The 57,671-nt window shown below is 48.8% G+C and carries 53 protein-coding genes and 1 pseudogene (1 of these 54 running past the window's edge); 31 read left to right on the top strand and 23 right to left on the bottom strand.

Translation table 11 applies throughout. The annotated features are described in order from the left end of the window. The 6 genes from Mcas_RS11030 to Mcas_RS11005 form a co-directional block, all read left to right on the top strand. Positions 1-46: the 3' portion of a hypothetical protein gene (locus Mcas_RS11030; protein WP_040335599.1), read on the top strand. The gene continues 299 nt to the left of window position 1, outside the view; the window shows 46 of its 345 coding nt (coding positions 300-345); the start codon falls outside the window, past its left edge; the stop codon is at positions 44-46. A gap of 59 nt (positions 47-105) precedes the next feature. Then, complete coding sequence (locus tag Mcas_RS11025; RefSeq protein WP_040335598.1) at positions 106-414, top strand: antibiotic biosynthesis monooxygenase; 309 nt, start codon at positions 106-108, stop codon at positions 412-414. Beyond that, entirely contained in the window at positions 408-1,589 is a 1,182-nt protein-coding gene (locus Mcas_RS11020) for an iron-containing alcohol dehydrogenase (protein WP_040335597.1), read from the top strand. The genes Mcas_RS11025 and Mcas_RS11020 overlap by 7 nt, the downstream gene beginning before the upstream one ends. A gap of 119 nt (positions 1,590-1,708) precedes the next feature. After that, positions 1,709-2,548, top strand: a complete 840-nt coding sequence (locus Mcas_RS11015) for an MBL fold metallo-hydrolase (RefSeq protein ID WP_040335596.1) — start codon at positions 1,709-1,711, stop codon at positions 2,546-2,548. A gap of 89 nt (positions 2,549-2,637) precedes the next feature. Continuing rightward, on the top strand, positions 2,638-3,363 hold the full coding sequence (locus Mcas_RS11010) for a competence/damage-inducible protein A (protein ID WP_052567214.1): 726 nt from the start codon (positions 2,638-2,640) through the stop codon (positions 3,361-3,363). Continuing rightward, the gene (locus Mcas_RS11005) at positions 3,338-4,840 is read left to right on the top strand and encodes an oligosaccharide flippase family protein (protein WP_040335595.1); all 1,503 of its coding nucleotides are present in this window, start codon (positions 3,338-3,340) and stop codon (positions 4,838-4,840) included. Before Mcas_RS11010 ends, Mcas_RS11005 begins: the two co-directional genes overlap by 26 nt. 41 nt (positions 4,841-4,881) lie before the next feature. On the opposite strand, the gene Mcas_RS11000 is transcribed toward Mcas_RS11005, so the two are convergent. The 7 genes from Mcas_RS11000 to Mcas_RS10975 form a co-directional block, all read right to left on the bottom strand. After that, positions 4,882-5,604 carry a creatininase family protein gene (locus Mcas_RS11000; RefSeq protein WP_040335594.1) on the bottom strand — a complete coding sequence of 241 codons (723 nt, stop codon included), beginning with the start codon at positions 5,602-5,604 and terminating at the stop codon, positions 4,882-4,884. Positions 5,605-5,610: 6 nt separating this feature from the next. Next, entirely contained in the window at positions 5,611-5,952 is a 342-nt protein-coding gene (locus Mcas_RS10995; RefSeq protein WP_052567213.1) for a peptide chain release factor family protein, read from the bottom strand. Positions 5,953-6,189: 237 nt separating this feature from the next. After that, complete coding sequence (locus Mcas_RS10990; RefSeq protein WP_040335593.1) at positions 6,190-6,372, bottom strand: hypothetical protein; 183 nt, start codon at positions 6,370-6,372, stop codon at positions 6,190-6,192. 53 nt (positions 6,373-6,425) lie between these two features. Next, on the bottom strand, positions 6,426-6,797 hold the full coding sequence (locus Mcas_RS10985; RefSeq protein ID WP_040335592.1) for a response regulator: 372 nt from the start codon (positions 6,795-6,797) through the stop codon (positions 6,426-6,428). Between the two features lie 74 nt (positions 6,798-6,871). Next, entirely contained in the window at positions 6,872-7,801 is a 930-nt protein-coding gene (locus tag Mcas_RS18845; protein WP_040335591.1) for a DHH family phosphoesterase, read from the bottom strand. 248 nt (positions 7,802-8,049) lie between these two features. After that, the gene (locus tag Mcas_RS18225; protein WP_156033322.1) at positions 8,050-8,223 is read right to left on the bottom strand and encodes a hypothetical protein; all 174 of its coding nucleotides are present in this window, start codon (positions 8,221-8,223) and stop codon (positions 8,050-8,052) included. After that, entirely contained in the window at positions 8,224-8,460 is a 237-nt protein-coding gene (locus tag Mcas_RS10975; RefSeq protein WP_040335590.1) for a hypothetical protein, read from the bottom strand. It lies immediately after the preceding gene. 484 nt (positions 8,461-8,944) lie between these two features. Here Mcas_RS10975 and truB point away from each other — a divergent pair, with 484 nt between their 5' ends. From truB to Mcas_RS10900, 15 genes are all read left to right on the top strand, one after another. Next, on the top strand, positions 8,945-9,838 hold the full coding sequence (truB, locus tag Mcas_RS10970) for a tRNA pseudouridine(55) synthase TruB (protein ID WP_040335589.1): 894 nt from the start codon (positions 8,945-8,947) through the stop codon (positions 9,836-9,838). A 116-nt stretch (positions 9,839-9,954) separates the two neighbouring features. Beyond that, positions 9,955-11,013: a type IV pilus biogenesis protein PilM gene (pilM, locus tag Mcas_RS10965; protein ID WP_040335588.1), complete on the top strand. Its 1,059-nt coding sequence runs from the start codon at positions 9,955-9,957 to the stop codon at positions 11,011-11,013. Next, a complete protein-coding gene (locus Mcas_RS10960; RefSeq protein WP_040335587.1) occupies positions 11,010-11,606 on the top strand; it encodes a PilN domain-containing protein in 597 nt (198 codons plus the stop codon). Before pilM ends, Mcas_RS10960 begins: the two co-directional genes overlap by 4 nt. Then, a complete protein-coding gene (locus Mcas_RS10955) occupies positions 11,603-12,217 on the top strand; it encodes a type IV pilus inner membrane component PilO (RefSeq protein WP_040335586.1) in 615 nt (204 codons plus the stop codon). The genes Mcas_RS10960 and Mcas_RS10955 overlap by 4 nt, the downstream gene beginning before the upstream one ends. A 14-nt stretch (positions 12,218-12,231) precedes the next feature. Beyond that, positions 12,232-12,810 (top strand): pilus assembly protein PilP, encoded by a 579-nt coding sequence (locus tag Mcas_RS10950; RefSeq protein ID WP_040335585.1) that lies wholly within the window; start codon positions 12,232-12,234, stop codon positions 12,808-12,810. Continuing rightward, positions 12,798-14,366 carry an AMIN domain-containing protein gene (locus Mcas_RS10945; protein ID WP_040335584.1) on the top strand — a complete coding sequence of 523 codons (1,569 nt, stop codon included), beginning with the start codon at positions 12,798-12,800 and terminating at the stop codon, positions 14,364-14,366. Before Mcas_RS10950 ends, Mcas_RS10945 begins: the two co-directional genes overlap by 13 nt. Before the next feature lie 53 nt (positions 14,367-14,419). Further along, on the top strand, positions 14,420-17,095 hold the full coding sequence (gene pilQ, locus Mcas_RS10940) for a type IV pilus secretin PilQ (RefSeq protein WP_040335583.1): 2,676 nt from the start codon (positions 14,420-14,422) through the stop codon (positions 17,093-17,095). Between the two features lie 73 nt (positions 17,096-17,168). Then, on the top strand, positions 17,169-17,783 hold the full coding sequence (locus Mcas_RS10935) for a hypothetical protein (protein WP_040335582.1): 615 nt from the start codon (positions 17,169-17,171) through the stop codon (positions 17,781-17,783). A 20-nt stretch (positions 17,784-17,803) separates the two neighbouring features. Then, entirely contained in the window at positions 17,804-20,752 is a 2,949-nt protein-coding gene (locus Mcas_RS10930) for an Ig-like domain-containing protein (RefSeq protein ID WP_081853794.1), read from the top strand. A gap of 22 nt (positions 20,753-20,774) precedes the next feature. Beyond that, positions 20,775-22,691 carry a S8 family serine peptidase gene (locus tag Mcas_RS10925; RefSeq protein WP_052567207.1) on the top strand — a complete coding sequence of 639 codons (1,917 nt, stop codon included), beginning with the start codon at positions 20,775-20,777 and terminating at the stop codon, positions 22,689-22,691. A 142-nt stretch (positions 22,692-22,833) separates the two neighbouring features. Then, a complete protein-coding gene (gene aroC / locus Mcas_RS10920; RefSeq protein WP_040335580.1) occupies positions 22,834-24,039 on the top strand; it encodes a chorismate synthase in 1,206 nt (401 codons plus the stop codon). A 2-nt stretch (positions 24,040-24,041) separates the two neighbouring features. Beyond that, positions 24,042-24,551, top strand: a complete 510-nt coding sequence (locus Mcas_RS10915; protein ID WP_040335579.1) for a shikimate kinase — start codon at positions 24,042-24,044, stop codon at positions 24,549-24,551. Positions 24,552-24,715: 164 nt separating this feature from the next. Next, on the top strand, positions 24,716-25,801 hold the full coding sequence (gene aroB, locus Mcas_RS10910) for a 3-dehydroquinate synthase (protein ID WP_040335578.1): 1,086 nt from the start codon (positions 24,716-24,718) through the stop codon (positions 25,799-25,801). Positions 25,802-25,847: 46 nt separating this feature from the next. Then, complete coding sequence (locus Mcas_RS10905) at positions 25,848-26,573, top strand: pseudouridine synthase (protein ID WP_040335577.1); 726 nt, start codon at positions 25,848-25,850, stop codon at positions 26,571-26,573. A gap of 82 nt (positions 26,574-26,655) precedes the next feature. Then, positions 26,656-27,099, top strand: a complete 444-nt coding sequence (locus Mcas_RS10900; RefSeq protein WP_040335576.1) for a hypothetical protein — start codon at positions 26,656-26,658, stop codon at positions 27,097-27,099. Positions 27,100-27,131: 32 nt separating this feature from the next. On the opposite strand, the gene Mcas_RS10895 is transcribed toward Mcas_RS10900, so the two are convergent. The 10 genes from Mcas_RS10895 to Mcas_RS10850 form a co-directional block, all read right to left on the bottom strand. Continuing rightward, on the bottom strand, positions 27,132-28,037 hold the full coding sequence (locus Mcas_RS10895; RefSeq protein ID WP_040335575.1) for a glycosyltransferase family 2 protein: 906 nt from the start codon (positions 28,035-28,037) through the stop codon (positions 27,132-27,134). Between the two features lie 7 nt (positions 28,038-28,044). Further along, the gene (locus tag Mcas_RS10890) at positions 28,045-28,548 is read right to left on the bottom strand and encodes a hypothetical protein (protein WP_040335574.1); all 504 of its coding nucleotides are present in this window, start codon (positions 28,546-28,548) and stop codon (positions 28,045-28,047) included. A 55-nt stretch (positions 28,549-28,603) separates the two neighbouring features. Beyond that, positions 28,604-29,236, bottom strand: coding sequence for a precorrin-2 dehydrogenase/sirohydrochlorin ferrochelatase family protein (locus Mcas_RS10885; protein ID WP_040335573.1), 633 nt, complete (start codon positions 29,234-29,236; stop codon positions 28,604-28,606). Between the two features lie 16 nt (positions 29,237-29,252). Next, positions 29,253-30,518: a M20/M25/M40 family metallo-hydrolase gene (locus Mcas_RS10880; protein WP_156033321.1), complete on the bottom strand. Its 1,266-nt coding sequence runs from the start codon at positions 30,516-30,518 to the stop codon at positions 29,253-29,255. Next, complete coding sequence (locus tag Mcas_RS10875; RefSeq protein ID WP_040335571.1) at positions 30,400-31,101, bottom strand: YggS family pyridoxal phosphate-dependent enzyme; 702 nt, start codon at positions 31,099-31,101, stop codon at positions 30,400-30,402. Before Mcas_RS10875 ends, Mcas_RS10880 begins: the two co-directional genes overlap by 119 nt. Before the next feature lie 6 nt (positions 31,102-31,107). Next, positions 31,108-31,542: a hypothetical protein gene (locus Mcas_RS10870; protein WP_040335570.1), complete on the bottom strand. Its 435-nt coding sequence runs from the start codon at positions 31,540-31,542 to the stop codon at positions 31,108-31,110. Continuing rightward, complete coding sequence (locus tag Mcas_RS10865; RefSeq protein ID WP_200873684.1) at positions 31,543-32,517, bottom strand: DNA-methyltransferase; 975 nt, start codon at positions 32,515-32,517, stop codon at positions 31,543-31,545. Continuing rightward, the gene (locus Mcas_RS10860) at positions 32,477-33,259 is read right to left on the bottom strand and encodes a hypothetical protein (protein ID WP_040335568.1); all 783 of its coding nucleotides are present in this window, start codon (positions 33,257-33,259) and stop codon (positions 32,477-32,479) included. The genes Mcas_RS10865 and Mcas_RS10860 overlap by 41 nt, the downstream gene beginning before the upstream one ends. Positions 33,260-33,565: 306 nt before the next feature. Then, positions 33,566-34,909: a sensor histidine kinase gene (locus tag Mcas_RS10855; RefSeq protein ID WP_156033320.1), complete on the bottom strand. Its 1,344-nt coding sequence runs from the start codon at positions 34,907-34,909 to the stop codon at positions 33,566-33,568. A 43-nt stretch (positions 34,910-34,952) separates the two neighbouring features. Further along, the gene (locus Mcas_RS10850; protein ID WP_040335566.1) at positions 34,953-35,270 is read right to left on the bottom strand and encodes an FmdB family zinc ribbon protein; all 318 of its coding nucleotides are present in this window, start codon (positions 35,268-35,270) and stop codon (positions 34,953-34,955) included. Positions 35,271-35,450: 180 nt separating this feature from the next. Here Mcas_RS10850 and Mcas_RS10845 point away from each other — a divergent pair, with 180 nt between their 5' ends. The 3 genes from Mcas_RS10845 to Mcas_RS10835 all read left to right on the top strand — a co-directional run bounded on the left by Mcas_RS10845 (position 35,451) and on the right by Mcas_RS10835 (position 40,204). Beyond that, positions 35,451-37,166, top strand: a complete 1,716-nt coding sequence (locus Mcas_RS10845; protein ID WP_081853793.1) for an acetate/propionate family kinase — start codon at positions 35,451-35,453, stop codon at positions 37,164-37,166. A gap of 126 nt (positions 37,167-37,292) precedes the next feature. After that, the gene (gene gatA / locus Mcas_RS10840; protein ID WP_052567226.1) at positions 37,293-38,693 is read left to right on the top strand and encodes an Asp-tRNA(Asn)/Glu-tRNA(Gln) amidotransferase subunit GatA; all 1,401 of its coding nucleotides are present in this window, start codon (positions 37,293-37,295) and stop codon (positions 38,691-38,693) included. A 281-nt stretch (positions 38,694-38,974) separates the two neighbouring features. Next, the gene (locus tag Mcas_RS10835) at positions 38,975-40,204 is read left to right on the top strand and encodes a diguanylate cyclase (protein ID WP_162176313.1); all 1,230 of its coding nucleotides are present in this window, start codon (positions 38,975-38,977) and stop codon (positions 40,202-40,204) included. A gap of 154 nt (positions 40,205-40,358) precedes the next feature. On the opposite strand, the gene Mcas_RS10830 is transcribed toward Mcas_RS10835, so the two are convergent. Together Mcas_RS10830 and Mcas_RS10825 are read right to left on the bottom strand one after the other, a co-directional pair. Beyond that, positions 40,359-41,012: a LolA family protein gene (locus Mcas_RS10830; protein WP_040335563.1), complete on the bottom strand. Its 654-nt coding sequence runs from the start codon at positions 41,010-41,012 to the stop codon at positions 40,359-40,361. After that, the gene (locus Mcas_RS10825) at positions 41,005-42,345 is read right to left on the bottom strand and encodes a sugar transferase (RefSeq protein WP_162176312.1); all 1,341 of its coding nucleotides are present in this window, start codon (positions 42,343-42,345) and stop codon (positions 41,005-41,007) included. The genes Mcas_RS10830 and Mcas_RS10825 overlap by 8 nt, the downstream gene beginning before the upstream one ends. Before the next feature lie 263 nt (positions 42,346-42,608). Here Mcas_RS10825 and Mcas_RS10820 point away from each other — a divergent pair, with 263 nt between their 5' ends. Further along, positions 42,609-43,250 carry a hypothetical protein gene (locus Mcas_RS10820; RefSeq protein ID WP_156033319.1) on the top strand — a complete coding sequence of 214 codons (642 nt, stop codon included), beginning with the start codon at positions 42,609-42,611 and terminating at the stop codon, positions 43,248-43,250. Between the two features lie 52 nt (positions 43,251-43,302). Next, positions 43,303-44,715: a DEAD/DEAH box helicase gene (locus Mcas_RS10815; protein ID WP_052567224.1), complete on the top strand. Its 1,413-nt coding sequence runs from the start codon at positions 43,303-43,305 to the stop codon at positions 44,713-44,715. A 163-nt stretch (positions 44,716-44,878) separates the two neighbouring features. On the opposite strand, the gene Mcas_RS10810 is transcribed toward Mcas_RS10815, so the two are convergent. After that, complete coding sequence (locus Mcas_RS10810) at positions 44,879-45,685, bottom strand: hypothetical protein (protein ID WP_052567205.1); 807 nt, start codon at positions 45,683-45,685, stop codon at positions 44,879-44,881. A gap of 121 nt (positions 45,686-45,806) precedes the next feature. On the opposite strand from Mcas_RS10810, the gene Mcas_RS16825 reads away from it, so the two are divergent. The 3 genes from Mcas_RS16825 to Mcas_RS10795 all read left to right on the top strand — a co-directional run bounded on the left by Mcas_RS16825 (position 45,807) and on the right by Mcas_RS10795 (position 50,887). Beyond that, on the top strand, positions 45,807-48,848 hold the full coding sequence (locus Mcas_RS16825) for a PAS domain S-box protein (protein WP_052567204.1): 3,042 nt from the start codon (positions 45,807-45,809) through the stop codon (positions 48,846-48,848). Positions 48,849-48,859: 11 nt separating this feature from the next. Then, positions 48,860-49,978: an ATP-binding response regulator gene (locus Mcas_RS10800; RefSeq protein ID WP_040335560.1), complete on the top strand. Its 1,119-nt coding sequence runs from the start codon at positions 48,860-48,862 to the stop codon at positions 49,976-49,978. 165 nt (positions 49,979-50,143) lie between these two features. Further along, complete coding sequence (locus Mcas_RS10795; RefSeq protein WP_040335559.1) at positions 50,144-50,887, top strand: SDR family oxidoreductase; 744 nt, start codon at positions 50,144-50,146, stop codon at positions 50,885-50,887. A 71-nt stretch (positions 50,888-50,958) separates the two neighbouring features. Here the strand turns inward: Mcas_RS10795 and Mcas_RS10790 are convergent, their stop codons facing one another. Next, entirely contained in the window at positions 50,959-51,423 is a 465-nt protein-coding gene (locus tag Mcas_RS10790; RefSeq protein ID WP_040335558.1) for a hypothetical protein, read from the bottom strand. Positions 51,424-51,586: 163 nt separating this feature from the next. Here Mcas_RS10790 and Mcas_RS10785 point away from each other — a divergent pair, with 163 nt between their 5' ends. After that, positions 51,587-52,681, top strand: coding sequence for a metallophosphoesterase (locus Mcas_RS10785; RefSeq protein ID WP_040335557.1), 1,095 nt, complete (start codon positions 51,587-51,589; stop codon positions 52,679-52,681). A gap of 198 nt (positions 52,682-52,879) precedes the next feature. On the opposite strand, the gene Mcas_RS16820 is transcribed toward Mcas_RS10785, so the two are convergent. Both Mcas_RS16820 and Mcas_RS19260 read right to left on the bottom strand, forming a co-directional pair. Continuing rightward, positions 52,880-55,741, bottom strand: a complete 2,862-nt coding sequence (locus Mcas_RS16820) for an FG-GAP-like repeat-containing protein (RefSeq protein WP_235203388.1) — start codon at positions 55,739-55,741, stop codon at positions 52,880-52,882. Between the two features lie 318 nt (positions 55,742-56,059). Beyond that, positions 56,060-57,052: pseudogene (locus tag Mcas_RS19260) on the bottom strand (lipase/acyltransferase domain-containing protein); the annotation flags it as partial. 222 nt (positions 57,053-57,274) lie between these two features. Here Mcas_RS19260 and Mcas_RS10770 point away from each other — a divergent pair. Further along, positions 57,275-57,671, top strand: a 397-nt coding sequence (locus Mcas_RS10770) for an ISAzo13-like element transposase-related protein (RefSeq protein ID WP_040335555.1), incomplete at its 3' end; no start/stop codon positions are given.

Here is a 57,671-nt window from a genome sequence, read left to right as displayed (position 1 = left end):
GGCAGGTAAGGACAGGGAAAAGGTGATCATCTACCTGCGATACTGATAAGACCTTATAATATGATTTTTGGTATCTTAATCAATAAAAAGGAGGCATCTTGTTTGATGATAGTCACATCGGTAACAGTCTGGGTTAAGCCCGAGCACGTGGATGATTTCATAGCCGCAACGCGTGCAAACCACGGGGGTTCGGTCGAGGAACCTGGCAACATGAGGTTTGACGTGCTTCAGGGTATCAAGGACCCGACACAGTTTCTCCTGTACGAGGCATACGAAAGCGAAGAGGCAGCCGCCGAACACAAAAACACTGCCCACTACAAGACATGGAGCGATACGGTTGAACCCTGGATGGCCAAACCACGTCAGGGGGTACCCCACCGCGTGATCTCACCCCAGGAAAGGACAAAATGGTGAACCTGAAGTTTAAGTTTGCCAGGCCCCCGCACATATACTTTGGAGCAGGCACGTTTAAGGACGTATGCACTATTGTCCGTGGCTATGGCCGGAGTGTTTTAGTACTTACCGGAGGAAGCTCTCTGAAGGCGTCGGGGAGGCTGGCTGGGCTTCTGGCCGACCTTGATGCCCTTTCGATCAAGCACCGCCACGTGTCAATCAACACGGAGCCTTTCCCTGAGATGATCGATGAAGTGGTCAGGGGTTGCCGTGATGTTGGCGTTGAGGTAGTCCTTGCCGTAGGTGGTGGCAGTGTCCTTGATGCAGGCAAGGCCGTATCGGCGATGCTGCCCACGGGGGAGGGCGTGTTTGATTATCTTGAGGGGGTTGGCAGTGGTGCCGTCCACAGTGGAGTGAAGGTGCCGTTTATAGCGGCGCCAACTACGGCAGGAACGGGCAGTGAGGCAACCAAGAACGCTGTCATAAGCCGTGTGGGACAGGACGGCTTTAAGAAGTCCCTCAGGCATGACAACTTCGTTCCGGACGTTGCCGTTGTTGACCCGGAGTTGACCCTGTCCTGTCCGCCTGCCATCACTGCTTCCTGTGGACTTGATGCCTTTACGCAGTTACTGGAGTCCTACGTGTCAACGAAGGCCTCTGTTGTCACGGACTCTCTGGCCCTGGGTGCACTGGAGTTGTTTAAGGACAACCTCGTAGCTGCCTGCACGGTGTCCCCGGGGGACATTGTGGTGAGGTCGGCGCTGTCTTATGCCTCGCTGATATCGGGCATAACCCTTGCCAATGCCGGCCTGGGCGTGGTGCATGGGATAAGCTCGGTCATAAGCGCCCATTTTGATATCCCCCATGGTGTCATCTGCGGGACCCTCATCGGGGCGGCAACGAAGGTCAACATTCAGCGTCTGATGGCAGATAATGCCGTGGATGCGCTAAAAAAGTTCGCCGCGGTAGGTGACCTCATAACCGCTCAGAGTGGCAACAGCAGTGTGGAGTCGTCCTTGGAGAGCTTGATCCGGACGATAGACAATTGGGTATCGGCGTTGCGTATGCCACTGCTTAGTCACTATGGCGTAGGGCAGCAGCACCTTGATATGATAGCATCCAGGTCTTCAAACAAGGAAAGTCCCGTTAAGCTCTCCAATGCCGATATCATGGATATCCTACGGCAACGACTGTGACAAGGGTGAGGGTAGCTGTGGTCGAAAACAGTTTTTTTAGTTGCCAAAAAAATTATCCCAAAACATAGGGGTATATTGTATAATTAAGGCAAGCTAATGACAGCAAAGGAGGCAACGCAATGATTGTCAGGTGTTGGGGAGCGAGAGGCTCTATCCCGGTATCAGGCAGAGAGTATCTTAAATACGGTGGCGATACCACATGTATAGAGATAAGGACGAAAAATGATGAGATTATCATCGTTGATGCCGGTTCCGGGATCAGGGAATTTGGCAAACGTATGCTCGACGAAAAACGGACGCGCTTCAATCTGTTGTTCACCCATGCACACTGGGACCATATCATGGGTTTTCCGTTTTTCAGACCCATATACCGTGAAGGTACCGTGATAGACTTTTACGGCTGCGCCTTTTCTGCCGGCACCCTTCAGGATATCATATCCACGACGATGGTATCTCCACACTTCCCTGTAAAGTTTAATGAGATCAAGGCAGAGTTCTCCTATAACAGCATATGTGACAGGAGTATTGTAATAGATAGCGTTGCCATTTCATCAGTCATGTTGAGCCATCCCAACCAGGGGCTTGGTTATAAGTTCGTCGAGGACGGTAAGAGCTTTGTCTTTATCACCGACAACGAGCTGACGTATAAGCACCCCGGTGGTCTTGAATTTGAAACTTACGTGGAGTTCTGCAGGGGGGTCGATGTGTTGTTTCACGACTCCGAGTACGTAGAATCAGAGTATACGGAAAAAATAACGTGGGGCCACTCCGTCTATAAAGACTCTCTTAGGTTGGCCATTGAGGCAGGAGTAAAGCAGTTTGGCCTCTTTCATCACAACCAGAACAGAACCGATGACGCAGAGGATGAGATCGTTGCAGACTGTCACCGGATCATCAGGGAACAAAACAGCCCACTAGAATGTCTTGCCGTCTACCAGGGACTGGAGTTTACGCTATAAACAGGGGTTTCTTTCTTTTCTCCTCTTCTATTTTTGGGTGGTAATGTTGTACAATGAATGGAAACAATGAGGAAGGCGGTTAGCGGACTATGGAAATGACGGCTGGGATAATTATAATAGGAGACGAGATACTATCGGGAAAGGTAGAGGAGTGTAACTGTCTGTTTTTAGCTAGACGGCTGCGTGCCAGAGGAGTAAACGTCTGTCGTGTCTCTATCATATCCGATGAGGTTGACGAAATCGCGGCAGAGGTTCGGAGTTTCTCAGACAGGTACGATTACGTCTTTACCTCCGGGGGGCTGGGTCCAACCCACGATGATGTGACAATCGAGGGGATAGCCAAGGGTTTTTCCGTGAGGGTTGTTGTGGAGCCACACCTGCGCGGCATACTGGAGCGCCGATACGGTGACAGGGTGACTCCGGAACGCCTGAAGATGGCCGAAATCCCCGAAGGCGGCGAACTGGTAACCGACAAGGCATTGGAATTTCCGCTGATACGCTACAAGAACGTGTTCATATTCCCCGGTATCCCACAATTTCTCAGAGACAAGTTCAACGTCATCGAACACCTGTTCGTAGCCCCTTCGATCCTGCTTAAGCGGGTGTACGTCAACGAGTACGAGTCCGAAATAGCCCCCATGCTCAACGAAATAGTAAGAGACAACAGGGCCGTAAAGATCGGCTCCTATCCCATAATGCACAACAGCAACCATCGGGTAATGCTGACCCTTGAGTCCGTGGATGAGGCCGCCCTGACCCTGGCCGTGGATGCACTGGCTAAGAGACTGGGTGATAAAGTGGTCAAGATTGACTGATGAGGCGTTGCAGCAACAAGGGCATTCAAGACCTAAAATAATCCATCGGGCGCGCATTGTAAACAACATCCTTTCCCTGCTCTCTTCCGGCATAGCGGTACATGCCGTTTCGTTTTTTGTCGTCGTGTACCTTGCAAGGGTGTTGGGGCCGGAGGGGTTTGGTAGGATCAACTTTGCCTTTGCCATCGTTGGTTATTTCATGCTCTTTACGGACATGGGAATAGGCGTAATAGCCACCAGGGAGGTTGCCGTCGGACGGTGTGTGGGTGGGGAGAAGCTCAACAGGTATGTGGGCAACATCATTGCCCTGAGATTGACGATGGCCGTAGTGAGTTTTGTTGTGCTCGTTGCAATTGCCTTGATGCTTGACAAACCGGCAGAGATAAAATCCCTGATAATCCTCTATGGGGCAGGCGTGTTTGTATCGAGTCTGTTCATAGAGTGGTTGTTTCAGGGGCTTGAGCGGATGCACTACATAGCACTGGGCCGGATCGCAGGGATAGTGGTCTATGCAGGAGGGGTGTTCAGCCTCATACGCAACCCGCAACAACTGCTCATTGTTGCCTGTCTTCAGTTTCTGGCAGGAGTGGTAACGGCGGGGTGTTTGTTCTGGTCTTTCGGGAAGATTGCCGGCAAAATCGCACTTAATATAGACATGGGGTTGTGGAAGACATCCCTGTGGCAGGCCCTGCCCATAGGTATGGCAGTGCTCATGAACTTCGTCATCAACAACGCAAATACCGTGATGCTTGGCTTTATGAGTACAGAAAGTGCCGTGGGATACTTTAACAGCGCCTTTAAACTGCTATTGCCTTTGAGTATGCTTGGTTCGGTGTACTTTGATGCGATATACCCGGTCATCACCAGACACTATGCCGGAGTCGAAGCCGGTGCGGGAACATTTGGCGTTGTACTGTCCCTCAGTGCCAGGGTATCAATAACCCTGTTAGTGCCCATTGCCGTTGGTGGCAGCATGTTAGCCGGCCCCCTGATGCACCTCATCTACGGTGGCAGTTATGACGCCGCAAGTACGGCGCTGGGATACTTGCTCTGGGCAGGGGCAGTAGGCGTATGTAACATGGTGTACATCAGAGGTTTGTGGGCAAGTGCCAGGCAGGGGCTATATCTCAGGGTCGTCCTGGTGCAGGCAATTGTGAGTCTGCTGCTTAACGCCATGCTTATTGGAAGCCTGGGAATAGTGGGTTGTGCTATAGCGGCACTGGCGGTTGAAGCCCTTGGACTACTGTTGTATGTGCGGGCATTCAGGGACATCGCTACGATTGCGATAGGCAGGTTTATATTAAAACCCGTGGTAGCATCGGCAATCATGGCACTCTTTTTGTATACGACTACCGGGTTTAATATAGCGATTGAGGTACTTGGTGGTGCATTGGTCTATATAGTGTCGCTTTATCTTATAAAGGGTATAACCAGGGATGAATTGAGTATGATATACAGGGGGATCAGAGGTTTATAGCGTGTTTAGATTGTGTGTAATACAAGAAAAGAGAGGTTCCTCTAAAACCCTGTACCTTCATCAAACCTGTCGATTAGCGCGACAACCGCTGCCACGATAATATCAATAGCCGCCTGCCCTTTTTGGATGGTTGCCTTTTGCGGGTTGCCCCAGATGCCGTGTGGCCAGTACTTGAGCTTATCTCTGACGATAAATGGTCGTGGAAACTGTGGATATCCTTCCGGGGCAGTTCCCTTTACCAAGTCTGGTCGCAGGGCCATTACGACGGAGGTTTCCAGCTCACCGGCATGTGAATCACCGGGGGTCTCACACAGTTGCGCAAGCTCCTTGTGCAGGATATCATAGGGGGACAGGACGGCTATCTGAATGTCATCGAGTTCATCTATCAGGATTTCGGCCACCTCCTTCATGGCAGACATGTGGATACCACCACCGTGCCCCGATAACAGCATGAAGTTTCTCAGCCCCTTCTTGTACGAGTCCACGACGAGGTCCCTGGTGAGCATCCGTAGTGTTTCCGGCATTATGCTTATTGTTCCCGGGTGCTGCCGTGTCGTGGTACAGACCCCGTAATGCACGGGTGGGGCAAGGAAGACATCCCGCCGACGGAGCACCCGCATCAGGACTTCGTTGGCTATCAGGGTGTCGGTTGACAGGGGCAGGTGAGTGCCATGTTCCTCGACCGTGCCAAAGGGGAATATTATCGTCTTGCATTGTAACAGGTGTTTATGAAACTCCTGCATTGTTATCTCTTCAAGTAACATAGTCCCTCATTGGGCAGAGGCCTCCGTTTGAGGCTCTTTTTCATGATCTGTTCGGACTAAAGCCCTCTTTTTTCTTCTGTCCTTTTGTTTTCTTATTTTTTGGAACCTTTTTTCTATAACGCTGTCTTCTCCCTTGAGAAGTCGTTCGATTTTATCAACCAGCAGCCTCCTTGCCAGAAACCTGTTGATGGACTGGCTCCTGTCCTTCATGCACTTGACTTCCATGCCGGTTGGTATGTGCTTGAGGTAGACGCACGAAGCGGTCTTGTTCACCTTCTGTCCGCCATTGCCGCTGCTGCGAATAAAGCTCTCCTCGATATCGGATTCGTGGATGCTTAAGGCAGCCATCTTCTCTCTTAGAGCGACATTTTTGGCAGGACTAACTGCAAAGTCCACGTGCACTATCCCCAATTATGTGACTCACCCCTTGGCCCACTTTTTGGCCCACCCCTTGGCCACGGGTGTTAAAAGCCCGAAGGGGAAGAGTGAACAGCCCCACTTCCCTTTCGGGTTTCTCTGTCGGGCTTACCCTTGTCTCAGGGGTCACCCCTTTGGCCAGAGAGCCAATGTTAAGAAAGTCAGAGTTCAAACGTATTTGTTGACGAGAGTACCTGTTCCTGCAGGATTTGTGGCGCCGCCCGCATTCTGGATGAGTGCTACGGCCATCTGTCCCTGCATTTCCATTACGTCGAGGCTTTTTTTGGCTACATACATACCAGCCGTACTTTGCACGTTTTGCATTACCCGTTGGCTAATCTCTTCTATCATGCTTTTACCTCCCTTTCTTAATACTCTTTATTCGGCAATATGCCCGGATATCTTTAACCGGGGATGAGTTTTTTTACGATGGCCAATAACTGTTCCTGCTTGAAGGGTTTAATTATCCATCCTGTAGCCCCGCAAGCCCTGCCTTCCTGCCTCTTTGACACACTTGACTCCGTGGTGACCATAACGATGGGAATGAACTTGTGCTTTGGATTAGCCCTGATACCTCTGATGACGTCCAGGCCATCGATTTTGGGCATATTCAGGTCAACCAGGGCCATATGCACGTGGCTTTCTTCTATCTTGTCCAATGCCTCTTCACCATCACAGGCCTCAATCACATCGTAGCCGGCCTCAGTCAGCGTTATCTTTACCAACTGACGTATACTGGGTGAGTCATCGGCGATCATTATAGTTTTTTTCGTCATATTCTCAGCCTGTTAAAGCCACGTTATATACCATGCAGATTGCAAAAGACAATTGCTGTACCCCTGAGACAAGCTCAACCATCGGCGTTGATAACCTTAATCAGTTCAGCCAGGACGGCATCGGCCTTGTCGATTTCGATCTGGCATGTGCCGGCGTTAGCATGTCCGCCGCCGCCGTATTTTAACATCAGCGGTCCGATGTCGGTCTTTGATGACCTGTTGACAATGGACTTGCCAACGGCGTAGACGATGTTTTGCTTTTTCAGCCCCCAGAGCATGTGTATTGATATGTTGCACTGAGGAAAGAGGGCATAGATCACAAAGCGGTTTCCGGGGTATATAGTTTCCTCTCCGAGGAGGTTCAACACAACGAGGTTATTGTGTACGACGGCGCAGCGTTTGATCTGGTCTTTAAACAGCTCATCGTACTTGAAGAACAGCTCTACGCGTTCCTGGACGTCAGGCAGTGCGAGGATTTCTTCTATCGTATGGTTTTTGCAGTAGTCGATGAGGTCCATCATCAGATTGTAGTTTGAGATCCTGAAGTCCCTGAATCTTCCGAGGCCGGTTCTTGCATCCATGAGGTAGTTTAAGAGCACCCAGCCTGTTGGATGGAGTATTTCATCGAGGCTGAGGCGTGCGGCATCCCCCTTGTCAACGGCTTCCATCATGTCCGTGGATATGTCTTTGAATCGGGCTTTACCGCCAAAGTGCTCATAGACGACCCTTGCCGCCGATGGAGCCTCGGGATGTATGATGTGATTGTCACGTTTGCCGACCCTGATTGTTTCACTGAGGTGGTGGTCAAAGGCCAAATGGACGCCCTCGACATAGGGCAGATTGGTTGTGATGTCCCTGTTGGTTATATCTATCTTGCCATCCTGCATGTCCTTTGGATGCACAAACTTGATATCATCGATCATGTCCAGGTCCTTTAATAAGACCGCACACACCAGACCGTCAAAATCACTTCTGGTAACGAGTCTGAACCTACCCTCTGTCATTGTCTTACCTCCTTAAATGTCATCACTAAAAGTTGCATCAAGCTATATTATACACCAGGGCATTGTCTTTTGACTACAGGGCAATTGTATTTGAGAATTTATGGCGCGTTTCGATTGCATGCGATACAAAGAAAGAAAGGGGCGCCTCCGCCCCCCTTCAGACCCCCCCGCAAGGGGAGGGGCGAGGCGCCCCGGCCAGAAAGAAGTCCCCTTGACCCCGTAAAAATGCCCTCTTCTGCTGCAGAATGTTATCTTATGTAATAGTTGCTTGCGTTTCTGACAGCCTCGGCGTTATCCTTCAGAATTTCGGCGATCCTGGGATGGAGTTCGGTTGCGCAAAGTCTCCTGTATTCGTCATTTGTTGGCGAGCTTAACTCTTTTCCCAAAACAGGTTTTTCCAATAAAAAATCCTTTAGCGTCATTTATATCTCCCTTAAGTTGTTTCTATAGATATTATAAGGCTTTATTGGTAGTGTTTCTTCCATAAATCCGTTCGTAGCAGTATTGTAGTATACGACTTTTGACAGGTCATGATAAAGTATCCACGGATCAAGTTCATAGGTCCCTGCCGTTATATCTATAATTATTTTGCCGGACATTTTTAATGACTTGAAATCGTCTTTTGTAGATATATCGACGCACCAAACAAATTTAGGCATTGGTGTACATAGTATCCGTTTAGCTAAATTCAACTCCACGCTGTTATCGTTACACACCTTTTCTTTCAGAGATTTTGAAGATGTCATAATCATCTTCGCTTGATATATCGAGTTTCTTTAATGTAATTATACCTTTTTCTGCATCTGACATTGTATTTTTCCACCTCATTCCTAATCATCTCAAGAACGATCTTATTTATTTTATAAAAAAAAGTTGAAATAGTCAAGAGATTTTTTAAGTGGTCAGGGCAAGCGCATTAGAGAATTTTATGAGTTGTTGATTAGGTTATTTTATGTTTAAAAATCAAGGCTGCGCAGGATGGGGTCAAGGGGGCTGAGGGGGTTCCAAAGGGGGGCGAGGGGGTGGGGCACGATTTTCCCGCAGCGGGTCGCACCCGCCCCTGCCACAACCGCCCCTTTTTTTTCTTGCGGTCAAATGCGATTACTGCCTTGACAGGGCCGCGAGCATGTGCTACCATTGAGCATGGATGTTGTGCTAACCGTGGACAAGCCGCAGGGGCTGACCTCGCACGCTGTTTGCCAACGGATCAAAAGGGAGCTTGGCCTCAACAAGACGGGACACACGGGAACGCTTGACCCGCTGGCTACGGGGGTGCTCCTGGTCTGCTGCAACAGGGCTACGAAGGTCGTGGAGTACCTTGTTGGCCTTGACAAGGAGTACGTTGTCCGCATGAGGCTCGGTGTGGAGACGGACACGCTTGATGCAGAAGGTGTACCCGTGATTGAGATGCCGGTGCCGCCTCTTACGGCTTCGGAGATCGGGGAGGTTCTGGTGAGGTACACGGGTGAGATCATGCAGACGCCGCCGATGTACAGCGCCATAAAGGTAGGCGGGGTACCGCTGTATAAGAAGGCACGGAGCGGTCTTGAGGTGGAACGAAGTGCCAGGTGTGTCAGCATATATAGCATCGGGTTGACGCAACTGCGCTTGCCCTCTGTTGAGCTTCGGGTGTCGTGCTCCAAGGGGGTCTATATACGGACGTTGTGTGCCGACATTGCAAGGGATATCGGCACCTGTGGGTACGTTGAAAGTCTTCGGCGGATGCGTGTAGGGCGCTTTGATGTTGGCGGGGCGATGCACCTGGGAGAGTTGAATTTCTCCGGTGTGGGGTGTCACAGCCTCGATGACGTGCTGGGGCACATGCAGGAGGTGGTGTTGAGCTTCGGTGAGGTGCGGAGGCTGACAAACGGCCAGACGCTCTCCGGTGTGGGGCCTTGTGCGTGGGCGTTGGTGGCAGACGATGAGCAGGCCGGGCGGTACGTGAGGGTGAAGGACCCCCACGGGAGACTCGTTGCTGTCGGTTTGGTTACGGGCAAAAACATCAGAATGAGCGCCCTTCTTTCCGATGTAACCTGAGTATACCTGCCGGCTGTCCTAATACTTAAAGTTAAGTTTTAAGATAAGTTCTTAAGTGGCTATAAAAAAATAAAAAAACACTTGACAAGAAATTTTTGCTATGGTATAACATCTCTATGGTATCGTTATTTGGTTCTAAGTCGCTACTGGGTCTTGATATAGGTTCGGGAAGCATAAAGGCGGTTCAGTTGAAGGACCTCAAGGAGGGTTACGAACTGGAGTTGCTGGGGGTGATGCCGCTTCATCCAGCCATCATAGCGGAGGATACCATAGCGGATACGGTCAAGCTAGGCGAGACTCTGAAGGAGCTGATCAAGAAGTTCAATATAAAGACGAAAAACACCGTGATATCCATATCGGGCCATTCCTCTGTTATAATCAAACGTATCACCCTGCCGGAGATGACTGAAGAGGTCCTAAATGAAAATATACGATTTGAGGCGGAGCAGTACGTGCCCTTTGGCATAGAGGACGTCAACCTCGATTATCAGATAATAGGCCCTGCCGAAGAGGCCGGTCAGATAGATGTTGTGCTGGTGGCGGTGAAGAAGGACCTCTTAAACAGCTACGTCAGTGTGGTCAAGGATGTGGGATTGATTCCGGTCATAGTTGACGTTGATGCCTTTGCGCTTGAGAACATGTATGAGATCAATTACCACAGTGCTGAAGAAAAGAACGTGGCGCTTGTCAACGTTGGTGCAACCAATACGACGATAAATATATTGAGAAACGGGGTGTCCGCCTTTACGCGTGACAGCTCAATCGGTAGCAAGATACACACGGATACCCTCATGCGGGAACTCGATGTGACAATGGAAGCGGCAGAGAAGCTCAAACGTGGACAGGAGGCCGAGGGGATATCGGCAGTGAAGGCCGAGGCTATCATAAATTCAGCGTCGGAGGAGATCGTCATGGAGATAACCCGCTCGCTGGATTACTTCAGCGATACGCCCGATATTGGCAACATCGACGAACTGATGCTCGGTGGGGGCGGGGCCATGGTTAAAGGTTTTAAGGAGCTGATAACGGAGAGGACGGGGCTTACCGTAACATTGATGAACCCCTTTAGCAAGATAAAGATACCCAAGCAGATGGATGCCAAGTACGTGGAATCGGTTGCACCTCTGGCTGCCGTAGCCGTAGGGTTGGCCATGAGGAGGGTTGGAGACAGATGATACGGATAAATCTGTTACCCTCGGACAAGCGTCCAAGAAAAAGGAAAAAAGCCGCCAAAGAAGTCCCCACGATCATCATAGGTCTGATAGCCAGTCTGCTCGTAGCACTGATATTGTCGGGGGTGGGCGTCTACCTGATAAACAAGAAAGTCAGGCTGTTGACCAATGATAAGGTTCAAAAGACGGCGAAACTTGAGGGTCTGAAACAGAAGATTAAAGAAGTCGAGGCAATGAAGAAAAAGATAGATAAGGTGGAGGCAAATAAAAAGGCAATCGAGGAGTTGAGGGCAAATCAGGGCATCCCTGTGAGGGTGATAGATGAGGTCAGCAAGGCGTTGCCCGAAAATGTATGGATAAAGATGTTGACACTCAACGGCTCTAACCTTGCTTTAGAGGGCGTTGCTATGACCAATGATGACGTCGTGGTGTTTGTAAATAACTTCAAGCGTTCTGAGTTGTTCAAGGATACGTATCTGGTTAAGAGCTTTGAGGTGGCTGAAAAGGGGGAAAAGGACACTATTAAGGTGTATAGCTTTGGAATAACCATGCTCGTTGTTAAGCCGGAGGCAAAGGTTGCGGAGGTAAAAAGTTGACGCCTGTTACCCTTGAGTCCATAAATAAGCTGCATCCCGGAGTGAGGGTGCTTATAGCGTTAATACCGCTTATTATTATATTGTTGGTTTTTTATTTTGCTTTTTCCAAACCGAAGTATGCGCAGATAAAAAAGTTAAAGTCAGAGATAAAGAAATTAGACAGCGAGATAGCAGATGCACAAAAGATGGTTGAGCAACTCCCTGCGCTAAAGGCAAAACTGGCCATGGCAGAAAAAGAATATGAGCAGATAAAGCGACAGCTCCCGGAAGAGAGCGAGATATCAAGCCTTTTAAAGATGGTCTCAGACCAGGGCAGGTATTCGGGGCTGAAGATAAACCTGTGGGAGCCAAAACCAAAGTCTAACCACCCAAGCAACATAGTCTACGTGATCCCTGTAAATGTTTCGATGAATGGTTCTTACCACGAGCTTGGCAACTTCCTGAGCAGATTGACAGCCCTTGACAGGATTGTGAATATATCGCAGATAAAGTTGGACAGTCCAACGTTTGGAGCTGAGGAGGTTAGCCTGAAGATACAGCTTGTGGCCAATACGTTTTCGGCCATACCAGAGCCTGATGCCAAAGGTGCTCCGGGTACGGCGGCAAAATAGGAGAACATGTGAGAGTGGCTTTTGGTGTAAAGGCAATAAATGCTATGTTAAAAAAATGGTGCTTTACAAGTGTTATACTTGCGATGTTGGTGTTCTCTGACCTGGCTGTGAGAGATGCCTTAGGGGTCGATGCTAAGGGTGCAACGTCAAACAATGCCCAGCCTGTCGATAAGAGTATGGATAAACCCGCCGATAAACCAATCGTTATTGTTCCATATGAGTATAAGTCCGAAGGTCGGCGCGACCCTTTTATGTCTATCCTGGAGCTTAATAAAAAGAAACGCCAGAAAGAAAAGGAACCAAGAGATACCCGTATACTTTCCCCGTTGGAAACTGTCAACTGGGCAAAAATGAAGCTGATCGGTATCGTTATTGATCGGATAGACAAGTATGCCTCTGTCGTCTTGTCTGATGGCAGAGCGTTCGCTATAAAAAAGGGAACTTTTATTGGAATGAATGGTGGTAAGGTCGTGGAGATAAGACATGACAGGATTATTGTAGAAGAGATAATGGTGGATGACCTGGGCAGGAGTATAGTGAAGAGACTCTCCATGTGTTTAAATCAAGAGGAGGCCAGTGGATGCGATTTTTAGGCGTTTTTAGTAAGTTGATAGTAGTTTTGGTTTCTGTTGTATTGCTTTATGGTTGTGCCTCTGGCAGGAAGGATGCCAGACCGGTAAATCAGGGGCCGGTAAGCCAAGGAATAGAGCAGGAGACAAAAAAAGAGACACAACAGGTAGCAGAGCAAAACACACGGCAGCCTTCCGGTAATGTATTGAATGAAGTTGGTCTTGAGGGCGATAAAATCAAACTGACCGCAAGTAGCGTGTTTCCCTATAATGTAATAAACACTTTCGATCCGTTGAAAAAAATAGTTGAACTTAAGGGTGTAGAGGCAGGCGATTATAAAGACCGTCTAATTGTAGGCAAAGAAGGCATAGTGGACGTAACCGTCAAAGAGGAAGAAATGTCAACCGTGTTAGAGATAAGGCTGTCGTCTCCATTTGATGTCTCTGATGTGGTTTCGCAAAATGAGCTGGAACTTGTACTTAAAGCCGGCACGCTTGACCCGGCAACAGACACTGTTAAATCCAGTGGAGAAAGACCAGGCGTGGCGACAAACGGTGCGATTAAGGAGAAGGTCATAGTATCAAATGGTGCGTTAAAAGGGGCCAGAAACATAACCGGTGTACATTTCAGGAAGGAATCGGCTACGCTCTCAAAGGTGGAGATATCGGGGGATGGTCCGATAGCGCCGGATGTCTTTACGCTCGATGGCAGGATCGTGGTAGACATCCCCAAGGTGAGACTGGCAAGGCTACAAAAGCAAACCCCTAAGATGCCCCTGAGCGCCATCAGATGGGTAGAGCACAAAGATAAGGTGCGGATAGTGTTGGACGTGGCAGAGAAGGTTAACTACGATGTGGTCATGGGTGGCAATGTGGTGGAGATCGTGCTGACGGCGCCGGGGACGAATGCCTCTGACACGGCAGCAATCGTGCAACCTGTCGGAAAGGAACAACCTGCCGGAAAGAAAAAGAAGAGAGATAGCCGTGGTGGTAAAGATGCCTCAACGACGGATGATGTGATGAGCGATGTGCAGGCCAGGATAGACCGCCTCAAGGAAGAGGGTAAAAAACCCTCCGCCGAAAAAGGGCATGATGGAGCAGAATTCCCAAGAAAGGGCCTGGTGACGCTCGACTTTAACAACGCAGAAATTGTGCCGATAATGAGATTGATATCCGATGTCAGCGGATATAACATCGTTGTAGACCCGGCCGTCAAGGGTAAGATTACGCTGAAGCTGAAAGACGTTCCGTGGGATAAGGCCCTGGAATTGATCCTTGATACGCATAGGCTCGATAAAGAAGTTGACGGTAATATTCTGAAAATAAAACCGAAAGATACGGCCAATGGGGCTGCTAAATGTAGCTCGCAGCCGGTAGTGATAAAGGACCTGACGATAACCTTCTCAAATATGGGAGGTGCCGGGAGGTCTATAAAGAGAGAAAATATCGAGTCAGGCACCGGCAATATCTGTCTCGATCTGAACATTAATCTCGATGGCAACACTGGCGACAGTGCCGGTGGCGATAGGACGAGTATGGGTGACAAGGGTGATAGATCAAAGAAAGATGGTAAACACTAGGATAGTTAATGATTTTATATCAATTAATGGAGATGTCAGGGAGGCCAATGAAAATGTTTAAAGACAAGGGCTTAATATTATGGGTCGTTATACTTTTTGTCACGATGCTTTATGGTTGCAGCTCAACGGGAGGTGTCAGTGGTAGTGGCAAACCTGACGGCCTGTTGCAAGATGACAGCGGGAAGGCACAGGCAGGTGCCAAAGGCCCCAATTTTCTGAAATCAATAGAAATAGAGGACTATATGGTGAAGGTCGTAGCGGAGAAGCCCTTTGAATATTCGCTGACTCCACCGTCGGACCCGTTTAAGATAGTGGTGAGTCTAAAGGCCGTGGACTTGGGCATGTACAGAAACAGGATTGTTTCGGGCAAGGAAGGGATTGCCGAAGTGTCATTGCAGCCCTCCGGTGCAGATGGCGTATTAAACGTGGAGATTACGCTTACGTCACCATTTGAGACTACACATAAGCAGTCGGATAATGTCCTGACTGTTGGCGTTCGCAAGGATGCCGATGGTGTTAGGGCTGCGGATGTCAGCAGTGGTGCACAAAATGGCGGTAAAGAGTGGTTGGCGGTTAAATCGGAAAAAGGACCGATAGTGAAATCAAGCGACGAGACAACACCGATAGAGAATCTGCCGACAGAGAAGCCCGCAGACAAATCGCTGGAGAGTCATCCGGTGTCGGCTGGGGATACTCCCGTGCATGAGGCTAGGAGCATTACCGGTGTGAGCTTTAAGCGAGAGAGGGATGCCGTAAATGTGATAATCCGTGGCGACGGTGCCTTGAAACCCGTGATATCCAGCCTTAGCGATGTCAGTGTCTCAGACAAGATAGCAATAGACATCCCAAATGTAAAGATAGCGTCAAAACTACCAAAGGAGATAGCAGTGCCCTTAAAGGCGCTAAGGTGGGAAGAGGGCAATCTGGGCGTGCGTGTAGTATTAGAGCTGCAGAAGGATACCCCCTACGAGGTGCTGACGGTCAATGATACGATCATAGTGTCTCTGACGACGTTTGACCGGATAGATGCGGCGGTAAGGCGGGCCGTGAAGGGTGGCGATTCAACTCCTGCCGAACGCAGAGAACGGGCAGGTAGCACAAAGGCAGATGTAGCAGGTAAGAAGAAAGACCCTGTCATGGCGGCAGATATGCCTGCTTTCAAAGTAGACCAGCCTGTTGGAAAAATGCCTCCTGTAACCCCTGTGCAAAGAGGAGATTCTTTAGCCTCGCCCTTTGATGATGGGACGGTGAAGATAATAAAGGATGAAGCCGCTGAACCCCTTGAGATTACTATGTGCGGCAAAAGACTTGAGTGTGGTACCCAAAATAAGATAAGGCTGAATGTTCAGGATGCCCCTGTGACGGCATTGCTCAAACTCCTCGCCGACGAGAGTGGCTGTGATATCGTAGTAGACTCCGATGTTAGCGGTAAGGTGACGATGCAGATTAAGGATGCCCCCTGGTATCAAGTGGTAGACCTTGTTCAAAAAATACTCAGACTCGGCTGCGATGTAACCGGCAACATCATTCGCATAGCCAACCAGAAGACCCTGGACGATATGAGAAAGACAGAGCTTGAAGCGAAAAAACGAGAAGATGATGAAAGGCTGCGAATATCAGCATCTAAACGCAAAGAAGAAGAAGCGTTGCAGGAATTGGCTAAAGTAAAGCGCATGGATTGTCTTCTGAAATATGTACCTGCCGATGAAGTAAATAAGAAACTGTTAAGCAAGTTTGAGGCGGAAGGTAAAAGTACAGCAGGAAAACCCAAGCAACAGGAGGATGTAGAGGCTTTCAATATAGGTCTTCAGCAGAAAAGAGCACAAGGAGGCTTGTTGACTGCCAAAGGTACCGTTTATGCCGACGAATCGGTAAATAAACTCATAGTTATAGATATAGAATCAGCGTTGAAGAATATCAGGGATTTTATCCATGCACTGGATGTGCCTAAGAAACAGGTGTTAATAGAGACCAAGATAATAGAGGTCAATAATAATATTTCGGATGCGTTGGGAATAAATTGGGGATTCTTTTCAAGGTCTTTTGACAAAACAGGTGCAATAGGGATAGGTAAGGGAGCAGGCGTCACTGGCCAAACCTTTCTGGCAGATATGCCTACAACTGTTTCTAACCTGGGCAGTGGTATAGCCCTGGGTTTTATAAATGCCCAGAGGACACTTGGTCTGGACCTGAAGTTGCAAGCAATGGAGACCTCAAATAGTGGTAAGATTATCACAAGCCCCCGCCTGCTTACAATGAACAACGAAGAAGCAAGCATTACACAAGGGTTGGACATACCATACCCCATAATGAACCCCCAGGGAGTGGTGTCGGCAGCGTTTAAGTCCGTCTCCGTTGATATCAAGATCACGCCAAAGATCACGCCCGGTCGGCTGATCAATCTCGATGTGGAGATTAAAAAGGAAGACTTGGTTGGCTATACCAAGATAGGTGGCAGCGATGCCCCCAATACAACGAAATTAAACGAAAAAACAAAGGTCATAGTAAAAGATGGTGAAACTTTGGTGTTGGGAGGTATATTCAAACAAAATGCTGCCATCTCAGAGGAGGGGACGGCAGGACTAAAAGATATACCGGTTTTGGGTTGGCTCTTTAAATCAACCACGAAGGAGAATAAAGAATCAGAGTACCTGATATTTATAACGCCCAGGGTTGTGGAGAGAGAATTTGGCAGCGATGCTACTGATTGTAAGATCGTGGAGCAATAACGACATGAGACGTTTTACTTTTTTTTATAGTTCATAGCGTCGGTATATTAAGATTATACAAGAAGGAGAAGATATGCAAAGAAGAAGGATTTTAACACTGTTTTTGGTCTTGGGTCTGGTGTTTGTCTACAGTTGTGGAGGGGGTAGCGGACCGGCCAGCCCCGGTAGTAGTGAGCCGGGTAAGATCGGCGGGTATCTAACCGTGTCCACTATGGTTCATTCATCCCCCGCGGGAGACCAGGGGGATGGGTGGAGCATTGATCTGGTGCAGGGCATATGTGAAGGCGGTAAACCGGAAAAGTGGGGAGACGATACCAGCGTTATGACGGTCAATCTCGCATCGTATGATAAACTGACCCCTGCCAACCCTGTCTTTATACAACGTTATACCATTGAATATACACAGCAGATATACGAACTTGACCTGCCGCCAATTAAGATGTTTGACCTGACAACGACCGTTACGGTGCAACCCGATACCTCGGCAACGGTAAACCTTGTTATCCTGGATGCAGGTACAAAAACGGAATACATGAAAGAGATAAACAGCGGGAAATATAACCCCAACAAGTTGGAGCCATACCTGTATGATATGAAAATAACCCTCTATGGCGTTGATTCGCTGGGGCATGAGTTTAATGTGCCGATCCACAGGACGGTGTCATTGGCCAATTACGATAACTGTTAAATCCTAAGGAGTATATAATAATGAATAGATGTAATCAGAGTATAATGCGTTATTTCCTATATTCCATGCTCTTGTGTTTGCTGGCCATGTCCGTTGTCAGTTGTGGCGGTGGGGGTGGCTCCTCCGGTAACGACTACACACCGCCGAAACCAACCGGAGGCGTACCGCATGACATAATGCTCTCCACCGACAAGACCGTAGGACAGTCAAACGCTCCGATTTATATGACCGCCCTGGTCACCGACGCAAACGGCAAACCCGTTAAAAATACGGAAGTGACCTTCACAAAGACATCAACGGCCGGCAACATAAGCCCAAGCCTGTTAAACGACTTTGCCGCTAAGGATGTCGCAGTCTACAAGGTTCAAACAGACATCTATGGCCGGGCAAGCATCAAGGTAAACTCCACGGCAAGCGGCTATGTCACCGTAGAGGCATACGTCGGCGGCGGTCTGATGGCACGCAGGTCGGTGCTCTTTACAAGCTCAGGGACCATCGTAAACCAGTTTACACCCATATCGGTTGTCCTGGACATAGACGGCAACAACAACGGCACCTATAACGAAAAAGACGATTACAAAGTCTGTCAGTCAAAAGCAGACCAAATCGTAAAAGTCAAGGCCACGGTCTATTTCAAGGGAGAAAAGACCGCCGGTATAGGCCTGTTTATAGGCACTGACCTGAGTAATCTCGTTGACTTCTATAACAACACCTACGGCATATACTCCGTAAACCAGACAACGGGCGTCAAAACGCTTACAGGATGTGACTATAACGGTAGCGGCACCATAGATGCCACTAACGAATACAATTGCTATACAACGCACAACAATACAACGGGTGTGCCGTCGTATTGGTTCAGCGAAGACCGCGTCTATACCAACAGCTCCGGAGAGGCCAAGACCGAATTCCGAATAAGCTGCCAGAACATCACTCAAGAACGGTTGCTCTCTGTTTTGGCAACGACGGACAGCTACAGCTTCCCCGAGTTTAGCCCCACTGGAAGGAAGTTCTACGGCACGGGCAGCACAACCCTGTTTATAGAGCCAATAGTTGTCTCAAGCGTAACGGTAACGGCAAACCCCACGGAAGTTGCCACAGGACAGACGTCCTATATCACGGCCACGGTGAACACAACCCTGGGTGATGCAACGGCACCCGATGGTACGTTTGTCCAGTTCTACGCCGACTGCAAAGACAGCACCGCTACAGCCTTGTCGTCGTTTAACCCGCAAACAGCCCAGATAGTCAACGGTAAGGCTACAACGATCTTTACCGCCCCAACAGAAATCCCTACCGGAAATTCCGGACAATGCACCGTAGAGGCAAGGGTTGGAGCAGTATCGGGCTTTGTCGCCCTCACGGTCAATAGGGCGCTGGAAGTAACCCCGGAGACTCAGACCATCTCAGACCCAAAGGTCGGCGATACGGCAACGTTTAACGTGGTCGGCGGCGCCAAACCCTATAGCGTGCGCAGCGGTAATCCGGCAGTGTCGGTAGCAATAAGCGGTTCTGAGATAACGGCCACCGTAGTAAGTCTCCCCAATGATGATACAACAAACGTATCAATTACGGTAACCGACGCAAAACACACCGAGGTCACCGTTACCTTAGTGCTGGCTTCTGACCCCCTGTCGATAACACCAAACCTTCAAACGCTGACCTCTCCACCGGTGGGGACGAGTGTTACATACACGGTGCGAGGCGGAAGACGCCCATATACGGCCTCCTCTGGCGACCCGCAACTGGTTAGTACAAGTGTATCCGGCTCAACCTTGACCGTTACTACCCTTGTGGTCATAACAGCGGCAAATGCAAAATCTGTAACGCTGACCGTGCAGGATAATAAGGGAAAGACTGCCACCGCATCTTTAGCCCTTCAGGTGTCCTCTTCAAGCGGTATAAAGATCACGCCGCCAACCCAGATACTGACAAATCCACCTGTAGGTACTACTGCTACCTATACGGTATCGGGCGGTGCCCCGCCTTACAGCGTTACCGTGGATAAACCACAACTTGCCGACGTTGCAATAAGCGGCAATACGATAACCGCAACAACCCGTGTGGCAATCACAACTTCTAACGCCGGTACAGTAAATATCTACGTTACAGACTCTTCAGGCGTATCGGCAACCGCAACGCTTGACCTCAGGGCGGCCACAGGCTCTTTAAGGATAGACCCTGCCAGCCAAACCCTCACAAGCCCTGCGGTGGGCACTGTCGCTACGTATACGATCATCGGCGGTACAAGCCCCTACAGAACCAGCGTTAATCTGCCACAAACGGTAAGCACCTCAACAAACGGTGACACCCTCAACGTGACAACCCTTGCTGCAATTACAACGGCTACTACCGTTATTATCAATGTTACCGATGCCAATGGCCTTACTGGCACGGCAAACCTCAACTTAAATCCTGCAGGGGCTAGCTCGCTGCTTGTAACACCTGCAACCAGAATCCTGACGACACCGATAAAGGGTACTACGGCCACATATACGGTCTCAGGTGGCAAAACACCCTATTCAGTGACCACCGACTCCCCTCAACTGGCCAGTGCATCTGTGGTAGGTTCAACTGTGACCCTCACCCTGTTGAAAGACCTTACATCGGGAACTATTACCTTTTACGTCACGGATGCCAATGGTTTAACGGGCACTGGAACCCTGCAAGTTGCCGCAGGAACCTTCTCAATATACCCTGAGACTATTACCTTGCTCGCCCCCAACGCAGGTGATACGGCTAACTTTGACATATTTGGCGGTACCCCTCCGTTTAAGATCTACGTCGATCGCCCTGACCTCTTAACCGCAAAGGTCGGGAACTCTGCAACCGCCTCAAGCTCTATACCCCTGACGGTTACCGTCAGACAAAAGGTTACTGCCAGCGATAACGGTACAACCGTCAATATCCAGGTGCTTGATGCCACTACCAGTACAAGTAGCTGTGGCGTGAAGTTGACCGTATATTGATGAAGGACATGTGGAGGAACTTATGAAGAGATGCAGTATTATTCAGTTGATACGAGTAATAATCGTGATTGCGATGTTGCTGGCTGTTGCCTCCTGCGGAGACCAGGGGAAAAAAGACGCCGCTAACTCCAACACCGCTGCCAATACGGCAACGACAACCGTAAAGACACACGAGACCGAAACCGCCTCCCTGACAAAAGGAAGGTTTACCCCAAAGGACCTCTCAGATGTCAATACGAATGCCTATAAAGAAGGACAATTGCTTATTAAGTTCAAGGACGATATCACCTCAACCAGGTCGTTGACCGTGCATAGGGCACTTGGCGCCAAGGTCGTGAAGTCCTACACGCTGGTGAAAAATCTCGAACTCGTGACACTGCCAGCGTCCCTCAACGTTAAAGAGGCCGTTAAGCAGTACATGCAACATGCCGATGTCCAGTACGCCGAACCCAACTACTATGCACAGGGCCTGGACGTGATGCCCAATGACCCCTATTTTGCCGTGCAATGGGCACTGTACAACAACGGCCAGAAAAACGGTACCCCTGGTGCAGACATAAAGGCCTATAAGGCGTGGGATGTCACCAAAGGCGATAAAAACGTCATCGTTGCCGTCCTGGATACAGGGGTGGACTACAATCACCCCGACCTTGGCGGTAATATCTGGAACAACATCAAAGAATCCCTTGACGGCCTCGATAACGACAACAACGGCTATGTTGATGACATCCGGGGATGGGACTTCGTCGGTAATGACTCTGTAGACCCAAAAGAAGGCAATAACCCAATGGATGTCCACGGACATGGCACCCACGTCTCCGGCACAACCGGCGCCATCGGAAACAATTCAACCGGTGTGGCCGGTGTCAGTTGGGACGTGACCATTATGCCCGTCAAGATTCTCAACTCCGACCTCAAAACCACAATGGATGCACTGATTTCAGGTATCCAGTACGCAACCAGAAACGGCGCCAGGATCATCAATGCCTCCCTGGGATGGAAAAACACCAGTCAGGCCATCTATAATGCAATCGCAAACGCAAGGGATGCAGGCGTTTTGCTGGTGGCCTCAGCCGGTAACGGTGGCAGCTCCGATGACATCTACTGCAACGGCTCCCTCCAAAACGACAACGACCTCTCCCCGTGCTACCCTGCCAGCTATAACCTGGAAAACATCATATCGGTTGCAGCCTCCGACCAAAACGATATGCTAGCCTCGTTCTCCAATTACGGGGTGATCTCCGTCGATGTCTCCGCCCCCGGCGTTGATATCTGCAGCACGATAACAGGCTATAACTCCGGCACCATCTATAGTTGCATCTATAGCGGAACGTCCATGTCTGCCCCGCACGTCAGTGGTTTGGCTGCCCTCTTGTGGGCGTACTATCCGCACTTCAGCTTTGCGCAGATCAAGCAGATGGTAGAAAGCTACACTGACCCAATGGCCTCGCCATACAACACCATGACCAGAACCGGTGGAAGGATAAATGCCTGGAAATCGCTCTCGGCCCTGTGGAGCCCCTCCGACCTCAAAGTGGTCAGCACCTCTGCCGGCTATGTAGTCCTGAACTGGGTTGACAGGGCTACCGCAGAAAATGGCTTCCTGCTCTACAGAAGACCCGGTGATGGCCCATATGTACAATACAAGGCCTTGGTTGCCGATACACAGTCATTTGTCGATACCGATACAATCGCAGGGCAGTCCTATACGTATAAGGTAGTGGCATACAACGCAATTGGCGTATCGCCCAACTCCAACGAGGCCACTGTCCAGGTAGTAGCTCCTCCTCCCTCAAGTGGTGGCGGCGGTGGCGGTTGCTCCATAGCCGGTACCAGTAGCTCCGATAATGACAAAGACAAAACGGATATCCTGACTGTCCTGTTGCCAATAGCACTGGCTCTCTTGATAAGACTGCGTAGGTTTGGAAGTATAAATTAATTCGGTACAATATTGAGGATAATCTGTGGACTAGCTATAATGGGGTCAAGGGGACTGGTCCCCTTGCAGGGGAGGTCTGAGGAGGGGGCAGAGCCGCCCTCCTTCTTTCTTTTCTTAGTCACGAATAGAATTAAGTGCAAATATGGATAGATTAAAGATATCAACTGCGGGTGAGTCGCACGGTAAGGCGCTGGTTGGAATCATCGAGGGTATACCCGCAGGCCTGCCCATAGAGACGGAGACCATAAACGAACAACTCCGCCGAAGACAGCAGGGATACGGACGTGGCGGCAGAATGAAGATCGAACAAGACAAGGCCGAAATCCTCTCCGGCGTCAGATGGGGAAAGACCCTGGCCAGCCCAATCGCCCTGAAGATCGATAACCGCGACTGGGAAAACTGGCAAAAGGGTATGTCTTCCCTCGCCCAGGATGAAGGCTCAATCCCCCCCGTTACAAGGGCCAGACCAGGCCACGCAGACCTCGCAGGATGCCTCAAACATGGCTTCAGAGACATCCGTAATGTACTCGAACGCTCCTCGGCACGAGAGACGGCCATGAGGGTAGCCCTGGGGGCTGTGTGCAGAACGTTCCTCGCTCAGTTTGGCATCACCATCGGCAGTTTCGTCGTAAGAATCGGAGGGGCTGGCAAACGCTACTATCAATCCGCAATGAACGAACCGGGTGCCACAAAGGACATCGGCAACCAGTTGTTAGCACTCAGTGCCAAAGCGGATCAATCCCCCGTCAGATGCCCCTTCGAAGAGGACGCACAAAGCATGATCAGGGCCATTGATGAGGCAATAGAAAGGGGTGATACAATCGGAGGTGTCTTTGAGGTGTTTGCCGTGGGCCTGCCCGTTGGACTGGGTAGCCACGTGCAATGGGATAAACGCCTCAACGGACAACTGGCTCAGGCAATAATGAGTATACAAGCCGTAAAAGGCGTAGAATGCGGGCTGGGCTTTGACCTCTCAGGGCTATTTGGCTCAAAACTTATGGATGAGATACTCTACAGCGATGAAACCGGCTTTTATCGCCAATCCAATTTTGCCGGAGGCCTCGAAGGTGGTATGACAAACGGTATGCCCCTGCTGATGAGGGCTATCATGAAACCCATTCCAACACAACGAAAACCCCTGAAGTCAATTGATATCATAACCAAGGAGCCAAAAGAGGCCGCTTACGAACGCTCGGACGTCTGCGCCGTTGCCGCATGTAGCGTGATAGCCGAGGCCATGATTGCCTTTGTCCTGACTGATGCCATCCTCTGTAAGTTCGGTGGTGACTGCATTGATGAGACAATGAGAAACTATAACAATTATCTAACGTACCTGAAAGGGTATTAACCATGAAAAACATAGTCCTGACAGGCTTTATGGGAACCGGAAAGACCACCGTCGGATGTCTCCTCTCTGAGACGCTGGGCAGACCGCTGATCGATATAGACTCCGAAATTGAAACAACAACCGCAATGAAGATCAACGAAATCTTTGCAACCCGCGGAGAGCCGGCATTCAGAGAGCTGGAAACCGATATGGCCAAAAAGGTATCAAGCCTCAAGGGCGTGATCATATCCACTGGCGGTGGCATTGTGCTGAGAGAGGAAAACATGAAATATCTCAGAGGCAACGGTTACATCGTCTGTCTGATGACAACTCCGGAGGCGATCCTGAGCCGTGTCGCCAGTACCGATGACCGTCCGCTGCTTAAGGTGCCAAACCCCCTGCAAAAGATATACGAACTGTTGGACTTCAGAAGACCGTTTTATGAACAGGCCGACCTCGTGATCGATACCGATGACAAGACCCCCGAAATGGTCGTTGCGGAGATAATCGCGATGACCACGTTTTCACTCTGAGGCCGCCGCAAGGAAGGGGTCAAGGGGTCAGCGACCCCCTGCTCAGTGGGGGGCTGGCCCCCTTGCAGGGTGGTGAAGGGGGGGTGGAGCCGCCACCTTCCAGGGGGTCAGGGGACGGAGTCCCCTTCTCTTAATGTCGGATTAATGATACAAGGATGGCAGAAATGGAAATAGTACCCGTCTCTCTTGGCAACAGGAGCTACGATATAGCAATAGGCCACGGTATCCTTGATGCCGTAGGGCAGAGACTCAAAGAGTGCGGATTTGGCAAGACCCTTGCACTTGTCAGCAACCCGACCGTCTTTAACCTCTACGGAGAGAGGGTGTTGGCCTCGGTCAGGACGGCAGGGTTTAAGTGTTTCTACGTGTTGCTCCCCGACGGTGAGGAGTACAAGGACCTCAACTGGGTCAACTATATCTTGTCTGAACTCCTGAAAGAGGGGCTCGACCGCAAATCAGCCCTGATTGCCCTTGGGGGTGGTGTGATCGGCGACATCACTGGATTTGCCGCATCTATCTATATGCGAGGCATTGGCTACGTCCAGATTCCCACAACGCTCCTGGCGCAGGTGGACAGCTCCGTTGGCGGTAAGACCGGCGTCAACCACGCACTTGGAAAAAACATGATAGGCTCCTTCTATCAGCCCCGCCTGGTGTGGATCGACATCGGGACGTTGAGCACCCTGCCCTGGAGACAGCGCCTCTCCGGCCTTGCCGAGGTCATAAAGTACGGTGTTATCTGGGATGCGAACTTCTTCCGCTACCTCGTGGTAAAGACCGATGAACTGTTGTCCTTTATCCCCGACAACCTGATCTATATAATCAATCGCTCATGCCAGATCAAGGCCGAGGTCGTCTCCGAGGATGAAACTGAATCCGGCCTGCGGGCCATCCTCAACTATGGTCATACGGTTGGACACGCCATTGAAACAATTACCGGATACAGGAAGTTTCTACACGGAGAGGCCGTAGCCATCGGTATGTATGCCGCTGCCTGCATTGCCGTGGAACGCTCCATGCTTGCCCCGGCTGACCTGGTGCAGTTGAAAAATATCCTTGAGAGTTACCATCTGCCCTTTAGGGTACCAGACGACATCGACCATAACCAACTGGTGGGGCTTATGTATCACGACAAAAAGGCCGTCTCTGGTGGCCTGAGGTTCGTATTGCCTGAGAAGATCGGCTCCGTCAGGCTGGTCTCTGTCGATGATGAAGCCTATATCCTTGAGGGACTTCAAAGGACAAAATAATCTCCCTGTCCCCTTTTTTCTGTCAACTTTATGTTACACTATTATTATGAAAGAAAGACTTCAGAAGATCATATCGGCACTAGGCATCATGTCACGAAGGAAGGCGGAGGAGTTGATTGTCGAGGGCAGGGTTACGATAAATGGTGCTGTGGCGGAACTTGGCGCCAAGGCCGACATCTGCAACGACCACATCAAGATAGACGGCAAGTTGGTCAATCCCAGGGCCATTGAGCAACAGCGTATCTACGTAAAGTTCTACAAACCCGTGGAAGTGGTGACGACCCTCGAGGACCCCGAGGGAAGGGTGACGATAGGGCACTTCATTAAGGGCATAGGCACGAGGGTATATCCGATCGGGAGGTTGGATTACAACTCAGAGGGGTTGTTGCTGCTGACAAACGATGGTGATTTTGCCCACAAACTCCTGCATCCGCGGCAGAGGGTACCCAAGACGTATCACGTAAAGGTCAAGGGCGTCCTGGAGGATGCCGATCTGGCAAGACTCAGGGCAGGCATAAAGCTTGAAGATGGCATGACGTTGCCGGCAAAGGTTGACCGCCTGCACGGGAAAACCGACGTAAACAGCTGGATAGAGATGACCATATATGAAGGCAGAAAGAGGCAGATTCGACGCATGTTGCAACGCCTTGACCACCCCGTCAGCAAGCTCAAGCGCGTGGCAATAAACGGCATCAGGTTAGGTGAGTTGAGGCCGGGACAGTGGCAATACCTTACCCCGCCGGAGATTGCCTCTGCCAGAAAGGGATTTTAACAGACGCTTAGTGGCATGGGCTGGTATCGATTGCACTGATGCATTGAAGTGTGATCATAACCGGCTTCACAGAAGGGTTATCATGTATGATAAGAGTATACTGGAGAGATGGCTCAGGATAGCCGAGACTTTCCGTAAGAGGTTGGGTAATGAGGTAGCTATAAGCTACATTGTAGGTGAGAAATTTTACTTTGTCTCCTGCGATGTCCTGTCGTACAGGAAGCTGGTGACAATCTATAACATGCTGGGCACTGTTGATGACGAGGAAGAGTGTATGAATATATTCCTGGAAGGTGAGAGGTTGTTAGCTAAGTTTGCCGACATGATAACGTCTTATTATGACATAGATGAGATTAACCAATACCTGGACTCCTCTCCTGAGCTTGGGGCAATAGGGCGGATCAGACTCGAGGATGGTGATGAGTTCCTGCAAAGGTACATTGGGGACTATACACGTCCGCTGGCAGTGGAGGTTGAAAATATATTTATCCTGGAGGAAATGAAGAAATACTTCAGTACGGCATAGGCAGGGAAAAAAACAGTTGCCACCAGTTGTCGTCACCCTTTTCCTGTATGTCCTCTGAGGAGGTCGTAGTACCCCTTGAGGGCGCCTTTGACGGCGTTGAGATTACCCTTGAGCAGTTGAATCGCCATCCAGATGGGTATGGCAACAAGAAACTGAAGGGCATAAAACACGCCCTTACGCATCCCCCTGAGACGGTTGCCGAAAAACAGCATCCTGTTCCTGTGAAAATAATACTGGTGTCGCCGGCTGTAAAGGCCGCCTATTGAGGCGCTGATCTTGTGATATATGACGGCGTCGCAGTTTACGACAAGCCTGTAGCCGGCATCCCGCACCCTGCAACAGAGGTCTATATCCTCGACGTTCAGAAAGTACCTATCGTCAAACCCCCCTGTCTCACGATAGACCCGCTGCGGGATCAGCATAAGACATCCGGTGATGAAACCGGACTGCCGCATCCCCTTGCATGTGTTGTGCAGATGGTAGAATGCCCCCCTGATGTAATCAATATATCCGCCGCTGAACCATACGTCGCCTTGTCTGTAGTAATTCCGGATCAATCCACCAACGATGCCGGCATCGTTGAAGTGTTCAAACGTCCCGAGCATCTTTGCAAGAAAGCCCTCCGTCACAACCGTGTCGTTATTCAGGAGCAGTGCGTAGTTATAATCGTCAGCAAAGGCACGCTCCATCCCCACGTTATTGGCAACACCAAAGCCCATATTGGCCTGCAGGGCGATCAGTTCTGCCGTGTCGGTTTCACTGTCCCGGAGCCATTGTGCGATCTCAGCCATTGAACCGTCTGTTGAACCGTTGTCTACTACAAATACCTTGCTTGCACCGCACTGTGTTGTTGTCAGCGACCTGAGGCACTCTATCGTGTCCGCATAGCCATTGTAGTTGACCAGTATGATGGCTACCTTTGGCAGAGAAGGGGTCAACTGCCAGTTATTCCTTCAACACCCATTTATTGTCCTTGTACGTGTAGAAGATATATTCCGAAGACAGCCTTGATATCTTTCTGAAACTCTTTGGCACTTTTGCCTCACACTCTGTCAGGCTTTCATATTCGATATTCTGTCCGTTTGCCCCGACCTCGCTGTACTTGTAAAAGAAGAGCTTCACCTCGGCAGAGTAGGGCTGAAGGGGGTCAGTGGTCTTTTGTATATCATGGCTAAACTCACCGGTGTATTCATTGTAGAAAGACTGCCACAGGGAGTCACAGTAGGAGATCGACACACAGTGTTGTTTCTTTTTCTCTTGCCGTGCCTTTATTGTGGTGTTCAAGTCCGTCTCAACGGTTTTTTTAAGTTCGACAACAACTGCATCATTATCTGGTGGTGCCCCCTCTCCTGCATTTGCCGTGACAGTACTATAAAGAAAGGCCATGCAGAGGGACAAAAGAAAGATACATACATTGATCTTGTTATTGCTGGTTTGTTTTGAAATCATCTTATTTCCTCCTGATTTTCATTTTTTTATCTGACAACAGTTTATCTGAAACCCTTCAACTGCTTACCGGCCATTGTGACAGCCTTGCCTTTACCGCCTCCAGCCTGCCGACCCTTACCGCCTCAACGAAGTCCTTGCCGGCTGCTTCTTTTATCAGGGCGTCCTTGTGTTCAATATCGGCATTGCTGTCGAGTACCCTCTGTCTGTACGTCCGCAGAAACGACACGTAATCGGCAAAGTCCTCTGGATACAACGCTTCAAGCTCCTGGCGTATGGTGCTTGCAAGGGCAGGGCTTGCCCCTGAGGTGGATACCGCTATGGTCAGCTCGCCCCTTGTCACCGACGATGGCACGATAAAGCTGCACCGCTGCGGACTGTCAACGACGTTTATGAGGCCGTTGAACTGTGCGGCGATCTCTTCATTAACCCGCTTGTCAGAGGTGGCCGCTATGACCAGAAACACACCATCGAGGTCATCCTTGACAAACGTCCGTTGCCGGTGAGTGAACCTCCCGGCAGTCTTTAGGCGGTTTAACTCTTCTGTCAGCTCCGGAGCCACGATGGTCAGAGAAGCCCCCGCCTCGATGAGCTTTAAGGCCTTTCGCTGTGCCACCTTGCCACCACCTACGATGAGACACTCCTTGTTGGCGAGGTTAAGAAATACCGGATAGTAGGTCAAACCCTGCATGTTTTAACTCCGTTATCTAATCTTCTCTTATTCTCTGTGCCAATGACGCTATAACCTCAAGGACGAGGAGGCTGCCCCTGAGCAGGTCGTTGGTGTAGATATATTCTTCGACTGTGTGGGGTTTTTGCATACCGGTGGATAGTGGGATGGCCATTATGCCGTGCTGGTTGAATATGTTTGCATCGGAACCTCCCCCTGAGCTGACGCAGGCCGACTCTAATCGACAACGCTCAATAGCGCCGCTTATGATTTGGACGAAAGGCTCTGTTGGTTCAAAGCTGTAACCCTCATAGAGGCGCTCATGCCGGATTGCCAGCTTAACCTGATTTTTTCGGGCGATGTCTTTTGCCGTATTAAAGGTAGTTGTCATGAGCTTATCCAAGGTTGCGGGGGTAAGACTCCTGAACTCGCCATCAACAACGGTTTCAGAGGGGACGATGTTTGTAGCACTGCCCCCGTGTATGATGCCGACATTTGCGGTGGTGTCGGCGTTGATCCGGCCATCGGCAATGGCGGATATTATCCTGGCGGCGGCGATGATTGAGTTTGTACCCTTCTCCGGCTCTATGCCTGCATGTGCTGCCCTTCCGGTAATCGTCATGCGATATGTAACGTGTGTGGGGGCGGCCAGGACAATCCGTCCAACCTCCCCGCTGCTGTCTAAGACCAGGGCATAGCGACTGCGTATCTTGCCGTAGTCAACATGCCTGGCGCCATACAGTCCTCGCTCCTCTGCCGAGGTAAAGAGCACCTCGATGTCTCCGTGGGGATGGCCGGTCTCCTCAAGTATGGTGAGGGCCTCTATGATTTCGGCTATACCGCTCTTGTCATCGGCCCCTAGTATGGTTTCCCCCGTAGAGGCAATGAGACCGTCCTGATGGCTGTAGCTCAGTGCCGCCGGGGTGGGCTGTACTGTGTCCATGTGCGCACTTAACAACAACGAAGTGGCACCAGATATACTGCCCCGTTTGTGTGCCAATATGTTAAAGGAATATTCATAGTCAAGCATCTCTACGTCAAAGGAGAGCCTCCGCAGCATTTCAACAAGTCGTCTGCCGATCTCCTGCTCCTGAAACGACGGCGACGGTATCTCTATTAGCTCCTTAAACGTCTCGATAACACGTTTTTCGTTTATGAGTGCGGCGTTTATGACAGACATTGCCTCACCTCTGGCCGAAGATGGCGGTGCCAATCCTGACCAGCGTAGCGCCTTCCTCGATGGCGACTTCGTAGTCGTTGGACATGCCCATTGATAGTTCGAGGTCCTTGTAGCCCATGCCATAAACGGCCTCTCTGAGCTGATACAACTGCCTGAAGTACGGTCTGACCTCCTGCGGGTTGTCAAGGTAGGGGGGGATGGTCATCAGCCCCTCCAGGCGCACGTGCTTCAGTGTGGCGATGTCCTCAACCAGAGCCGGTAACAGGGATAGATCGATGCCGCTTTTGGTGTGCTCATCGGCCAGTTTGACCTGTATTAGGACGCTTTGTATCTTGTTAAGCCTTTCAGCGTGCAGGTCTATCTCTCTTGCGAGGGCCAGAGAGTCCAGGCAGTGGATTACGTCAAAAAGCCCCACGGCATGTTTGACCTTGTTTCGTTGCAGGTGACCGATGAGGTGCCATGACAGGCGTGTTGCGGATTGGTCGTCGCTAGTGGCCTCAATCTTTTTGACCGCCTCCTGGATGTAGCTCTCACCAAAGTGCCTCAGCCCAACATCTATGGCCTGCACAATGGCCTCCATCGGTATATGCTTGCTGACGGCTATGAGTTTGACCTCATCGGGGCTTCTGTCTGCACGCATGGCCGCGTAGGAGATGCGCTTGTAGATATGGTTTACCCTGTCTATGAGTGAGACGTTATTGGTCATGACATGTCAAGTTTGATGTGTTTTTTTACTCAATTCATTTAAAGTATATGGTATTACATCTAATGCCCACTTTGCTATATCTACAGGTATTTCATATCCATGTGCGGCTATATTCTCAAATTTTGAAAAATCTTTCAAGCGTTTACACACATCTTCCTTCTTACAAAGCTTATCTATCAAGACAGATAAAGTATCTCTCTCTGCAAAAGGAATCCCTTTTTGCTCTAATATTTCTTTAACTGCTATTTCTGTTAATACACGCAAGCCAATTATTACCATAAATGGATATTTATCTGCAATAGAATCAAGAAAATTAAAAAAATTATCTCTGTTTACCTTTAAAGGTACCTTTCTCATCTCCTCAAAGTACTCCATGTTATATGCATAAGCCTTAAACTGGAACATTGGCATCTTTAGGTCCGCGTTAATTTCATTATTCATTTATCTTTCCTTATAATTGTCTTGAAATAGTTTTAGTTGTTTTGGAGATGTTAATTCGGTATCATCTTTATAGAGTTCTTTAACAGATTCTTTAAACTTTTCAATTGAACCGTTATGGTGTTTCAAAAACCATGTGACATGATTTGATAAATATTCCTTTCTGATATCATCTTGTCTTAAATCAAAAGGTACTCTTTCCATCCTTGGATCGACACTATCAAAACCTTTAAACGGTTTACTTAATCTATCTCTTGTCATCTCTACATATGAAGGATTTAATTCAAATCCTGTACAATTCCTATTTAATTGTTGACAAACTCTTAGTGTTGTACCACTTCCTGAAAACGGATCAATTACTAAATCGTGCTCGTTTGATGAGGCAAGCACCATTCGCTCAATCAGTCCTTCAGGTTTTTGTGTTGGATGTGATTGTCTATTGGGATTACAGTAATGCACATGCGAAAATTCCCACACATCGCCAGGATTAGCACCCCTCATGTTGTTTCTTTCCCTGTAATATTTTTGAGGTACTTTTACTGCATCAAGATTAAATATGAAATTGGTTGTCTTGTTAAACATCAAGATATCATCATGTCTAGGTGAAAAACCTATTGTTCTGCCCATGCCTTGTGTATAGTGCCAGCAAATCCAACTATTGAAAGACATCATTAAATCTCTGTCCAAAATGTCATACAGATAAGAAATAAATTTTACACCCATAAATACATATATAGTTCCGGTTTTTTTCAGTGTCCTATGTGCTTGTTGCAGCCATTCTCTTGAAAAACTCAAATATTCTTCAAATCCTTTTAGGTCGTCGTTATTGCCATAATTTTTACCTAAATTGTAGGGAGGGTCTGTGATAATTAAATCTACACTTTCATTAGCTATGTTTTTAAAAAGATGTAAGGCATCTCCTGTTTGTATGTCAATATTAAGCATCTTTAATCCATTCAAACTTTTTAGCATAACCATACCATATTTCAAATCCCTTTTGTGATGCTATACACTTTTTATCTAACATTTGACAAAAATCCCAAACGGTTCTGTTTTGTCTTGTGACATAGTGAATATCTCTAACTTGTAATTGACCACTACCCAGAGCTGGATTGTAAGAAATGTCTGTTTCGGCAATATATTTTAAATCATAAGCATTAAAATCAACTATCTCCATAATTCCCATCATCATTTTTAAATCGGAATCTCTCTGACTGTAAACCTTATGCTTAATAGACAGAACAATAAAAATGTAATCCGGGTCTTTTAAATATGCTGTTCTAATGCGTATAAAAGAAGTTATATTTGGAGATTTACCACTATTTTCAATATCCTTACTTGTAGCTTTGACATCAATATTAGCAGTTACTGAAGATTGTCGTCTTCGCTTTCTCTTAAATTGCAAAATAACGTCTGCCATATTTAATCTTTCACATGATTCAACATTTACTAATTGATAAGCATTCTGGCCATCTTCAAGTACGTCCATGAATTTCTCATAAACCCACGCTTCAATAAATGGTCCGGCAATTTTATTGATATTCTCCATTGGCATACCAAGTTTTAAGTTTGTGTTAATGATAATCTTATTTTTTCCTGTATCCATGGCATCTTTCATTATTTTTTCAATTGCAATTACAACAAAATCCGAACACTCCATATAGTCTTCAGATTCATTTGGAACTTTGAAAGTTAAGGAAGCATATCGCTCAATGCTCATTTAAAATACCGCTTTGTTATGTTTTTTTCCATTTACCAAATCCTTATACAGCACAATAGATTATCTTGACTATTATTATATTCGGATATCTTTTGTTTTGTCAACTATATAATTCAGTTGGGTGCATAAAAAAGAGTGGGTAGCCTTGCCAAAGAAGGGGGAGCTATGCTTCTTGGCACTCCAGGGGGTGAGGCACCCCTGCCATAAAAGTCGCACCTGGTCCCCTCAGCCCCCTTGACCCCGTAAAGGGTAGTTGATTACCCACTAAAAAATTATGCACCCATTGCCAGTTCAAAATTACCCGGACTACCTGGGCAGGACAAAGTAGAAGTTATTGCCCAGCGGGTGTGTTTCATAACCGAAAATTCCACCGTGTATTTCGACAGCGTTTTTAATGAACGTCAGGCCGTGTCCTGTACCCGGTCTGGTTGAGGAGTTGGAACCACGATAGCCCTCCTCAAATACCTTGTCCCTCTCTTCGGGCTTTATGTGTGGTCCGGAACTAAGGACTGAGTACTTTACGCCATCCTTGCCTGTGCCAAAGTAGTCCTTCTTGAGGTCCCTGCAATATCTGACGAGCTTTATAGTTTCCCCCTTTTGGTTGGTCACTTCCTGTCCGTACTTGAGGGCGTTGGAGAACAGGTTGGCATAGACCTGCGCAATCAGCCCCACGTCTATGAGCGTGATGACGTCTGCAGCGCCGGATTCGCACTGCATACCCTCTACTTTAAACCCGGCCTCCTTAAATCGCTGTGCAAATTGCTCAAGCTGTGGCAGTATAACGTCCTCTTTCATGTTACAGGGCTTGGTCCGCAGCGTGAGATGCCCCTTGTCGAAGTGGCTCTTGCGCAGGAGTGTCTCCAGAAACAGCGACGTGTTTTGATAGTGCCGCTCTATGTTTGAGAATTCTTCCACGAGACTGTGATTGACATCGACCATCTCTTCGAGCAAGCGCTCTATGCAGATGCTGTCACAGGTCTCATCAGTGGTGTATGTGATCAGATTTTTTTCGATCTCCCTGTTTTTGGCTATTTTGCCTTTGAGTCTCCTTAGGAATAGCTTGAAGATCATGTTGGGAACGATGATGTTATGCTCGATGTCGGCTACCAGCGATTGGATAAATCTCAGGTGTTCTATGTTCTTATTGAGCAGGAATCTGTTGTGTATATTGTATCCGATACGGTTTGCGTACTTTTCAAGGAAAAAAATATCGTGCTCGTTAATATTAGTGTCGGGATAGACCTCCAGAAAGCCTATGCAGTTGTCTATATGCGTCTGTGGCAACTGCTCACTGAGCAGTTTCTTTCCACGGATGGTCATTACGAGGCGACCGTTTACCCTGTATGGTTTGGGTTGAGCCTGTATGTACTCGGGCAGGCTGTCATCAAAGATACCCCCTGGTGTATCGGTACATGAGACCATGACAAACTCCATTGCCCTCTGGTCTATGAGGTATAATCTGGCCTCGAGGTCGAGAAAGACCTTCGGGATTGCTATACACAAGAGGTATATGTCTTCGGATTCGTCAAACTCCTGAGCCAGATCAAAAAACGCCTTTAAGGCCACTGCCTGGGCATCTGAAAAGTCATACCTCTTATAGTCTTCCTTTTTGCTCTCAATACTCTCTATGATGTGCTTTAAGTCTGCCATAATCTCTCCACCGATATTGCTGGTTAATGTAGCACCTATATCTTTATTTGTCAACCGCGGTGCCCTGTGGTTGACTGACAGTTTTGGACTCCGGAGCAGGTTTTGATTCGCCTGTGGTTTTGTCGGTTGTTTCAGTGGGTTTGCCCTCCGATTTCTCCGACTCTACAGCGTTCTTTCTATCCTTTGAGGGATAATCTGTCACATACCAGCCCTCGCCTTTTAGTACGAATGATGTCGGCGAAATCAGCTTTCTCATCTGTCCGCCACACTCCGGGCAAACGCTGACAGGGGTATCATTGACCTTTTGTAGCATCTCCTGAGTCCTCTTGCACGTGGTACACTCAAACTCATATATGGGCATCTGACAAACCTCCAAATCTTAACATGATCTCATTTTAGTGCATCTTATCACAAAAGGTCAAGGTAATAGTTCGACTATGTGCTTGGAATAGGAGATACTATCTATATCAATAAGCACTGTTGTAAAATACATACAACCGTTACGATTTTCCTGTATGGGAAACATTAAGGAGTTTTAATTATGGATGATTTAATAGAGTTTCTGTCGGGTATAGAGATATTTTCGGATTTAAGTGATGATTGGTTGATGCACCTGTCTCAGGCCTCTGAGTTTATTGAGTATAAGGCCTCTGAACGGGTCATAAGCACACGAGACCTATACAGATACTTATGGATTGTGTATAGAGGCAAGGTTGAGATATCAGGAATCAACCAGGAAAATGTGCCGTTGTTTCTCACCAGTCTTAATGCGGGAGACGTCTTGGGTGAGTTGTCTGTGACGTTTGATAAGCCTGTAATTGATGACATTACTGCCGCAGAGGATACGAGTGTTATAAGGCTGCCAAGGGATGTATTTTCGCATATTGTTGCGCAAAACCCCTCAGTACTCAAAAAGATTGCCTGCATAGCGACCGAAAGACAAATCCAGAGAGGACAACACATCCCCCCCAGGGCCGGATACAGGTCGCGGTTTACGGATAACCCCGACCCCTACGACCTTAACTTCTCATCTGCCAAAAAGCAGGTAAAACTCCTTATCATAAACTGTGGAAGCTCTTCGCTGAAGTACTCGTTGTTTGACACCTCAAGCCCCCAACCCATGTTTGAGGGACTGATCGAAAACATCGGAGCAGAGAGCTCACCTCACAGGCTCAAGACGGTAACTGCCAAGATACAACGCAGTGAGGTCGTAAAGGACATCAGGGAGGCATTTTCGGCAATGGTCAATGCCCTCACGGACAAGGCCATCGGCGTCATCACTGATTTCAGCGAAATACAGGCAGTGGGTCACAGGGTGGTACATGGTGGAGACAAGTTCTCCGGCTCTGCGATTATAAGCGATGAGGTTAAGGATGCCATACGCCACTGTGTAGCCCTTGCCCCGCTGCACAACCCCTACAACCTCACCGGCATAGAGGTGATGGCCGACCTGCTGCCAAATGCCGTTTCCGTGGCGGTCTTTGACACCGCATTTCACCAGAGTATGCCACATCAGGCATATGCATATGCGTTGCCCCACCAGTTGGCCGAGGAAAGGCACGTGCGACGCTATGGCTTTCACGGCACCAACCACCACTTTGTAGCCCTTATGGCATCCATGTTTGTCAAGCGGCACGTTGGTAACCTCAGAATAATATCCTGTCACCTGGGCAATGGGGCATCGGTCTGTGCCATAGAGCGTGGCAGGAGCATTGATACCTCTATGGGGTTGACCCCGTTGGAGGGGCTTGTGATGGGAACGAGGTGTGGGGACATTGACCCGGGCCTTGTGCTGTATCTCCTACAAAATGGAGTTAGCGCAGACAATATAGAAAAGACCCTGAACAAGGAGAGCGGCTTAAAGGGAACCAGCGGTATCAGTAACGACATGCGGGAGATACTAAAGGCCGCCGACGGGGGCAATTATAAGGCGGAGATAGCCCTGCGGATGTTCTGTTATCGGGTGCGAAAGTATATCGGCGCCTATCTGGCGGCACTGGGAGGGGTAGACATACTGCTCTTTACAGGGGGCATCGGGGAGAACTCTTCTGAAATCAGGGCACGAATATGTCAGGGACTTGACAGCTTCGGTATAATCCTTGATACCGAAAGCAATCGCATGGCCAAGGTCCAGCGTGGTAACATAGCTGATATCTCCACGGAGGCATCGCGCATCAGGATACTTGTCGTGGCAGCCGATGAGGAGCGAATGATAGCCAGGGAGATCATACGTACTGTTGACGCTCTGAGGGCATAGGTACGATTGAAATAAACTAAACGGCAATGGTACAATATCACCGGGATTAAGGTAATAGCTTAAGATTAAAGCAACAAAGGAGGCGATTTGAAACCATACACACTTACGCTCAGGCAAGCGCAAGAGATGCTTTCCGGCAAGGAGCTAACCCCGGTTGAACTTGCCGATGCAGTGTTTGACAGAATAGAGGCAGTTGATAATAAGGTACATGCCTACGTCACGGTTACGAAAGCCACAGGCATTGAGCGTGCCAGGGCAACAGGGTCCGGGGCATTGGGCACTCCGGTGTCAGGTATCCCCCTTGCCATCAAGGACAACATCTGCACACGAGGCATCCGTACAACCTGCAGCTCAAAGATACTGGAGAACTTTGTCCCCCCATACGAGAGCACGGTCACGGAGAAATTGGGCGACTACGTGCTGGTGGGCAAGACCAACCTCGATGAGTTTGCCATGGGGTCTTCGACGGAGAATTCGGCGTTTTTCACGACCCTCAACCCCTGGGCCACGGACAGGGCACCCGGGGGCAGCAGCGGCGGTTCCGCAGCGGCAGTGGCTGCCGATGAGTGTATCGCAGCCCTGGGGTCAGACACGGGGGGGTCCATCCGTCAGCCGGCGTCTTTTTGTGGCGTTGTCGGCCTCAAGCCAACCTACGGCAGGGTGTCACGCTATGGACTTGTGGCCTTTGCCTCTTCGCTCGATCAGATAGGACCTGTCACAAAGACCGTTGAGGATGCGGCCATCCTGCTTAACATGATTGCCGGCAGAGACCACAGGGACTCCACCTCCGCAGACGTTGAGGTGCCGGACTTTACGAAGGCCCTCGGAGGCAACCTCAAGGGACTGAAAATCGGTATCCCCGATGAGTACTTCATCGACGGCATGGACAAGGAGGTTCACCAGTGCATACTAAGGGCCATTGACGAACTCGGCGCACAGGGTGCAACTGCCGTAAAGATAAATCTCCCCCATACCGGATATGCCGTTGCCACCTATTATGTACTTGCCACCTCCGAGGCCAGCTCAAACCTCGCACGCTACGACGGCGTTAAGTACGGACTCAGGGTTGATGGCGACAACCTCACGGAGATGTACTTCAAGACACGTGCAGCGGGCTTTGGCAAGGAGGTCAAGCGTCGAATCATGTTAGGCTCTTATGCTCTGTCATCGGGCTACTACGACGCATACTACAAAAAGGCACAGCAGGTAAGAACCCTTATAAAACATGACTTTGAAGAAGCCTTTAAAAAGGTGGACGTCATTGTCACGCCAACGTCACCGACAACGGCCTTTAAGATCGGTGAAAAGGCAAACGACCCCCTCCAGATGTATCTCAGCGACATATTCACCATTTCGGTAAACCTTGCCGGAGTGCCGGCCATATCCATCCCGGCAGGCTTTGACTCCGGGGGATTGCCCGTAGGACTTCAACTCATCGGGAGGTTCTTTGACGAAGAGACGATCCTCAAGGCCGCATACGCATACGAAAGAGCTACCCCATGGCACACTAACAGACCAACCCTGTAGGCTGCAAAGAAAGAAAGGGGCGGTTGTGGCAGGGGTGCCTCACCCCCTCCGCCCCCCTTCAGAACCCCCCGCAAGGGGAGGGGTGAGCCACCCCGGGCACGAAGAAGTCCCCTTGACCCCATTATTCTTAACCCTAATGTTCTAAACATTTATGCTCCGTTATATAGTGCGATTGCCTTGACTTGACGCATCAGGCGCATCTTTGCTAACATATTATAATGGATATCGAGCCTGTTGATAATGAATCTGAGGGTATCCTTAAAGAGACAACCCTTCTGTACGTGGAAGATGATAAGGAGATAAACAGGCGGCTTTCCTGCTTTTTAAGAAGGCGGCTGAAAACACTCTTTAACGCCTTTAATGGTAAGGAGGGGCTTGAGATATTTAAGATGCAAACCCCCGATGTCGTGGTTACAGACATAAAAATGCCTGATATGGATGGCATTCAGATGGCCAAACATATCAAGGATATACGACAGGATGCCAAGATAATCGTCACCACCGCATTTAATGACGAGGGGTATCTCATTAAAGCCATAGACGCACATGTAGACAGTTTTATAAAAAAACCTGTAGACCCATATAAACTCACTGAAACTATCGCAAAACTCGCAATTGTATCCATGCAGAGAAGAGAACTCGATGAAAAAAGCAAACTCATTAACTTTGTACTCAATGCGCTGCCAAACTTTATAGTTACAATGAGAAAAAACAGATTGGAGTTTGCAAACTCTACGTTCCTTGGCTTTCTGGATTGCCCTTCCATAACAGAATTTCATGCCAAGTATAAATCGGTGGATGATATTTTATCCATAGCCACAAAAAAGTGCAATAACTCCAACGGACATATAGATTTAATAAGCCATCTGAAAGAGCACAACGAAGAAGAAACGATAGTCTCTATCAATACCCCCGTGGATGATGCTTCATCCAGGGCGTATATTCTCAAACATGCTCACATCCCTGAAAGCGAAACATACATTTTTTCCTTGACCGATATAGAAAACTACGAAAGCAAAAGAAAAGAACTGGAACTCACAACCATAACAGACGAACTGACAGGCCTGTACAATAAGAGATTCTTCAATAAAACCCTATCGACACACATAAAGAACCGGCAACGCTATGAGTACCCTCTCTCCTTGATTTTCTTTGACATAGACAACTTCAAGACAGTCAACGATGACTACGGACACCTCCTGGGAGACTGCGTCTTAAAGGAAGTAGCTAAGCTTGTCTCCGAACAAACCCGTGCCCAGGATGTACTGGCAAGATGGGGCGGGGAGGAGTTTGTCGTTCTAATGCCACACATTGACCTGGAGGCTGCCGTTAAAATCGCACAACGCTTACGGGCAAACACCGAAAGTCAGAGAATGTGTGCCGTTAGGATTACAAGCAGCTTCGGTGTGGTAACATACATAGAGGGCGAAACGGAAGACGACTTCTTAAACCGTGCCGATGCACTCCTCTATGAAGCCAAGCGCTCCGGCAGAAACAATGTCTGCTTTTAAGTACAAAGCAACGAGGCACTTTTATGGCGCGTCAAGGGGGTCCGTGACCCCTTGCAGGGGGTTCTAAAGGGGGGCGGAGGGGGTGAGGCACCCCTGCCACAAATCGCCCCTTTCTTTTCTTTTGTAGCGTACACAATCAAGACGATCTACAACTCTAGTTATCCACTATCTTGGTGTCTTTGGGAGGGGTGAAGGTGAATGTTTCATCGATTATGTTGGTGTTAAGGCGTACGTCCTTGAGGGTTATTTCGATAGTGTTGTCCTTGAGGTCGGTGACGATTATCTTTTTGATTGGGAAACCGCTCTCCGACGGATATATATCGAAGTGCTTCATGTTGTTGAACTCCGTCTTTGGAACCAGACGCAGGGCGCCGTTGATGTCTGTGATGTCGTAGTGCTTTTCTACGTCCTTGAGACCGCTTAACAGGGCTATAGGACTCTGTCCCATGGTCTGTGCGTCATAGCGCGTGCGTATGGCCTGAGACAGTTTCTTTTGGTAGACGATGAGCACGTTATCGTTGACGTAGACCTCCTGCACCTGGTCGCCATCGTAGTACCAGAATAACCGGTTCGGTATCTTGATGAAGAACTCACCTCTGAAGTTCATCTCCTTGCCAAGGTCCTTGAGCCTGCTCGTCTGATTGAAATGTCCCTTTACATCCTTGAGCGTGGAATAGACCTCCTTTACCCGGGCCAGGAACTTGCCCCTGGTATCCTCCGCCCCGGTACGTGTGTGCATCAACGATACCAGAATCGCTACACACAATAACAAATACACGGGCATCCGCCACTTTGCAGCTTTAATCATCTTTTTGCTCTCCTTTCTTTATCGAAAATACTACCGCCATGGTCCTCAGCAGTATGAACAGGTCAAGCCACAACGACCAATTCATTATATACCATATGTCCAACCTAATTCTATCCTCATACGTATCGTTGTCTCTGTGTGAGACCTGCCATAGTCCGGTTATCCCCGGTGCGACCCTGGTGATGGCGTCAATGCTGTCCTGCACGGCGTTGACCTCGTTCAGCAGATATGGACGAGGCCCGATGAGGCTCATGTCTCCCCTGAGGACGTTGAGCAACTGTGACAGCTCATCCAGGGAGGTCTTTTCCAGGAACCTGCCTACCCGTGTCAATCTGCCCTCTGTCGTACACCTGAAGTTAAAGCACCTGAAGGGGCGGCCATCCATGCCGAGCCTCACGCTTGAGCAGATGGCCGCTCCCCCGCCGGGGGACTCCAGCTTTATGAGCACCACAATAACAACCATCAGCAGCAACCACACCGGTGATAGGGCAAGGGTCACGGAGATATCAAAAAGCCTCTTGACAAACCGGTTGGGCAGCGACTTGAGATTGTTCCTGACCCGCAGCAGAAACAACTCCTCATAGAACAGATGCAACATCTGTGTGTTTAACATTGCCACGCCGTACAGGTCAGGGACTACCAGTGTGTGCCTGACCCTTTGCTGGATTTCATAGGCCATGGCAGAGGTCCTTTCGGCACCCATTGAGGGCATTGCTATGATGATGGTGTCTATGGCAAGTTCCCTGACAAACCGGGTATAGTGCCTGACCCTGCCAAAGACTTTTTTGCCGTTTATGAACTGGCCGGTCTTTTCCTTCTTGTCATCCAGAAAGCCCACCACGTCATAGCCGATATGTCGCTCCCTGGCCAGCCATTGAGCGATGAGGCGTCCGGCTCTTCCGGCCCCAAGTATGAGCACCTTTTCCCTGCATATCCCCAGTCTAAAGAGAAACTTCTTGCCATAGAGATGAAACATCGGAAAGACAAACATTGACATCACCCACAGCATCACCAGTACCGCACTTGGTAGCATCTCATACACCCTGCCAAGCATCACCACGGCCATAAACACAATAAAGGCCAGCGTCAGGGCATGAAACAACTTCTTGGTCTCATCCCAGAAGGGTAGCCGTGCCGTGTATGTTTGCTGATAGGCTATGAAAAAGACATAGATTACCGGTATCCACCACAGTTGCGCATAGTAGCTGAGGGAATAATCGGGCGTCCCGCCGTCGTAAAACACTGGCACCAGCCAATGTCTTAAAGACCACGCACCCAGCAGGGAGACGTAATACGCCAGTGTGTCAAGCACTATCAGGCACGCTAATTCCAAACCCCGTTTCATATCCGTACCGGTATTTTACCTTATCTCAGGCGCATCTGTAAAAAACCCATCAGGGGAAGAAAATAGAAAGGGGCGGCTCCGCTTCTTTTTCGCTCCAGGTCGCACCTGGCCCCTTCAGAACCCCCCGCAAGGGGAGGGGTGAGCCACCCCGGGCACGAAGAAGTCCCCTTGACCCCATAAAATAACCACGTATTTCAAAGCGAATTCTAAATCATTGCGCTAATCTTTACGGAAGTGCTATGATATAAGTTATGAGAGTATTGAGGCATTTCAACCTGCTCAATGTTGGCCTTATCGTATTGCTTGTGATGGCTGGGATGTACGAACAGGGGCTTTATAAGGAGAAGCGCCCGGTGAGGGTTGCCATGAAGAAGGTTGAGCCTCTGGAACATGAGGAGGTAAAGATACAGGAGGGGCAACAGTTACAGGACAGGGGCAGCTATATGCTTATCACGGACAAGAACCTGTTTCACCAGGACAGAAAGCTTGTCTTACCCGCCAAGACGCCGCCAGAGGCCCAGGCACCCCCGCCTGAGTTCACAGTGTATGGGATACTGATGTATCCTAACGCCACAACAGTCTATGTTGAGGACAAGAAAAATCCCTACAGCACGCAGGGCAGGGGGACAAGACAAAGGAGACTCCACCAGGGAGATACAATCAGCGGCTACACGTTACAGATTATAACACCTGAATACGTTGAGTTCGTCAGTGGTGAAAAGACCTTAAGATACATGGTCGTAGACCACAGCAAGAAGAAGCCCCGCACAGGTATATCACCTGCATCACCACCGGTACCACAAAAGGGCAATCCACAACAAGGGGCACCTCCGGGGATGAACACACCTCCCGGCACGCCCCCAATACCAATGCCACCTATGCCTGGACCATAAGGTTCTGGGGCATAATTAGGCAAATTAAAGAATAGAAGGCACATAAATGGATATGGAACAAGAAATAAAAAATGAGTTTGAGGTATTTGGCTTTAGTAAGAACATCCTCAAGGGGGTCATAGAGGCTGGTTACAAGGTACCATCCCCGATCCAGGAAAAGGCGATACCGGTGATCCTCCAGGGACGCGATGTCATAGCGCAGGCACAGACGGGTACTGGCAAGACGGCAGCCTTTGGATTACCGGCAATGCAGATGGTCAACTACACCGGAGAGGTGGAGATACTGGTGATAATCCCCACGCGTGAGCTTGCCTCCCAGGTCAGCGACGAGTTGTATCGGTTGGGACGCTTTGCCTCCATCCAGACGGTGGCGGTATACGGGGGGCAATCCATCAGCCGGCAAGTGGATTTGGTCAACCGTGGGGCACAGGTGGTCACGGCCACCCCGGGAAGACTCCTGGACCATCTCAGGAGCAAGCGCCTGAAGGGATTCAATCCCAGCATCGTTGTCCTTGACGAGGCCGATGAGATGCTGGATATGGGCTTTATCGAGGACATAGAGGCCATCTTTGAGTACCTTCCTAACAGGCGTCAGACGTTGTTGTTTTCGGCGACCGTTCCACCCGTTATTGCGAGATTGGCCCGGTCGATCCTCAAGGACCCGGTCACTATTGACGTCACACCCAAGGACCTGGCAACAAACGCCGATATTGAACAGCGATACTACGTGATAGATGAGCGTGAGCGTGAGGAGGCCCTTGTCAGGCTCATAGACACGGAGGCCCCCCCCAAGGCCCTTATCTTCTGTCGCACCAAGAAGGAGACCGACCTCCTTTCAACGACAATGGTATCGCGCGGCTACTCTGCAAAGGCGCTGCATGGGGACATGGAGCAGTTCCAGCGAAACACCACCATGGACAACTTCAAGCGTGGACGCATCGACATGCTGATAGCCACCGACGTGGCAGCCAGGGGGTTGGACATTACCGACGTCTCTCACGTATTTAACTACCACATCCCCTTTGACCCGGGCAGCTATGTCCACCGCATTGGGCGCACGGGCAGGGCTGGAAAAAAGGGCATTGCCATCACGCTGGTCACACCGTTGGAGTTCAAGGAGCTAACGCGTATTATGGAATTCTCCGGTGCCCCGATCATCTATGAGGAGGTGCCAACCATCACACAGGCCAAGAGGCGGCATCAAAACACCCTCGTAGACAACCTCACTCAAAAACACATCTGCGATGAGTCCGTTGAGATCATCCAGCGTTTGTCTGAGGACATGGATTGTACGCAGATAGCGTGCAAGGCGCTCTCCATGCTTCTGGACAAGCAAAAGGTGGCAGGCCCAAACAGGATAGGTCTGAGCACCAGGGAGGTTGAACGCATCATGCACAAGACAACAAGGCCAAAGGCGCCACGGAGAGCGCCATCAAGAATACCAGCACGCAGAAAGAGATTCTAACGGTAGCACCACTATCAAGTTAAGGGGGCAGTGAGGGGCGAGCTGTCCCTTTCATAAGTTATCATGAACTATACAGAAGAAACATGTAGCAAGAGTTAGTGCAATGGCGATGGCTGCATGGTCCCGGTTGTTTTAGGGGTGCTGGATGTTTAGAACAAGTTTTTTAACAGCCAGCCTGTGGCACTGCACAGAGAGTCAGTGCGCTGGATTGTTGCTGTTGGTTTGCCTGCTCGATGACAAACCAGTTTTTGGCGGTGACACCGACATACTTGGTCAGGGCATAATTGAGCGTGCCACCGAGGACGACCCCCACCCCATAGGGCAAGGACTTCTCTACGGCCTTTCTGGTGAAGTTGATGCCTATACGGCTAAACAGGTCCTTTAAGATATGTAAGGCCGCCCCTTGCAGGTAGTGCTGTATCATGGTGACACCTGCGTCACTGGCAACCTTGATACCGATGTTTGCACCGGTCAACTGTATGGCAGCGCCCTTGAGATTACTCTTTATCAGTCGTATGGTGCTAAGGTTGTCGCAATTGGACTGTAGTGTCAAGCCGGCCTTTTCAAGCGTACCGGCTGCGGCCAGGAGAAAGGCCAGTTGACGTGATTGCTCCGCCGAGGTGTCATAGCCAAAGGCCTCACACAGGCACAGACACATGTCCACCTGGTACTTCATCGCAGTAACCACGTCCACGGCCATACCGGCGGCAATGGCCGTCACCGTGCCAATCCCGGGGATAATGCTGGGTATAGCCGTAACACTACCAACCAAGGCAGCAAGGTTGGAATACTTATTCACGATCTTGTCTGCTACGAGTATCCGTCCCTTGAGGCCATCACTACTCTTGCAGCACCCATCATAGTAATGCCTGTATCCGTCAACGGTCTGTTTCACTGCATCGGGTTTCATGGCCACCCGCTTGACGGCATTGTACAGACGACAGTCACCACACTTTTCTTCTTTAACCATAGCATTAATAATACCTGCTACCTGGCATCTTTGTCAATAGCCTGGACAGGGGGCAGGGCAATTCGATACATTTCAAAATAAATAAAAATAATGTTAAAATAAAAGGCATAAGGAGGTTGTTATGAAACTGGAATCGTCTGCAGCAACCGAAGTTCGAGGCGTCTCAGGATGGAGTGCAGTATGGATGTTTGTTATCCTGGGTATTTGTATACTCGTAGTGGGGTACGTTTCGTTTGAAATTCAGAAAAGACAAAGCAAGGAAAATATTGGGCGTCAATTATTAACGATAACAAAAACCAAGGTTGAACAGATAGTGACATGGCGAAATGAACGTCTCGGAGATGCGGCTTATATCTATGAGAGTCCGTTTTTTGCCATGCGTGCAACCGCCTATCTTAGTGACAGATCATCAGTCACAGAAAGGGATATGCTACACAGGCGATTACTCGCCCTGAAATGGGGGCAACGGTTTAGCAGGATAATGCTTACGGATAAAAATGGCGCTGTTGTATTGTCTACGGAGGCAACCAATACAACCGAAGGTAACTCAATAGAAACATATGTTGAACCCTCCCTCAAAAGTGCAATGAAGTCAAAAGACGTAGTAATCTCCGACCTGTACCTGGATACGCACAATACCATCAGATTGACTGTTGTTGTACCTATATTAGAGAGAGAGCCGTTTACAGGAGAGATAGCAGGTGGTGTGGCAGGCGCTCTTGTAATAGATATCGACCCTTATGACGGACTGTTTCCGTTGATTCAGGGCTGGCCTGTAGAGAGCGACACGGCAGAGACCTTATTGGTCCGTCGTGAGGGCAGCGAAGTGGTGTTTTTAAATGAGCTTCGTCATATAAGGAGTACGGCCATGGTTTTTCGCCTGCCTGTAAGTGATAATGACCTGCCTGCTGCGATGGCAGTAAGGGGGCAGCGTGGTATAGTGGAAGGTATCGATTACAGGGGACATCATGTGCTGGCAGCGGTTATGCCTGTGACAGGGACGCCATGGTTTATTGTCTCCAAGGTAGACCAATATGAAATTTATGCACCTATTGTAACGATAACAAAGAATATGTCAATAATAGTCAGCTTATTATTGACACTGTCAGGCATGGGGATTGGTTTGGTATGGCAGAAGCGAAAGACCAACTACATAAAGAAACAGCATGAAGTTGAGGAACGCTTTCGGAAGTTGTTTGATGATAGCCCGATTGGAATAGCCTTGTGGAATAAAGAACACATGTTCTTGGACGTCAATAAGAAGTTGTGTGAGATGCTGCAATATACCGCTGATGAAAAAGGAGACATGACATTTGAAGGTATAACGCATTCAGACGATCTTGATAAAAGTATGGAGATGGTAACCAGATTGCTTAACAATGAAATTCAGTTATTTCGTATTGAGCAACGTTACATAACAAAAACCGGCAAGGTCTTATGGGGCAACTCAACAGTCAGCACAATCAAAGACAACAAAAGACAAATGTTGTATGGCCTGACAATGATAGAGGACATCACGGTGCGCAAGGAAATTGAAGAAAGGCTTATCCGTACTAATCGGCTATATGCGGTCTTAAGTCAGGTAAGTCAAGCAATAGTGCGGACAAAAGATGCAACGTTATTGTTTAAGGAGATATGCCGCATATGTGTAGAGTATGGAGGCTTTAAAATGGCCTGGATTGGATTAAGCAGCCCGGACAGGCAGTCAGTGGAACCTATCGCATTTGCAGGGATAGACGAGAGAGAGCTAAACAATATCGTGAGCTGCATTGTAAACAGACCTCACTGGACATGTCCGATAATTGCGGTTATAAGGGATGATGCAACTTTTATATGTAACGACATGGCAACAGACCATGCAGTAGCCGCTTGCAGGGCTGAGGCGTTAGAGAAAGGATACCTTTCACTGGGATCGTTTCCTATAAGAAAACGTGAGGTTGCTATTGGCGCTCTTTCATTGGGCGTTCCTCAAAAGGGCTTTTTTTCTGACAATGAGCTTAAACTATTGGAAGAGGTTGCACTGGACATATCGTTTGCATTGGATGTAATGGAGGATGAACGGGCAAGAGAGAAAGAGCTGAAACGCAACAAGATGATCCTTGACGTCTCAATGGACGGATATATGCTAGTTGATCAGGCAGGTAAGATACTAGAGGTCAATCGTGCCTTTTCCGACCTGTTGGGTTACTCATTTGATGAGCTGTACAGTATGAACGTATCGGATATAGATGTAGGGCAAACAAATGCCGGGATCATCGAACGTATAAGACAAATAATCCACGATGGACACATAAAGTTTGAGACGGTGTTGCGACACAAGGATAACAGAAGGGTGGATGTAGAAGTAAGCGTAAACTGTATAGAGTTAGATGGTGAGATAATGCTGTTTGCTTTTCACAATGACATTACCGAAAAGAAACATAGAGATAAAGTGTTTCTCTTAAATCAGAGAAAGGCGCATATGGGTGAGATGTTAAGCATAATAGCCCACCAATGGAAACAACCAATCTCTGTGATAGGCGCATCCATAAACAAGCTTAAAGTTGAAACGATGTTTGGCACCCTGAATGAAGCTGTGTTGAAGCCAGCTATTGAAAAAATAGACGATATGCTTCATCATCTGTCGCAGATAATAAGCGACTTTATAGGTTTCTTCAAGCCGGACAAAGACAAGGAGTTATCGGATATCAAGTCTGTCATGCAAAAGGCTCTTAACATCATAGGGGAACAATATAAAACCAAAGGCATTGAAGTAGACCTCAGATGTCACTCGGATACCAGGATAGAGACTTATGTCAGTGAGCTTGTCCAGGTGTTTCTGAGCATCCTTGAAAATGCAAGGGATGCCTTTGAGGGAAAAGATGTGGCCAATCCAAAGGTATCTATAGACATATATGACAAAGACGCCCGGGTAGTTGTAGAGATTACAGACAACGCAGGCGGTATATCTCCCGATATAATTGATAACATATTTTTACCCTATTACACCACAAAGGGAGAGCTTAACGGCACAGGGCTTGGACTTTACATGAGCAATATGATAATAGAGGAGCACTGTCATGGTAAACTGTGTGCCAAAAACGTAGAAGGCGGGGCGAGTTTTATCATCGAGCTTCCGAATCATACTGATAAAAAAGAGCAACACAACAATGCAGGGAGATAAGAGGTACAAGTATGGATGAATATACAATAAAAGACGAACTGCAGAAGTACTCAAAGGATATGGACGTACTGTATGTTGAGGACAACGAAGGCATAAGAGAAGATATAGCAGGCATCCTGAATAAGTTTTTCGGTGTGGTGAATACTGCTGACAATGGCGCTAAGGCATTGGATATGTATACGAACAGGTGCTATGATATAGTTATAAGCGATATCAGGATGCCCGGACTTAGTGGCATTGAGTTGACCGGTAAGATCAAGACAATCAACCCCGAGCAGGCGATGATTATAACGACGGCTCATGACGATTACAGTTGCATGTATGAGTTGATTAACATGGGGGTTGATAAGTTTGTTACCAAACCGATTAACTTGCTAACTCTGCTGACAGGCTTACTGCACGTAGCAACAAGGATTCATCACAGGCGAGCATACATCGCAGATATGCTTGCCATAGCCAGGCTTTCGGCTATGAACGAAATTTTAGCCGGCATTGCCCACCATTGGAGACAACCGTTGAGTGCCGTAAGTCTGTATGTGCAGGAACTGCCTGAGCTATATATTGATGGGCAGTTGGATGAACAGACGCTGAACAATTCAGTTGCCAATATAATGCAGGTCATCAAGTCAATGTCTCATACGATAGATGAATTCAGGCAACACTGTAAGCAGACAGAGCCAAAAGAGGTCTTCAGCATAGCAGATGCCATTGATGACGCTGTTTTTATCGTCAAGGACACCCTTAATTGTAATGGCATAAGCCTTATAAAAGAGTACGAAACGGACATTACGACAGAAGGGAATAAGAGGCAGTTTTCCAATGTGTTGATCCTCGAGCTTTTGTGCAACGGCATTGAAGCGTTGCTTACAAACAAGCCACACAACCCATACCTCAAGCTCCATGTAACAACAAAAGACAACAAGACAGTGATAACAGTGTCCAACAATGGCGGACTGATCAGCGATAAGGCGATAAGCAAGCTATATGAGCCATACTTCAGCACAAAGTCGGTAGCCTCCGGTAGCGGATTGGGATTGTACCTGGCAAGGATGCTGCTTGAGAGAGAGTTCGGCGGCACCATAAGCGCCATAAATATTGACGGCGGCGTGGAGTTCAGGATAGAGTTATAAAGGATACATACGAGGTTTATTATAATTTCGTTTAGATTTTAGATGAGGCAATTGGGCCACTATGAATTTTTTTTTAAATGCAGTATAATATAACCTTGACACAAATATACTGCTGTTTTGTGAGAAGTAGTACAATTAAATATAATTAGGAGGTATTTAAGGGTTATGGATTTAGCGGGTAAGAACGTATTAATCACTGGTGGTGGCAGAGGCATGGGCAGGAAGTTTGCCGTTGATATGAAAAGTGCGGGTGCAAAGCCCTACGTTGTCGATGTGGTGCAGGAAAACCTCGATGCCCTCAAGGCAGAGACCGGCATAGAGGGAGATATACTTGACGTATCAAAGGAGAGCGAAGTAGAGGCATTTTTTAACAAGTATGTTGACGCCCACGGCGCCCCTGACGTCCTGATCAACAACGCCGGCATAACGTCGGATGCACTGTTTATACGGAAGAAGGGTGATGAAATAACCAAGTTCCCCATGTCAAACTGGGAAAAGGTCATCGGGGTCAATCTCACGGGCGTGTTTTTGTGCGCAAGAGAGGCTGCCTACCATATGGTAAAAAAGGACGTAAAGGGTGTGATCATCAACATCTCATCGATCAGCCGTTCGGGCAACCTCGGACAGACCAACTACACGGCCACCAAGTCCGGCGTTGACGGCATGACAGTGACCTGGGCAAAGGAGCTATCCAGATACGGCATACGGGTAGCGGCAATAGCCCCCGGATACATTAACACCGAAATGGTCGCCAAGATCAGACAGGACGTCCTTGACAAGATCATCGCCCAGATCCCCGTGGGCAGGCTCGGTGAGATGGAGGAGATATCAAAGACCGCCAGATTCATCGTTGAAAACGACTTCGTTACCGGTAGGATATTCGAAGTTGACGGCGGTATGAGGATATAGCTTTATACGACGATAAACAAGACAACTGGTCTTCCTGCCCCGCTAAAGGCAGAAGACCAGTTTTTTTCGGCTCAGGCAGTGTAATGTTTGGCACCAACACCGACGGCTACAGCCATAAGGCTCACCCCCATGACCACATAGTGGAATCTGGTAAGAAGCCCAAATACCTTATTCATATCGTGCTGTGCCTCACCGCTGAATATCTTCGCAAACACTTTTGCCTCAAACATCAGGACAAGGAAATAGAACGTCCACACAAACAACATTATCGTCGGACCTATTCCGCGAAGGGTAAAGAGGCTCTTGTATTCCTCTGTCATCATCAAAAGCAGCATCCCCGTTACGCCGACAAAAAAGACACATATCTTCGCTATCTTGGCAAACCGATGCTCCACTCCCTGGAAAAACATCACCTTCTCAAACGATTGTTCCATCCTCATTATCATCGGAAAGACGATTATTGTAACAAACACCACACCACCGATCCAAATAACAACACTAACGACGTGTATCGCCGTCAACAAAGCAATTGCCATTGCAACCTCCTATATGTATATATTTTTTTTGTTAATTTGCCTACTACTATTATCCACGATGACTATTATATCATAATATGAAGTATATCATAACTTTGAAATTATTTATAGCAACTTTTACTTGCATGTGATAAAAGAACCTTAATATGAAGCGAGCTATCAGATGAAGTCATTTTTGGTCATATACTTCTCCGTATATGGGCTGATGCACTACTACCTGCTGAGGGGGATTGCCCTGAGCACTCACCCGGGTCCCGTGGTGAGGGTGGCCATTTTGCTGCTGGCGCTCCTTATGATTAATGCCCCTATGCTTGTGCGCTACACCGAACGACACGGCTACGAGCAAACCGCTATTGTCATCTCCCACGTGGGATATCTGTGGATGGGGTTTGTGCTGATTGCCGTTTCAGCGTTGTTCGTTAGCGATCTGTGCCGATTCGGTATAAATCTTTTTATGTCTGCTGGAGGTAAACTTGACAGGATGGTGATGTTGCCAATGGTGGTATCGCTGCTGCTGTCGGTGTATGCGTATTTCGAGGCGCTTCATGTCACTACGGAGCGCCTGACCATAAGCCACCCAAAGATACCGGCGGGTGTGAGTATCAAGGTCGTGCAGGTATCGGACGTACACATTGGGCTTATCGTGAGACATGACAGGTTAAAGCGGATATTTGACGTCGTCAACAAAGAGCAACCGGACGTGCTTGTCTCCACGGGGGACTTCGTTGACAGTCAACTGGACAACCTCGACGTGCTTGCCGCCAATATAAGCTCAATCCCCGCCACGTATGGGAAGTTTGCCTGTCTGGGCAATCATGAGTTTTATGCAGGCACAACCCAATCTGTGAGGATTACGCAGGAGGCCGGCTTTACGGTACTGCGGGGGCAGGGCGTGACAGTTGGGGGCTTTCTCAACATTGCGGGGGTCAGTGACTACACCATCGGCGATGAATCCTCAGAGAGAGAGGTCTTAACGAGGCTTCCGGGGCAGAACTTTACCATCCTGCTAAAACATCGCCCAACGGTTGACACGGACAGCGCCGGGGGCTTTGCTCTGCAACTCTCCGGTCACACCCACAAGGGGCAGATATTCCCCTTCAGCATACTGACATATTTTCACTATCCAATCCACGCCGGATTGTTAAGGCTCCGCGATGACGCATACCTCTACGTATCAAGAGGCTCCGGTACCTGGGGACCCCCCATGCGGTTGTTCTCCCCCCCGGAGGTAACCGTCATCACCCTGGAAAACAAATAGTGGTTTCAAGGTATCCTCATTTATAGCAGATTTCGATTGGATTAAATACAAAATACATGGCATTTTTACGGGGTCAAGGGGGCTGGCTCCCTTGCAGGGGGTTCTGAAGGGCCAGGAGCGTCCTGGAGCGAAAAAGAAGGCGGAGCCGCCCCTTTCTTTTCTCTCTTACGGTGCCCCGTCAGCCCCCCAGGTTTCAGCCTATTGAATCTGCCACTCCGTACCAAGCACCGCCGGTAAGCCGCCAAGTGACAACTGCGTACCATCCATGAGCCAGATGCATATCTCTCCGGTTGCGGTATTACGCCAGACTATGTCTCTCTTGCCGTCGCCATTAAAGTCGCCAACGCTTATGATCTGCCACTGCGTGCCGGCCTTGGCCGTCAGATCGCCGCCGGTTATGGTTGTGCCGTTCATAAGCCATGTGTAGACCATGTCGTTTTCGGTGTTGCGCCACAGGAGATCGCTCTTGCCGTCGCCGTTGAAATCGCCCACGTTGACTATCTGCCACTCCAGGCCAACCGTCGCCGGTGAACCGCCACCCGCTATCGTTGCACCGTTCATCAGCCAGATGTAGACCATGCCGGTTGATATGTTGCGCCACAGGATGTCGGTCTTGCCATCGCCGTTAAAATCGCTCACGCACGCAATCTGCCACTCAGTTCCAACCGTCCCCGGGGAACCTCCGGCCTTACCGTTCATAAACCATATGTAGGTCATCCCGGTTGAGGTGTTTATCCACAGGACGTCGCTGGTGTCGTCGCCATCAAAGTCGCCTGAACTCACGACCTGCCAGTCGGAGTCAACCGCCGATGGTTGTGACAGCGACGATGGTGAGGCGCCGCCTGCTATGTTTGCGCCATTCATGAACCACGTGTAGACCATCCCGTTTGAGGTATTGCGCCACATTATGTCGCTCCTGCCATCACCGTTGAAGTCGCCTATGCTTTCGATCTGCCATTCATGGCCGAGCGTTGCCGGTGAACCGCCTCCTGCAACGTTTGTCCCGCCCATAAGCCAGATGTAGACCATCCCGGTTGAGGCGTTACGCCAGACGATGTCCGTGTTGCCGTCGCCGTTGAAGTCGCCCATGCTTTCGATCTGCCACTCGTCGCCGAGCGTTGCCGGTGAATCGCCGCTTGCTATGTTGATCCCGTTCATCAGCCACGTGTAGACCATGCCGTTTGACATGTTCCGCCACAGGATGTCGCTCTTGCCGTTGCCGTTAAAATCCATCCTGGGGATTCTGCACAGCAGGCAGACGCCCTGGGTAAAGCTGACGGACACGCTCCTGTTTGACGACATCGCTACGGTACACTGGTTGCCGCTGGTGGAGTCGCATCCCGTCCAACCCCCGAACTTTGAGTCCTGCGTCGGAGTTGCCGTCAGGGTAACGGACGTCCCGCTGCTGTACGTTGCCGTGCCGGTGTTGTCACTCCAGGTGAGGGTGCCCGTTGAGGCTGTGACCGTGCCGGAGCCGGACTTCGTCACGGTGAGGGCGTAGGTAGTTTGACCCTGAGAGGAGAAGGTTGCCGTAACGTTCTTAGCGGCGCTCATTGTAACGGTGCACTGATTGCCGTTTGTGGAGTCGCATCCTGTCCAGTTGTCAAACTTTGAGCCGGTATCGGCCGCCGCCGTCAGGGTCACGGATGTCCCGCTGGTGTATGTTGCCGTGCCGGTGGTTCCGGTCCAGGTGAGGGTACCCGTTGAGGCTGTTACAGTGCCAGAACCATTGCCTGTCTTGCTTACGGTAAGGGCGTAGGTTGTGGTCTGTGTTGAATTAACCGCTATATACGCTCCCCTGGAGGAATAATCGGTTTTGCCGTCGCTGTCTGTTACATGCAGCGTTACGGAATAGGTACCCGGGACCGTATATGTATTTGTCGGGTTTTTTGATGTGCTGTCTATGACCCCGTCGTTTTCAAAGTCCCATTGCCATGATGTGATATTCCCTAGTGAGAGGTCGGAAAACGTCACGGGCGTATTGATAACAACCGTTGTCGTTGAGGCGCTGAAATCGGCCTTTAGGGTGGTTGTGTTTGCCACGGATGTATCCCACAGGCTTTCGGTGCCATCGACATCAAATGCCGTTACTACGTAGTACCATAAGGTTGCCGTATCACTTGATGCCCAGTCATGATAAGTGTTAAACGACGTAGTATCCTTGTCGGAGCTTGCAAGCAGGGTGAAGTCCTCCTGATCAAAGGTTTTTCCATAGATGTTATACCCTGCAACACCGGCAGTTGTGGATTTAGTCCACGTTAACAGGGCCTTCCCGCTGCTGTTTTGCGATGTTATATTTGTAGGGGGTGCGACCTTGCTGGTGATGGTTAATACGTTGGAGTTGGTGTCAAGGGCAATTGACAGATTGAAGGTACCGTTTTTGTAGAAGCCATTTTTTGTGGCCTCGGCCCCTGAGCCGTTTGAAATGTTTAAAGAGGCTGCGTTTACGGTAAACAATCCGGCACTGCCCTTGAGGTCAACGGTGTAGGTTCCATTGACGGGGTTGTTTATAAAGATGGATGAGGAGGAATCGCCCAGATTCAACGTGGTGTTGGGGATGTTTTCCTCTACTTGGTTTGTGATGAAGTTTAGTCCCTCAGTTCTATGTTGAGGGTCTGTCATGTAAGGCTGGACACCACCGGTTAGGTAAAGACTAAAAGTTGTGGCAGGTGTTGTGGCTGATGCTGCGGCTTTGGGTATTGAGCGTATGGGGGGAATTTTGATATCTGTCAAATATTTGTAGATTTCGTTCTGCATATCTTCAGATTTAAGCACCTCGGGATGTGTACCGTAACTGCCTGGTTTATAATCAATATCCTTTAAGGGATCTATCGCTTTTTCAGCAACTACGGTACCATCACCAATATTGGACGCTACTAATTCGGGGATAAATGGCACGTTAGTTGTCCCTATTGTTATACTTGTTGGACATCCATCCTCATACAAACCTGTACATTTTTTAACATTTATGTACTCAGCGGTTGTTTTGTCAATTGTCATAAACAGAGCGGTTTGAACGCATGAAGGGTCGGTTGAGGGACAACCACCTTTAGATATCATTCTCCCCTTATTGCCATTGCTGTTAAGGTTGTTTAAAAAACTGTTAACGTAACCTGTTGCGGGTGTAGTATCTGGTGTAGATTTATTAACCCACACTTTTAAAAAATCGTAGGTTGGAAATAGATTTCCTATTCCCTTTAAAAGTTTTCTGGTAAAGATTTTTAACGTTTTGTTGTCCAAGGCTTTACAGTTTCCTTTTAACATGCGGTTACAATTCTCTATTGTTGTATCGTAATATATGTTAGTAAAGACACCTCCTGCTGTATCCCAGATACCATATGTGGTTAAAGAATCTGCCTTTTTGGGATCCCCTCCTTCCCATTGAAAATACGTGTTTGCTGAACCTTCATTAGGGGTCTCTAACATCACAAACTTTTCAATGTCGTTTGCATAACTATTGCTTTGAATATATGTTCGCGTTAGAAGTCCCCCCATACTATGAGCAACTACATATACTTTTGTATAGCCTGTCAACTTTTTTGCCCTCTCAATCATGGGTTTAAGATAATGCTCCCATGGCGTTTTACCGTTACATGCAGCCTCATCCAAAGAAAGCCGCCAATCATATGGAGCCTCAAAAACAGTGAATCCATTCTTATCAAAAAGCTCCTTGAATTCCCTAAAAGATACAGGCCTAACTACTCCTAATACGGTTGGATCGAATACTTCCAAGGATTTTGAACAAATTTTTTCGGGAAGTCTAACCTTCACCGTATTGTTCATCCAACCGAAATCTTGAGCCGACCATCCACTCTCACTTGACCCCATGATACCTGGTACAAAGATTAACGGTTTATTCTTATTGTTAAATAACTTTATTGGCCATGTTCGATTAAAGCCACTTCCAATAGTGCCTTCATAAACCTTACTTCCATCAGACGAGGCTGCCTTAATGACATGAGAGGATAGTGGTTCGTTGTGGATTATAATATATCGCCCATCGTTTCCAGTTTTATAACTATCTAATGACATAGAAAGATCAGCCTTCCATAACACCACCGTCGCATCTTTTTCTGGAACCCCATTGTAAGACACCGTGCCGACTATCTGCGCCAACGACGACGCTGAACCAGTAAACGTAGCCGTCACGTTTTTTGCCGCCGACATCGTTACCGTGCAAGTCGATGTTGTCCCTGTGCAGTCCCCAATCCAACCGGTGAAGGTCGAGCCTGAGTTTGGCGTTGCTGTGAGGGTTACAGAGGTAGACGTGTCTGCATCATAAGACGCTGTACCAGTAGTACCGTTCCAGGTAAGTATACCAGGTGAGATAGAGACTGTTCCAGACCCTGTACCAGATTTTATAACTGTCATGGTTGGTCGTATTATTGGACAGGTAGCTGCTGTGATTGAAAAATCCCAGGCAGTACTTGTTGTCCCTGTACAGTTGGGAGTAACAGCGACTTTGATTTTGCTAGAACTTCCAGAAAAGGAAAGATCAACGGATTCCCAACCGTTAGGATTTGTCCACAAATAACTTGTACAAATGGTGTCTAAATATGTTATGATCAAAAAGTGCAAAGCGATACCGAACTTATGATACAAAGAAAATTTGAAGTACTCAAAGATGTTTTAGACGAACAAGGCAGACGAATGTGGGCTGCAGTGGAAGCCGAGGCATTGGGACGAGGAGGAGTTACTTCAGTTTCCAGATCTACTGGTCTTTCGCGGACAACGATATATGAAGGAATTAGACGTATTGCTGAATCAAAGGAAAAACCTTCAAAAGGGAAAAAGAAGATACGTTTACCTGGAGGTGGACGCAAGCCGGTTGTTGAAACAGACCCATCCGTGCTTGTAGATATTGAGGGGTTGGTAGATCCGGTTACCCGAGGAGACCCTGAGTCTCCATTACGGTGGACCTGTAAGAGTGTTCGTAATCTTGCTGTTGCTCTTCAAAACCAAGGACATGTGATTGGTAGACAAAAAGTTG

Source organism: Candidatus Magnetobacterium casense, assembly GCF_000714715.1.
Taxonomy (GTDB): Bacteria; Nitrospirota; Thermodesulfovibrionia; order Thermodesulfovibrionales; family Magnetobacteriaceae; genus Magnetobacterium; species Magnetobacterium casense.
This window is presented reverse-complemented; position numbering and strand designations above follow the sequence as displayed.

Coding starts and splice junctions, on each gene's coding strand:
- Mcas_RS11025 (WP_040335598.1), top strand. CDS start 106: ATGATAGTCACATCGGTAACAGTCTGGGTTAAGCCCGAGCACGTGGAT.
- Mcas_RS11020 (WP_040335597.1), top strand. CDS start 408: ATGGTGAACCTGAAGTTTAAGTTTGCCAGGCCCCCGCACATATACTTT.
- Mcas_RS11015 (WP_040335596.1), top strand. CDS start 1,709: ATGATTGTCAGGTGTTGGGGAGCGAGAGGCTCTATCCCGGTATCAGGC.
- Mcas_RS11010 (WP_052567214.1), top strand. CDS start 2,638: ATGGAAATGACGGCTGGGATAATTATAATAGGAGACGAGATACTATCG.
- Mcas_RS11000 (WP_040335594.1), bottom strand. CDS start 5,604: ATGTTACTTGAAGAGATAACAATGCAGGAGTTTCATAAACACCTGTTA.
- Mcas_RS10995 (WP_052567213.1), bottom strand. CDS start 5,952: ATGGCTGCCTTAAGCATCCACGAATCCGATATCGAGGAGAGCTTTATT.
- Mcas_RS10990 (WP_040335593.1), bottom strand. CDS start 6,372: ATGATAGAAGAGATTAGCCAACGGGTAATGCAAAACGTGCAAAGTACG.
- Mcas_RS10985 (WP_040335592.1), bottom strand. CDS start 6,797: ATGACGAAAAAAACTATAATGATCGCCGATGACTCACCCAGTATACGT.
- Mcas_RS18845 (WP_040335591.1), bottom strand. CDS start 7,801: ATGACAGAGGGTAGGTTCAGACTCGTTACCAGAAGTGATTTTGACGGT.
- Mcas_RS18225 (WP_156033322.1), bottom strand. CDS start 8,223: ATGACGCTAAAGGATTTTTTATTGGAAAAACCTGTTTTGGGAAAAGAG.
- Mcas_RS10975 (WP_040335590.1), bottom strand. CDS start 8,460: ATGCCTAAATTTGTTTGGTGCGTCGATATATCTACAAAAGACGATTTC.
- truB (WP_040335589.1), top strand. CDS start 8,945: ATGGATGTTGTGCTAACCGTGGACAAGCCGCAGGGGCTGACCTCGCAC.
- pilM (WP_040335588.1), top strand. CDS start 9,955: ATGGTATCGTTATTTGGTTCTAAGTCGCTACTGGGTCTTGATATAGGT.
- Mcas_RS10960 (WP_040335587.1), top strand. CDS start 11,010: ATGATACGGATAAATCTGTTACCCTCGGACAAGCGTCCAAGAAAAAGG.
- Mcas_RS10945 (WP_040335584.1), top strand. CDS start 12,798: ATGCGATTTTTAGGCGTTTTTAGTAAGTTGATAGTAGTTTTGGTTTCT.
- pilQ (WP_040335583.1), top strand. CDS start 14,420: ATGTTTAAAGACAAGGGCTTAATATTATGGGTCGTTATACTTTTTGTC.
- Mcas_RS10935 (WP_040335582.1), top strand. CDS start 17,169: ATGCAAAGAAGAAGGATTTTAACACTGTTTTTGGTCTTGGGTCTGGTG.
- Mcas_RS10930 (WP_081853794.1), top strand. CDS start 17,804: ATGAATAGATGTAATCAGAGTATAATGCGTTATTTCCTATATTCCATG.
- Mcas_RS10925 (WP_052567207.1), top strand. CDS start 20,775: ATGAAGAGATGCAGTATTATTCAGTTGATACGAGTAATAATCGTGATT.
- aroC (WP_040335580.1), top strand. CDS start 22,834: ATGGATAGATTAAAGATATCAACTGCGGGTGAGTCGCACGGTAAGGCG.
- Mcas_RS10915 (WP_040335579.1), top strand. CDS start 24,042: ATGAAAAACATAGTCCTGACAGGCTTTATGGGAACCGGAAAGACCACC.
- aroB (WP_040335578.1), top strand. CDS start 24,716: ATGGAAATAGTACCCGTCTCTCTTGGCAACAGGAGCTACGATATAGCA.
- Mcas_RS10905 (WP_040335577.1), top strand. CDS start 25,848: ATGAAAGAAAGACTTCAGAAGATCATATCGGCACTAGGCATCATGTCA.
- Mcas_RS10900 (WP_040335576.1), top strand. CDS start 26,656: ATGTATGATAAGAGTATACTGGAGAGATGGCTCAGGATAGCCGAGACT.
- Mcas_RS10890 (WP_040335574.1), bottom strand. CDS start 28,548: ATGATTTCAAAACAAACCAGCAATAACAAGATCAATGTATGTATCTTT.
- Mcas_RS10885 (WP_040335573.1), bottom strand. CDS start 29,236: ATGCAGGGTTTGACCTACTATCCGGTATTTCTTAACCTCGCCAACAAG.
- Mcas_RS10880 (WP_156033321.1), bottom strand. CDS start 30,518: ATGGCATGGGCTACAAGGACCTCGAACTATCAATGGGCATGTCCAACG.
- Mcas_RS10875 (WP_040335571.1), bottom strand. CDS start 31,101: ATGACCAATAACGTCTCACTCATAGACAGGGTAAACCATATCTACAAG.
- Mcas_RS10870 (WP_040335570.1), bottom strand. CDS start 31,542: ATGAATAATGAAATTAACGCGGACCTAAAGATGCCAATGTTCCAGTTT.
- Mcas_RS10865 (WP_200873684.1), bottom strand. CDS start 32,517: ATGGTTATGCTAAAAAGTTTGAATGGATTAAAGATGCTTAATATTGAC.
- Mcas_RS10860 (WP_040335568.1), bottom strand. CDS start 33,259: ATGAGCATTGAGCGATATGCTTCCTTAACTTTCAAAGTTCCAAATGAA.
- Mcas_RS10855 (WP_156033320.1), bottom strand. CDS start 34,909: ATGGCAGACTTAAAGCACATCATAGAGAGTATTGAGAGCAAAAAGGAA.
- Mcas_RS10850 (WP_040335566.1), bottom strand. CDS start 35,270: ATGCCCATATATGAGTTTGAGTGTACCACGTGCAAGAGGACTCAGGAG.
- Mcas_RS10845 (WP_081853793.1), top strand. CDS start 35,451: ATGGATGATTTAATAGAGTTTCTGTCGGGTATAGAGATATTTTCGGAT.
- gatA (WP_052567226.1), top strand. CDS start 37,293: ATGCTTTCCGGCAAGGAGCTAACCCCGGTTGAACTTGCCGATGCAGTG.
- Mcas_RS10830 (WP_040335563.1), bottom strand. CDS start 41,012: ATGATTAAAGCTGCAAAGTGGCGGATGCCCGTGTATTTGTTATTGTGT.
- Mcas_RS10820 (WP_156033319.1), top strand. CDS start 42,609: ATGAGAGTATTGAGGCATTTCAACCTGCTCAATGTTGGCCTTATCGTA.
- Mcas_RS10815 (WP_052567224.1), top strand. CDS start 43,303: ATGGAACAAGAAATAAAAAATGAGTTTGAGGTATTTGGCTTTAGTAAG.
- Mcas_RS10810 (WP_052567205.1), bottom strand. CDS start 45,685: ATGGTTAAAGAAGAAAAGTGTGGTGACTGTCGTCTGTACAATGCCGTC.
- Mcas_RS16825 (WP_052567204.1), top strand. CDS start 45,807: ATGAAACTGGAATCGTCTGCAGCAACCGAAGTTCGAGGCGTCTCAGGA.
- Mcas_RS10800 (WP_040335560.1), top strand. CDS start 48,860: ATGGATGAATATACAATAAAAGACGAACTGCAGAAGTACTCAAAGGAT.
- Mcas_RS10795 (WP_040335559.1), top strand. CDS start 50,144: ATGGATTTAGCGGGTAAGAACGTATTAATCACTGGTGGTGGCAGAGGC.
- Mcas_RS10790 (WP_040335558.1), bottom strand. CDS start 51,423: ATGGCAATTGCTTTGTTGACGGCGATACACGTCGTTAGTGTTGTTATT.
- Mcas_RS10785 (WP_040335557.1), top strand. CDS start 51,587: ATGAAGTCATTTTTGGTCATATACTTCTCCGTATATGGGCTGATGCAC.
- Mcas_RS16820 (WP_235203388.1), bottom strand. CDS start 55,741: ATGATATCTAAAGGTGGTTGTCCCTCAACCGACCCTTCATGCGTTCAA.